Below are 57,671 nucleotides of genomic sequence, written 5' to 3' on the forward strand. Positions count from 1 at the left end.
AATGATACGGCATACCACATGAAACCAGCACCCCCCACAAAACCCAAACACAACAAACCACCCCCACCCCCCCCCCCCCCCCCCCCCCCCCCCCCCCCCCCCCCCCCCCCCCCCCCCCCCCCCCCCCCCCCCCCCCCCCCCCCCCCCCCCCGCCCGCCCCGCCCCCCCCCCCCCCCCCCCCCCCCCCCCCCCCCCCCCCCGCAGTCGAATCGAGAACATGACCAACCCCTTTGGCTTCGCAGAACCCCGTGCCACTCTGAACTGAGCCTATGGGGAGGGCCACGAATGGACGCGCGGAGCAACGGGCGAGCGGCGCAGACGGGCAAGGGCGAGAAGGTGGCGGACTGGGCCGACGGACGGCTCGGGATCTACTCCCTGGCCAAGACCCAGATGCGCAAGGTGTTCCCGGACCACTGGTCCTTCATGCTGGGCGAGGTCTGCCTCTACAGCTTCCTCATCCTGATCCTCACCGGCGTCTACCTCACCCTCTTCTTCGAGCCCAGCGCCGCCGAGGTCGTCTACAACGGCTCGTACGAACGCCTCAACGGCATCATCATGACCAGGGCGTACGAGTCCACCCTCGACATCAGCTTCGATGTGCGCGGCGGACTGCTGATCCGGCAGATCCACCACTGGGCGGCAATCGTCTTCGTCGCCGGAATGCTCGTGCACATGATGCGCGTGTTCTTCACGGGCGCCTTCCGCAAGCCGCGCGAGCTGAACTGGCTGTTCGGCTGGACCCTGCTGTTCCTCGGCATCATCACCGGCCTGACCGGCTACTCGCTCCCCGACGACCTGCTCTCCGGCACCGGCCTCCGCTTCGCACAGGGCGCGATCCTGTCCGTGCCGATCGTGGGCACGTATCTCGCGTTCTTCCTCTTCGGAGGGGAGTTCCCGGGACACGACATCATCTCCAGGCTGTACCCGATCCATGTCCTCCTGTTGCCCGGGATCATGCTCGGCCTGGTCGTCGCCCACCTGATCCTGGTCTTCTACCACAAGCACACCCAGTACCCCGGGCCCGGCCACGAGCAGAAGTCCGTGGTGGGCATGCCGTTCATGCCGGTCTACATGGCCAAGGCCGGCGGCTTCTTCTTCCTGGTCTTCGGCGTGCTGTCGATGATGGGCGCGATCGCGACGATCAACCCCGTGTGGGCCTTCGGTCCCTACCGGGCCGACCTGGTCACCACCGGCGCCCAGCCCGACTGGTATCTCGGCTTCTCCGAGGGACTGATCCGGGTGATGCCGGGATGGGAGATCAACGCCTGGGGCCACACCCTGCAACTGGGCGTCTTCATCCCCTTCTCCCTCTTCCCGCTGATCATGGTGGCGATCGGCGTCTACCCGTTCATCGAGGCGTGGATCACCGGGGACAAACGCGAGCACCACATCCTGGACCGGCCCCGCAACGTCCCCACGCGCACCGCGCTCGGCGTCGCCTGGCTGAGCCTGTACGGCGTACTGCTGATCGGCGGCGGCAACGACATCGTGGCCATGCATCTGCATCTGTCGATCAACTCGATCACCTGGTTCGTACGGATCGCCTTCTTCGTGGTCCCGGTGATCGCCTTCGTCATCACCAGGCGTGTCTGCATGGGGCTCCAGCGCGGCGACCGCGACAAGGTGTTGCACGGCAGGGAGTCCGGCGTCATCAGGCGGCTGCCGCACGGCGAGTTCGTCGAGGTGCACGAACCCCTCACCCCGGCCCAGCGGTTCACCCTCACCCAGCACGAGCAGGACACGCCCTACGACGTGGGCCCGCTCGTCGACGCGAACGGCGTCGAGCGGAAGGTCAAGCCGTCCCAGCGGCTGCGGGCGCGGCTCGCCCGGGCCATGTACGGGCAGAACGCGCAGATCCCCAAGCCGACCGTCGAGGAGTACCGCGAACTCACGAGCAGCGACGACCACCATCACTGAGCGCGCGGCTCCTGCGGGGCTCAACCGCTGAAGGGCTCGGCTACTTGAGGACCAGCTCGCGGCATGCACCGGGCGTGCCCCAAGCCGTGCGCAGCGCGCGGGCCTTGGTCAGCCACAGGGACAGGTCGTACTCCGCGGTGTAGCCGATCGCGCCGTGCAGTTGCAGGGCGGTACGGGCGGTCGTGTACGCCGCCTCGCAGGCCGTGACCTTGGCGGCGGCCACGTCGGCCGGGTCCATGGTCAGGGCCGCGCCGAAGAGGAGCGGGCGCGCGAACTCCAACGCGACCTTGGCGTCGGCCAGTCGGTGCTTGACCGCCTGGAACGAGCCTATGGGGACACCGAACTGGCTGCGCTGCTTGACGTACGCCACGGTCCTGTCGAGCAGGGTCAGTCCCACGCCGAGCGCCTGCGCGGCGGTCGCGAGCCGGGCCCAGGTGAGGGAGTGGGCGGCGGCCGCGGCGACTTGGGGGCCGGTCGCGAGGAGTTCGCCGCCGTCCTCCTGCAGCCTGGTGAGGCGGCGGGCCGGGTCGATGGACGTACGGACCGGTCCGTGCCCTTGCCCGTACCCCTGAGCCAGTCTCAACTCGCCGCCTCCGACGGCGAGATGGATCGTCGCCGCGTCTCCGTCCAGCGCGTACGAACCGTTCAGGGCCACCGTCGCGATCGTCTCCCCGGATGCCAGCCCCGGCAGGAACCTCTTCGCCAGGCCCGGTTCCGTCAGCAGTGCGGGCGCCGCCACCGTCTCCACCAGCGGGCCCGGTACCGCGTGCCGCCCCAACTCCACGAAGGCGACGGCCAGTTCGACGGGAAGCGGTCCGACACCCTCGTACGCCTCGGGGACCGCCAGCGCGAACACTCCCGCGTCGGCGATACGGGACCACAGGGCCCGCCCGGCCGTGTGGTCACCGGCGCTCCACGACCGTACGACCGACGGGGTGTTCGCCGCCGTCAGCAGGGCGTCCAGCGAGTGGGCGAAGGCGCGTTGTTCGTCGTCCAGGAGGAAACGCATCAGCGGCGTCCCTTCGGCAGGCCCAGGAGGCGTTCGGCGATGATGTCGCGCTGGATCTCGTTCGTGCCCGCGTAGATGGGACCGGCGAGGGAGAAGACGTACCCTTCGGCCCAGCCGCCGCCCTCGTCGTCGGCGATGGCGGCCAACTCCCCGTCCCCGCCCAGGAGATCGAGTGCCGTCTCGTGCAGCGCGATGTCGTACTCGGACCAGAAGACCTTGTTCAGGCTGGACTCCGGGCCGATGGGCTCGCCGTCGAGGAAACGGGAGGCGCCCGCGTACGTGAAGAGCTGGTAGGCGCGGGCGCCGATCACCGCGTCGGCCACCCGGTCGCGGGTGAACGGGTCCCGGCCGCGCGCCCGCCAGAGCGCGGCCAGGCGGTCGGCCGAGGCCAGGAAGCGGCCGGGGGAGCGGAGGGTCAGACCGCGCTCGTTGCCCGCCGTCGACATGGCGACCCGCCAGCCCTGGCCCGGCTCGCCGATCACGTCCTCGTCCGGCACGAACACGTCGTCCAGGAAGAGTTCGGCGAAGGCCGGCTTGCCGTCCAGGCGGCCGATCGGGCGGACGGTCACGCCCGGCGCGCGCAGGTCGAACATCAGGTAGGTGAGGCCCTGATGGGGCTTCGGGGTGTCCGGCTCACTGCGGAACAGGCCGAACGCGCGGTCGGCGAACGCGGCCCGCGACGACCACGTCTTCTGCCCGCTCAACAGCCAGCCGCCGTCCGTACGCATCGCCCTGGACCTGAGGGAGGCGAGGTCGGACCCGGCCTCGGGCTCGGACCATGCCTGCGCCCAGACGACCTCGCCGGACGCCATCGGCGGCAGGATCCGGGCCCGCTGCTCCTCCGTGCCGTGGTCGAAGAGGGTCGGCGCGAGGAGGTTGATGCCGTTCTGGCCGACCCGGCCCGGCGCACCCGCCGCGTAGTACTCCTCCTCGAAGACCAGCCACCGTACGAGCCCCGCGTCCCGTCCGCCGTACGCGGTCGGCCAGGACACCACCGACCAGCGGTCCGCGGCGAGTTCGGCCTCCCACGCGCGGTGGGCCGCGAAGCCCTCCTCGGTCTCCAGGGAGGGCAGCGGCGGCGACGGGACGTGCGCGTGCAGCCAGGCGCGCGCCTCGGCGCGAAAGGCGTCCTCGTCGGCCGTGAAGTCGAGGTCCATCAGCGGCGATCCTTCCCTAACAAGTGTTTGGTAGGTTAGCGTGGCGTCATGACAGGCGTCGAGAGTCCGGCATACGTGCCAGGGCACGGGCTGCTGAAGGGACGCACCGCGGTGGTGACCGCCGCCGCGGGCGCGGGCATCGGCGGGGCCACCGCGCGCCGCTTCCTGGAGGAGGGCGCGCGCGTGCTGATCAGCGACGCGCACGCACGACGACTCAAGGAGTACGAGGCCGAGCTGGCCGGGGAGTTCGAGGGCGTCTCGGCACTCGCGTGCGACGTCACCGACGAGGCCCAGGTGCAGGCGCTCTTCGATGCGGCCGTGCGGCAGCACGGGCGGCTCGACATCGTCGTCAACAACGCCGGTCTCGGCGGGACTTCGGACCTGGTCGACATGAGCGACGAGCAGTGGTCGAAGGTGCTCGACGTGACGTTGAACGGCACCTTCCGCTGCACGCGCGCGGCCCTGCGGGCGTTCCGGGAGGGCGGGCAGGGTGGCGAGGGCGGGCAGGGTGGCGAGAGTGGGCAGGGTAGCGAGGGCGGGCGCGGCGGTGTGATCGTCAACAACGCCTCCGTCGTTGGCTGGCGCGCCCAGGCCGGGCAGGCGCACTACGCGGCGGCGAAGGCGGGGGTCATGGCGCTGACCCGGTGTGCGGCCCTGGAGGCCGCCGCGTTCGGAGTGCGGGTCAACGCCGTCTCGCCGAGCCTCGCCATGCACCCGCATCTGGTGAAGGTGACGACCCCCGAGCTGCTGGAGGAGCTGACGGCCCGCGAGGCCTTCGGGCGGTACGCCGAGCCGTGGGAGGTGGCCAACGTGATCGTGTTCCTGGCGTCCGGCTACTCCTCGTACATGACCGGCGAGATCGTCTCCGTGAGCAGCCAGCATGCGTGAGCGCTCCGCTGGAGGTGCGGTGGTGAACCTGCGGGTCAGTCGTGGCTTGTCGCGCAGTTCCCCGCGCCCCTGTTGGGGCGGAGCCGGCGCCACGAGGACCACAATGGAACCGTGCCTACCAAGAAGAAGCCCCAGGTGACCGCCGCGCCCGCCCGCCGCCGCGAACTCCTCGACACCGCCGCCGAGGTCTTCGCCGAGCAGGGCTACAACGCCACCACCGTCCGTAAGATCGCGGACCACGCGGGCATGCTCGCGGGCAGCCTCTACTACCACTTCGACTCCAAGGAATCGATGCTGGAGGAGATCCTGCGGACCTTCATGGACGAGCTGTGGGACGGGTACGACACCGTCCTGGAGGCAGAGCTGGGCCCGCGAGAGACGCTGGAGGCCCTGGTCACCGAGTCCTTCCGGGAGATCGACCGGCACCGCGCGGCCGTCGCGATCTACCAGCGGGAGTCCAAGCACCTCGTCGCGCAGGAGCGGTTCGCGTTCCTCGCCGAGTCGCAGCGCAAGTTCGAGAAGACGTGGCTGGCCACGCTGGAGCGGGGCGTGGCCGGAGAGGTCTTCCGGGACGACCTCGACATCCGGCTCACCTACCGGTTCGTGCGCGACACGGTGTGGGTCGCCGCGTCCTGGTACCGGCCCGGCGGACACCACAGCCCGGAGGAGATCGCCCGGCAGTATCTGTCGATGGTCCTGGACGGAATCGCCGTACGTACATGACCCACTGGACCTGTTGGATCTATTGGATCCATTGGACCCACTGAGGAGCCCGAGGAGTCGTCATGGCCGAGGCCTACATAGTCGAAGCGGTCCGTACGCCCGTGGGGCGCCGGAAGGGCGGCCTCGGCGGGGTCCATCCCGCCGATCTGGGCGCGCATGTGCTGAAGGCCCTGGTCGAGCGGTCCGGTGTCGACCCGGCCGCCGTCGAGGACGTCGTCTTCGGGTGTCTGGACACCGTCGGGCCGCAGGCCGGGGACATCGCGCGGACGGCCTGGCTGGCGGCCGGGCTGCCCGAGGAGGTGCCCGGGGTGACGATCGACCGGCAGTGCGGGTCCTCGCAGCAGGCGGTGCACTTCGCCGCGCAGGGTGTCCTGTCCGGCACGCAGGACCTGGTGGTCGCGGGCGGCGTCCAGAACATGACGCAGATCCCGATCGCTTTCGCGTCCCGCCTGGCCGCGGAGCCGCTGGGGCTCACGGAGGGGCCGTTCGCGGGGAGCGAGGGGTGGCGGGCACGGTACGGGGACCGGCCCGTCAACCAGTTCCACGGCGCCGAGTTGATCGCCGAGAAGTGGGGGATCAGCCGGCGGGACCAGGAGGAGTTCGCCCTGCGGTCGCATCAGCGGGCGGTCCGCGCGATCGACGAGGGGCGTTTCGAGCGGGAGGTCGTGCCGTTCGGGGATGTCGCCGTGGACGAGGGGCCGCGGCGGGACACCTCGCTGGAGAAGATGGCCGGGCTGAAGCCGGTGGTGGAGGGTGGCACCATCACCGCCGCGTGCTCCTCGCAGGTGTCCGACGGTGCGGCCGCGATGTTGCTCGCCTCCGAGCGGGCCGTGCGGGAACACGGGCTCACGCCTCGGGCGCGGGTTCACCATCTTTCCGTGCGGGGGGAGGATCCGATACGGATGCTGTCGGCGCCGATTCCGGCCACCGCGTACGCCTTGAAGAAGGCCGGGATGTCCATCGGTGACATCGACCTCGTCGAGATCAACGAGGCGTTCGCGCCTGTGGTGCTTGCCTGGCTGAAGGAGACCGCGGCGGATCCCGACAAGGTCAATGTCAATGGGGGCGCCATTGCCCTGGGGCATCCGTTGGGGGCGACCGGGGTGAAGTTGATGACCACGTTGCTGCATGAACTGGAGCGGACGGGTGGGCGGTTCGGGTTGCAGACGATGTGTGAGGGCGGGGGCCAGGCGAACGTGACGATCGTTGAGCGGCTCTAGGTTGTTCGGCGGGTGCGGGTGCGGGTGCGGGTGCGGGTGCGGGTGCGGGTCCGTCGTGGCTTGTCGCGCAGTTCCCCGCGCCCCTGAAAGACCCGCGCCCCTTCTGGAGCGCCTCGCTCTACAGCGTGCGGTATACGTCGCGACGATTGCCCACCTTGACGACGAGGATGATCAGCTGGCCGTTGTCGATCTGGTAGGCGACGCGGAAATCCCCGACGCGCAGTCGGTACAGACCTTCATGACCCGCGAGTTTCTTGACGTCCGTGTCCTCACGGTACGGATCGTCGCCCAGCCGCGTCAGGGCGGTGAGGATGCGCATGGCGCTGGTCCGGTCGATCGTGCGGAGCTGTCGTTGGGCGGTGGCGGTGAACCTGAACGCATACTTCATGCGGCGCCCTGGTCATCGCTGAACAGGTCGGCGAGCAGCTCTGCCATGGAGACCGTGGGCTCATCGAGATGCGTGACTGCTTCCCGGGCGAGTATTTCGTCGGCTGCTTCCTCGACCGCATCCAGAATCTCTATCGGGACGACGGCCCCGACGCGCTCACCCTTGCGGGTGATCACCGTGACTTCGCCGGCCTCGGCATTGCTCAGGATCTCGGCCAGCCGTGCACGGGCCTCACGGATGCTCAGCGTCTCGGACATATCGCGAGTGTACACGCTCTTGTGTACACGATGCCTGTGCAGGCAGCCCGCCTAGAGCCGCCCCCGCCTCCGCCATCACCCGTTCCACCAGCTCCGCGCAAGACAGCAGGTCATCGATCACGCCCGCCACCTGGCCCGAGGCCATCACCCCCAGATCCGTGCGGCCCTCCACCATCGAGGCGCGCAGCAGCATCGGGGTGTTGGCGGCGAGGAGGACCTGGCTCCAGGTCAGGTCCTTGCCGTGCTTCATCGCAAGGCCGTCGCGGATCAGCTGGGGCCAGGTGAGGCCCGAGAGCTTTCGGAAGCGGGCGGCCTGGCGTATCGCCCGGGTCAGTGTTCTCGTACGGCCCGCCTCCTCAAGGGAGTCGATCAGGTCTGTGCGGAGCATGCGGTGGGGGAGGCCGTCCACGGCTGTCGTCACAGTCACGTCCTTCACCGTGGCCGCGAGGTACCGGGCCTTCACCGCGTCCGGGACCGTGGAGTCGGAGGTCAGGAGAAAACGGGTGCCCATGGCGACGCCCGCCGCGCCGTACGCCAGCGCCGCGACCAGGCCCCGACCGTCGAAGAAGCCGCCCGCCGCGATCACCGGTATGTCCACGGCGTCCACGACCTGGGGGAGGAGGACGGTGGTCGCCACCTCGCCGGTGTGGCCGCCGCCCTCGCCGCCCTGCACGATCACCGCGTCCGCACCCCAGGCCGCGACCTTCTCGGCATGACGGCGGGCCCCGATCGACGGGATGACGACGACGCCCGCGTCCTTCAGTTCGGCGATCAGCTCACGAGAGGGCGCGAGCGCGAAGGAGGCGACCTTCACCTCCTCCTCGATGATCAGCCGGACGCGGTCACGGGCGTCCCCCGCGTCCGCGCGCAGGTTCACCCCGAACGGCGCGTCCGTACGGGACCTGACCTCCCGCACCGCCTCCCGCAGCTGGTTGAGTGTCATCGTCGCGGAGGCCAGGATGCCCAGCGCTCCCGCGTTCGCCGAGGCGGAGACCAGCCGCGGGCCCGCCACCCAGCCCATCCCGGTCTGCACGATCGGGTGCCGGACGCCGACCAGTTTCGTGAGCGCGGTCTCCATCAGCTTGGGACCTCACGGTCGCGCAGCCCCCGCGGGTCGATGACCTCGCGGATCAACTCCAGCTCCGCCGGGGTCGGTTCACGGGTGTACGGGACCCCGTCGGGAACCATCGGCTCGAACCCGGTCGCCGCCAGGACCTCCTCGACCGTCACCCCCGGATGCAGCGAGGCGAGCCGCATCGAGCGGTCCGGGGTCGCGAAGTCGAACACGCCCAGGTTCGACACGACCCGGGGGATCCGGTGATAGCGGGTCGCCGTGGGACCGGCCGCCGCCGCGCTGTCGTACCCCACCCCGCTGATCATGTCGACCTTCTCCACGAAGACCCGCGTCGAGTGCTTGGGCACCCAGTAACTCACCGGGTTGTTCAGGGTGTTGACGGGCGCTCCCCGCACCCCGAGCAGCTGCCGGGCGGGCCGCTCCCAGTCGCCGATGCAGGAGATGTTCTGGTTTCCGAACCGGTCGATCTGGCTCGCGCCCATCATCACGTGCCGACGCCCGCCGGTGACCATCGTGAGATGCCTGCGGTAGGGCAGCCACCCTTCGGGGGTGCCGTCCGGACCGATCAGCATCGCCTCGCCGTCGGTGAGCAGGAGCTCCGGGGCGAAGGTCCGCCGGGCGAGCCGGGCACCGACGGAGGGGACGGCACCCATGGGGCTCGCGAGCACCTCGCCGTTGTCCCGCCACGCCTCGGCGCAGGCGATCACGCAGTACTCGGCGCGGGTGGGCGGGAGAGGAGGAGACGTGCGGGTGTCCGGGAGCGGGGCGCCGGTGTGCGGGACAGGAGAGGGCCGGGTCGCGTCCGTCATCGCCGCTCCTCGTGCCAGGCCTGTGCGGCCGACTGGTAGGCCTTCTCGTCCCCGTACAGGAACCGCTCGGTGAACTCGGGCCACGGCGTCGTCGCGTACAGCTTCTGGAAGGGCTCGTCGCGGTCGTGGTCGGGGACGCAGGAGGTGGGGTGTGCGCCACCGGGCGTCTCGACGACTCCCGTGACCGAGTGCCGGTTGACGAGGAGGGTCTGCGGCACCGCGTCGTCGAAGCGGTCCACGAGCCGCTCGCAGGAGACGTACGCGTCGTCCGCGGCCTCGCAGAAGAGGTCGTCGAAGTACGGGTCCGGGCCCAGATACTGGCCGTTGCCCGACCGGTCCGCGCGGTTGACGTGGACGAGAGCCGCGTCCATGCGCAGGGCCGGCATGGCGACGAAGGTCTCCCGGATCCCGGTCGACGGGTCCTCGTACGGCGAAGTGACCGTCCGCAGGCCGGGGTTGACCCGCATGACGTCCGAGCCGATGCCCGCCCGGACCGGCATGAACGGCAGCCGGTTCGCGGCGGCGTGCAGCCCCCACATGAACATCGCCTCGTCGACTTCCGTCAACTCGAAGGCCCCGCTCTGCCGGGCAGCGCGGAAGTGCGGCTCCAGGGGGATCGAGTCGAGCGTCACGAAGGCCGCGACGAGCCCCCGAATCCTGCCCGCCGCGGCGAGCATCCCGACGTCCGGGCCTCCGTACGACACGATCGTGAGGTCCGTGACCTGGGAGCGGAGCAGCGCTCTCACCAGGGCCATCGGTTTGCGGCGCGAGCCCCAGCCGCCGATGCCGAGGGTCATCCCGCTGCGGAGCCGGGAGACGACCTCGTCGGCCGTCATCGTCTTGTCGCTCATTCCGTACCCCCTCCTTCCCGGTCCTTCCCGAACGTGTCCCTGACCCGGTCGCCGACCCCCGCGAGGTTCGCCTCGAACGTGAAGCCCTGCTCGAAGCGGTAGCTGCGGCGTACGTCGACGGGGTCGATGCCGTTGATCGCGGCCTTGGCCAGCCGGATCAGCTGTCCGTCCTTGCTCGCGATCTGACCGGCCAACTCCATTGCCGCAGCACGCAGTTCGTCGCGCGGAACGACCCGCCACACCGACCCGTGCCGGTGCAGCTCGGCCGCGGTCGCCGTGCGCGAGGTGTAGTACAGCGCGCGCATCAGATGCTGCGGCACCAGCCGGGCCAGATGGGTGGCCGCGCCCAGGGCGCCCCGGTCCAGCTCGGGCAGGCCGAACGTCGCGTCCTCGCTCGCCACGATCGCGTCCGCGTTGCCCACCAGGCCTATGCCGCCGCCCAGACAGAAGCCGTGCACCTCCGCCACCACGGGCACCTCGCACTCGTACACCGCGGCGAAGGCGTCGGCGCAGCCGCGGTTGGCGCCGAGCAGCGCGCTGCCGCCCTGCGCCTGTATCTCCTTGATGTCCACGCCCGCGTTGAACCCCCGCCCCTCGGCGGCCAGCACCACACAGCGGACCTCGGCGTCGCGGCCCGCCGCGCGCAGGGCGTCGGCCAGCTCGAACCAGCCGCGCACCGGCAGCGCGTTCACGGGCGGGAACTCGACCGTGACGACGGAAATCCCCTTTTCCGGGGACGAGGTGGAGACACCCATCAGCTCATCAGCTACCTTTCGACCAAACATTTGTTAGGTGCGCCAGTTGTGAAGGTAACAGCGAACACCGACGAGTGGGAGGCCCTGTGGACAAACGCCCGGACACGCGGCCGGACAGGCTGTCCGGCAAACGGCTCGCGGTGGTCACGGGCGGCACCCGGGGCGTGGGCGCCGGCATCGCCCGCGCGTTCGTCGAGGCGGGTGACGAGGTCGTGGTCTGTGCGCGCAGACCGCCCGAAGTGCCGGTCGACGGCGTCGAGTTCGTCCCCCTCGACCTGCGGGACCCACCGGCCGTACGCGCCTTCTTCGACGGTCTGCCCCGCGTCGACGTCCTGGTCAACAACGCGGGCGGCGCCCCCTACCGGCTGCTCGCGGAGACGGACGCCGAGCGGCACGCGCGCGTGATCGAGCTCAACCTCACCGCCCCGCTGACGGCGTCCCTGGCGGCGTACGAGCAGCTCAAGCGGGCGCGCGGCTCCGTCCTGATGATCGGCAGCGTCAGTGGGACCCGGCCCTCGCCCGGCACGGCGGCCTACGGGGCGGCCAAGGCGGGCCTGGAGAACCTCGCGCGCTCGATGGCCGTGGAGTGGGCGCCGGACGTACGGGTCAACACCCTCGTCGTAGGGATGGTCCGCACCGAACTGTCCCATCTCCACTACGGGGACGAGGACGGCATCGCGGCCGTCTCCCGCACCGTCCCCATGGGGCGGCTCGCCGAGCCCCTGGACGTCGGCAGGGCCGCCGTCTTCCTCGCGTCGGACGCCGCCGCGTACATCACCGGGGCCGGCCTTCTCGTGCACGGCGGGGGCGAGCGGCCCGCCTTCCTGGACGCGGCGACCGCCAACAAGGAGAAGTGAGAACCGCCTACAAATACGAGAGAGAGGAGAAGTGGGATGACTGCAGGCACCGGAATCTGCGACGGGCGGGTCGTGATCGTCACGGGCGCGGGTCGCGGGCTCGGGCGGGCGCACGCGCTCGCCTTCGCGGCGGAGGGCGCGCGAGTCGTCGTCAACGACCTGGGCGTCGGGCTCGACGGTTCGCCCGGCCCCGGCAGCCCGGCCCGGCAGGTCGTCGAGGAGATCACGGCGGCGGGCGGCGAGGCGGTGGCGCACGGCGGGGACATCGCCACGACCGAGGGCGCCGCATCCCTCGTACGCACGGCCGTGGACGCCTTCGGGCGGCTCGACACGCTCGTCAACAACGCCGGATTCCTGCGCGACCGGATGCTCGTGAACCTCGACGAGGACGACTGGGACGCCGTCATGCGCGTCCATCTGAAGGGCCACTTCCTGCCGCTGAAGCATGCCGCCGCGCATTGGCGGGCGGAGGCGAAGGCGGGGCGTGCGCCGCAGGCGCGGGTCGTCAACACCAGTTCCGGAGCAGGGTTGTCGGGGTCCGTCGGGCAGGGCAACTACAGCGCCGCCAAGGCCGGGATCGTGGGGCTCACGCTGGTGGCCGCCGCCGAGATGGGGCGCTACGGAGTGCAGGTCAACGCCATCGCGCCCGCCGCGCGGACCCGGATGACCGAGGGCACCTTCGCCGAGACGATGGCCGCACCCGACAGCGGCTTCGACGCGATGGCGCCCGGGAACGTGTCGCCGCTCGTCGTCTGGCTGGGCTCCGCCGCGAGCGCCGGCGTCACCGGCCGCGTCTTCGAGACCGAGGGCGGCCGCATCACGGTCATGGAGGGCTGGCGGCCCGGCCCGAGCACCGACAAGGGCGCACGGTGGACCCCCGCCGAGGCCGGGGACACGGCGCTCAAACTGCTCGCCGAGGCGCAGGCACCCCAGCCGGTCTACGGAGCGCAGTAGTGCGATCGGCGTACGACACCTAGGAGGGCGACGCGCCGGGAACCCTTTGACCGCGCACCCCGTGCTCGCGAGGATGCCCAGCAGGGCGGGCCGGGCGGAGGTGGCTCAGGTGGAGTTCGTAGGGCGAACGGACAGCCTCGCACTTCTTGCGGCGGCTCGCGAGCGCGCCCGCGCGGGACACCCGCAACGCGTACTCGTCGAGGGTCCGGCCGGCATCGGCAAGACCGCCCTCGTACGCCGCTTTCTGCGCGACGACACGCACGTGCTGTACGGGGCGGGGGAGGAGGCCGAGTCGGAGCTGGCCTTCGGAGTACTGGAGCAACTGCTGGGCCGGGACGGCAGTGACGCCGGTGACGGCAGTGGCCCCGGGGGCGGAGACGGGGCCGGTGCTGGAGTCGGCGGCGGGCGCTGGGCGGACGCGCACGCGGCCGGGGCGGCACTGCTGGAGGCCCTGGGCGAGGCGCAGGGAGCGGAGGCTGACGGCGCCCCGGCCTCAGCAGACGACCGGTCCGCGCGCGGGCCCGGCGCCTCGGGTTCCTCCGCGCCCGGTTCCTCCACTCCCGGCACACCTGCCCCCGGCACCCCTGCCCCCGACAGCCGCGACACTCCCGCCCCCGACACCCCCATCGCCCTCGTCCTCGACGACGCCCAATGGGCCGATCACCTCTCCCTCCAGGCCCTCACCTTCGCCGTGCGCCGGCTGCGGGCCGACCGGGTGCTCGTTCTCGTGGTCGTGCGGGACGCCGAGGACACGCGGCTGGCAGAGGGGCTGCGGAGGCTGTTCACGGCGGACGACGCCGTACGCGTACGGCTCGACGGCCTCGGACCCGCCGAACTGGCCGAACTCGGCGGGGGGATGGGCGTACGGGGACTCACCGCACAGGCCGCCGCACGGCTGCACGCGCACACCGCCGGCAACCCCCTCCATGTGAAGGCGCTCCTCGAACAGGAGGGAGCCGGACTCCTGGAGGCGCTCGGCGAGCCCGATGTGACACCGCCCGCCCCCAAGTCGTTCACTGCCCTCGTACTGGCGAAGCTCGCCGCCTGCTCGCCGGCCGCCGACGCCCTGGTCTGCGCGGCTGCTGTACTGGGCATGCACTGCACGCCGGCCGACGCCTGGGAGGTCGCGGGCGCGGACCTGCTCGACGAGGAACGCCGGGCCGCCGACGTCCTCACCGCACTCGAAGAGGCCGTCCACACAGGCCTGTTGACCGAGGCCCCGGGCGATCCGCTGATCCGCTTCCCGCACCCCCTCGTACACGCCGCCGTCTACCACCAGCTCGGCCCCTCCCGCCGTGCCGCCCTGCACCTCAGCGCCGCCCGCACCGTCCGGGACCAGGCACACCGACTGCGCCACCGGGCGCTCGCCGCGGCCGGCCCCGATCCGGAACTCGCCGCCGAACTCGCCGCACTGGGACGGAGGTTCGCCGCCGAAGGCGCCTGGGCGAACGCCGCCGGACAGCTGACGGCCGCCGCACGGATCGGCCCGGAACCGGCGGTGTACGAGCAGTACACCCTCGAAGCCGTCGAGTGCGCGCTGCTCGCCGGAGACGTACCGGTCATGGGCGAAGTCGCCCAGCGGATCGCGCAGTTCACCCCCGGCGGCTGGCGCAGCTATCTCCTGGGCAGGCTCAGCCTGTACGACCTGGACCGCGCCGAGGCGCTGCTCACGGACGCCTGGCACCGGTGCGACCCGGCGGCCGAACCGGTCCTCGGGGCACGTATCGCGGGCCAGTTCGCCGCCCTGCACGGCAGCATGTCGCACGGCGCCGAGATGGCCGAGTGGGCCGACCTCGCGATCCGGCTCGCACCCGACGACACGGCCACCGACATGATCCGCGTCCTGCGGCTCAACGGCCTCGCCATGAGCGGCCGGGCCCCGCAGACGCTCGCCGCACTCGCCCCGCTGCCCGACCCGGCGCTCGCCACCCCCGCCCAGCTGGAGGAACTCCTCGGCCGCGGCACCCTGCGCGAGTGGACCGGCGACCTCACCGGCGCCGTACGGGACCTGGGCGGGGTCTTCGGGGCCTGCCACGGGCGCGCCGCCTCCTTCCGGGTGGTCGCCGCGACCGCGCTCGCCTCCGCCGAGTACCGCGCGGGCCGCTGGGACGACGCGATCGTCCACACCGACCTCGCGCTGTCCCTGGCCGCCGACACCGACCAGCCGCACATCGCCCTGTACTGCCGGATGCTCGCCGCCCAGGTGCACGCGGTGCGCGGCGCGTTCGCCAAGGCACAGGCACACGCGCGCGTGGCCCGCGTCTACGCGGCCGGCGGCCATGTGAACCCCGCCCTGTGGGCCGCGCTCGCCGAGGCCCATCTCGCCCGCGCCCAGGGCCAGCCCGAGGAGGTCCTCACGGCCCTGGGACCGCTGCTCGCGCTGGCCCCGCGCGGCGACCTGGAGGAGCCCGGCACGATCCCCTGGGCGGACCTGCTCGCCGAGGCCTGGGCAGCCCTCGGCGACGAGAAGCGCGCCGTCCAGGCCCTCGCCCCGTACGAGGTCCTCGCCACCCAGCGCGGCCACCATGGGGCGCTGCTCGTCGCCGCCCGGGCCCGCGGCACCCTGGAGGCCGCGCGTGGCGACACCGTGGCCGCCGAGCGCGCCTTCCGCTCCGGCCTCAAGCACGCCGCACACGTCGAGGCACCCTTCGACCGCGCGCTGCTGCACCTCGCGTACGGCGGCTTCCTGCGCCGGGCGGGCCGCCGCACCCGCGCCGGCGAGCAGCTGCGCACCGCCCGCGACCTCCTCGTACGCCTCGACGCACCGCCCGATCTAGGGCGCTGCGAACGGGAGTTGGCGGCCTGCGGACTCGGTCCCGTCGGGTCCGCGGCCGAGCGGGAGCCACGGACACGTGGAGCGGCGCCGCTCACGCCCCAGGAACTGGCCGTCGCCCGCCTCGTCGCGTCCGGGCTCACCAACCGGCAGGTGGCACGCGAACTCGTCATCAGCGTCAAGACCGTCGAGTACCACCTCGGCCGGATCTTCCCCAAGCTGGGCGTCGACTCCCGTACGCGGCTCACGGCACTGCTGGCCACCGACGGGCCGGAGTCCGGAGCGGGGCCGCCCGGACGCGCACCCTAGGGATTCCCCCGGGGCGCATCCCGGGGCGCCCGGACTCCCCCTGTCCGTACCGTCGGTCGGGCCTTCGCGGAAACAGTCGCGAAGGGAGCGGTAACCAACGGGGGATGAACAGAAATGCCGGAGAACACCCATCGAATGGTGACCGACGTCCCGCATGCCAAGGTGCGGGCCGTCACCGAGCGCGTCGTCCAGGAACTCACGCTCGCCGCCGACAAGGTCGCCGCCCACTACGCGGAACCCGCCAAGTACCCACTGCCCGCGGACCGGACGGCCGCCGAGCACCTCGTCGCACGGCGCTTCGACAGCCTCACCGACGAAAGGAGGAAGAAGGCGGCGGCCGCGGTCCTCGCCGACCTCAGGACCGGCGCCGTACGGGCCCGGCGCCTCGGTGACCTGGCCCGCGTCGACCTGCGCTCGCCCGCCTCGGTGGACACGCAGGTCAAGCGTCTGGGCTTTCCCGAGCGGCTGAGGTTCCCGGCCGACGAACTCAGGAAGCCGCCGACTTCCCTCCTCCCCGAGGAGTCGGCCCCGCAGGGCCTGGCCGCCGTACCGGCCGCCCTGCACAAACTCGAACTGCGCATCCACCGGGTGAAGTGCCTGGACGAGACGTCCGAATGGGGATCCGACGAGATCCATCTCGCCGGAACCAGCGTGGACGAGAGCGGCGACACCCTGAAGATCGGCCAGTTCAAGGTCCGCAGCTTCGACGACGGCGACGTCAAGGTGTACGACCCGCCGCGCCGCTTCCACTGGTTCGGCCTCGACGAGGGCACCAAGTACCCGAAGTCGTACTTCGTCACGCTGGTGCTCGCCGAGGTCGACTGGGGCGGCCTCGCCGACTACGTGGGCGCACTGCTCGACCTCATCAAGAAGAAGGTCACCGCCTATCTCGCCGCGGCCATCGGGGGCGCGATCGGAGCCTCCGGCGGGCCAGTCGGGATCCTCATCGGGATGGCCGTCGGCGCGGCCGTCGGCTGGGTCTTCGACCAGCTCAAGGGCCTCTTCGGCGACGAGGTGTTCAAGCCCGTCACCGTCAACGCGGTCATCCCCTCACTCACCGGCCTCTGGGCCGGCCGCCCCTTCACGGCCCCGGCGGTCGCCGACTACCGAGGCCACGGCGGCCACTACCGACTGACGTACGACTGGCGCATGTACGACTGAGCGAGCGGCGCGGCCGTACGGCCGGATCCAACCTCGGGGGAAACGGGGGAAACAGGGGGATGCGGGGGCCGGAAGGCCGCCGCCCGTCAACGGCACAGACGGGCGGCGGCCTTCCGCTGCAGCGCCCCGTCAGGGGCGCGGGGAACTGCGCGACCAGCCCCCACCGACCCGCACCCAACAACGCAACACCACCTACGTATCGCACTCCAGAACAGTCCGACAAAGCCCGCACCGAGCCCGAACCCGCCCCCGCACCGGCACCCGAATCCGCTGATGACAGGTAGGACAGGGAAACGACACCCGCAGCGGCCCGTGCCCTCCCGGCGCGTCCGGCGTGAAGGCGTACGACACGTCGGCCGCCCCGCCCCCGGCCACGTGATCCTGCGCGTGCCGGCGATCCTTCGCGTAACGCCGCCGCCCCGCCCACCCTGCCGCGGTCAGCGGCGGCTGCCGCTCGTCGTGACGGGCCCGCGTCATCCCCTTCGTGTACGCGGTGTACGCCTGCGGGCTGGTGAACCAGGTCGCCGGATCCTCACCGAAGACCAGGGACCGCTTGGCCAGCACGTACCCGAACTCCTCCGGCGTCAGATAGCCCAGCTTCTGCGAGGACGCCGAGTCCTCCCGGTACGCGTCGAGCAGCAGCCAGCCCGCGCCGAGATACGTCGTCGCCGTGTCCGTGAGGATCTCGTTGTCGCGTGTGCCGGGCAACGACAGGTCCAGACGGTGCAGATAGACATGCATCACCTCGTGCGCGAGCGCCGCGCCGATGTCCCTGCGGTGAGTACGGAACCGGTCGTTCAGCTCGATGAAGTACTCGGGGCCCGCGGCCAGCTCGACGTTCGCCGCGTGCTCCATCTCGCGGAAACTCACGATCATGCGGGCATCCGGCAGACGGAAGTGTCGCACCAGCTCGCGGGCGACCCGCTGGGCGCCCAGATGGAGATCGTCCGTATCGCAGAACGCCACGTCGGCGGGGGCCACGCTGGTGGCGAAGGTGTGGATGGTGTCGTACGAGAGGCGTCTGTACAGCGCGGTGATCGCCGCCCGCACCGTGTCCAGGTGCGGGTAGCCGTGCTCGACCGGACCGCCGTTCGTCACGTCCGTACCCCCAAAGAGGCCCTGAACCCCCATTCCACTCTAAGGGGACGCGAGCGGATTCTCCTGGGTTGGGTTGCCCGGTGGGGGAGTGAGATCCACCCTTGCCGCCCATGCGTCATGATCCTCATACTTCTGTGCGCTCTTCCGCGCACTCAACCACCCATGAAAGGGATCATGTTGACAAACAGGGCAGGCAGTCTCCTCAAGAGATCCGCCTTCAAGCGGGCCGCGGCGATCGGTGCCGTCGCCCTCGCGACCGCCAGCCTCCAGCCCGTCGCCGCGCACGCGGCGCCGGTGCCGGTCGTCGGCGGTACGCCCGCGGCGCAGAACGAGTTCCCGTTCATGGTCAGCCTGTCCATGGGCTGCGGCGGTGCCCTCTACAAGAAGGACGTCGTCCTGACCGCCGCGCACTGCGTGGCCGGCTCGGGCAACACCACCGGGATCACCGCCACGGCCGGGGTCGCCGACCTCAACGCCTCCGGCGCGATCAAGGTGAAGTCCACCAAGGTCCTCCAGGCCCCGGGCTACAACGGCAGCGGCAAGGACTGGGCGCTCATCAAGCTCGCCCGGCCCATCAACCTGCCCACGCTGAAGCTCGCGACGAACACCCGCTACAACAGGGGCACGTTCACCATCGCCGGGTGGGGCGACACCGCGGAGAACGCGAACACCGGTTCCACGCAGCTCCTCAAGGCCAAGGTGCCGTTCGTCGCCGACCGCCAGTGCAAGCGGCACTACGGCAGCCGGCTCATCGCCGGACAGGAGATCTGCGCCGGGGTTCCGCGCGGCGGGGTCGACACCTGCCAGGGCGACTCCGGCGGTCCCATGTTCCGCAAGGACGACAGCGGAAAGTGGCTCCAGGTCGGGATCGTCAGCTGGGGCGACGGGTGCGCCCGACCGCTCGTGCCGGGCGTGTACACCGAGGTGTCCACGTTCTCCGCGGCGATAGCCCGGGCCGCGGCGACGCTCTAGCCTCCGGCGGGGGGACGGGCGTTCGCGGTGTTCTCGCCGGGGACGCCTTTCTTCCTCGGCGGCGGGACGGCCTTCCTTCCTCGGCCGCGGGACGCCTTCCTCTCTCGGCCGCGCAGGCCGGCGGGGCCGGTCGCACAGTGTTCCGGCGCCCAGGAGGAAAACGCGGAGCGCTCAGTGCTCCGGCGACCCGGAGGAAAAATGCGGGGCGCTCACCCGGAGCCCGATGGGATAGTGCCGTTCATGACTGTCGAGGATGCAGCCGTCGGCCCCTCCGTCCAGGTCGGTGGGGAGGACGAGGAACTGTCCGAGCGGCTCGACCGGGAGCTGACCGCCCTCAACGCGCGGGCCACCGGCGCCGGGAAGCCCGACGAGTTCTCGATCCGTGCCACCGACGACGCGGCGGAACTCGCCGGAGGGCTCACCGGGTGGGTCTGGGGCACCCTGTGCGGAGTGGACGCGCTGTGGGTGCGGGAGGAGCTGCGGCACACGGGGTGGGGCACCCGGCTCCTGCGTGCCGCCGAGGCGGAGGCCGTGCGGCGCGGATGCACCGACATGCTCCTCTCGTCCTACTCCTTCCAAGCACCCGACTTCTACAAGCGCCTGGGGTATCGCGAGACGGGCCGCCTCGACGGGATCCCCGGCGGCCACCAGGCCGTGTACCTCCAGAAGACGCTCGACGCCGGCTAGTCCGAACGGCCCGCGCCGCCCCCGCCCGCCGCCTCGTCCGCCTCCCGCGTGTCATCCATGCCCCGCAGGACCGGAGGAACGGACGCCTCCTCGAACTCCAGCAGCCACACGTCGTTCACGCCCTCCCGCAGAACCGGTCCTGGGACGTACAGGGACCGTTGCGGGCCGACGGACCAGTACCGGCCCAGGTTGAAGCCGTTGATCCACGCGAACCCCCTTGTCCAGCCGGGCAGTTCGAGGCGGGCGTCCCCGGCGTCGCGCACCGTGACCGTGCCGCGGTACAGGCCGGGGGCACCGGAAGTGGGAAGCGGCCGGAACGACACCGGCTCCACACCGGTGTCGAACGCGTCGAGACGCAACGCCCGCGCCCGTACCCCGTGCAGATACTGCCGTTCGTGCAGTACGCCGCCGGTGATGCCCTTCGTCTCCCCGGTGCGCGGGCCGTAGTTGACCCGGCCCAGCGACTCCACCCACAGGTCCACGCGCGCGGGACCGGCCACCGGCTCCTTGAGCTGCGGCTCGTCCTCGGTGAGCACTCCGGCCGGCTCTCCGTCGACGTACACCGTCGCCAGGTCCCGCAGGCCGCGCACGGTCAGAGGGTACGGGCGGCGGGGTCCCGGAACGTCGACCGTGTAGCGGACCAGCCCCCGGTCGACGTCCAGTTCCTCGAAGGTCGGCGGCATGGGCCGCTCGGTCTCGGGCCCGCCGAGCGCGTCGAGCACGGCGGACAGGGACGCCCATCCGGTCAGTTCCGCGGTGGCCGGGGCGCCCAACCGGGCCGGTGCGGCGGGCAGTTCGGGCAGCGGGCTGTCCGTGTACGCGGCCAGGAGCGACCGGAACCGCCAGAACTTCTCCGTGGGGCGCCCGTACTCGTCGATCGGCGCGTCATAGTCGTACGACGTCACGTCCGGCTCCAGCACCCCGTCGTGCAGCGCGCCGCCGCCCCGGTTGGCGCCCGCCCAGCCCGCGAAGTTCGTGCCGCCGTGCGCCATGTAGAGGTTGACCGAGGCCCCGCACTCCAGGATCTCCCGGAGCGCGTCGGCCGCGTCGACGGGATTGCGTACGACGTGCTCCGCGCCCCAGTGGTCGAACCAGCCGCACCAGAACTCCATGCACATCAGCGGACCCGTCGGCCGGTGCCGGCGCAGCGTCCCGAAGGCCACGCGCGCGTGCGACCCGAAATTCGCCGTCGCCAGGACACCGGGCAGGGAGCCGCCGGTGAGCATGTGGTCCTCGGGGCCGTCCGACGTGAAGAGCGGCACCGTCACGCCCGCCTCGCGCAGCAGGCCGGCGAGCCGGCCCAGATACACCTGGTCCGAGCCGTAACTCCCGTACTCGTTCTCCACCTGCACCATCAGCACCGGACCGCCGCGGTCGATCTGCCAGGGCACGATCTCCCGCAGCAGACGCGCGAACCAGCGCTCCACATGGCCCAGGAACCGCTCGTCACGGGTGCGCACGAGGGCGCCCGACTCACCGGTCAGCCAGTGCGGCAGCCCGCCGTTCTCCCACTCGGCGCAGATGTACGGACCCGGCCGCACGATCGCCCGCAACCCGGCCTCCCGGGTCGCGTCCAGGAACCGGCCGAGCGCCCCGACGTCCCGGAAGGAGCCCGGCCGCGGCTCGTGCAGATTCCACGGGACGTACGTCTCCACACAGTTGAGGCCCATCGCCCGCAGCATCGCCAGCCGGTGCCCCCACTGCCCCTCGTGCACCCGGAAGTAGTGCAGCGCCCCCGACAACAGCCGCACCGGCCGCCCGTCCAGCAGAAAATCGGTGTCCCCCACCGTGAACTCGGTCATGAGCACCACCCTGACCCCTGGCGGCGACCCGGTCCATGGACAAAGATCAGCGCTGATTGGACGCAGCGGACGCAGCGGACGCAGCTGACGGGCGCGGGACGGGCTTGCCGGACAGGCGGGAGGACAGCCGATGTACCACACCTGGATGCGGTTCTTCAGCCCCGGACCCGCCCACCACAAGCTCGGCCTCGTCTGCCTCGGCGTCGGCCTCCAGTACGGCGCACTGCCCACCGTCGGACCCCGCACCCTCGACCACCACGTGGCCGTCGTCGTCAGCGCCGGCCACGGCTGGTTCCGTACCGTCGACGGGCGGTCCACGGCCGTCACCGCGCCCGCCCTGCTCTGGCTCACCCCCGGCGTGCCCCACCACTACGCGCCCGACCCCGAGACCGGCTGGGACGAGGCCTTCGTCGACTTCACCGGGCCCACCGCCGACACCTACACCGAACTCGGCTACATCGAACCGGCCCGGCCCGTCGTCCCCCTCTCCGACGCGGGCCCGGCCCGCACCACCGTCGCCCGCATCGCCCGCGCCGCCCGCCTCGGCAACCCCCTCCTGGAGGTCGAGACCAGCGCGGCCGTCCACGAACTCCTCGTCACCCTGCGCCGCGCCCGCGCCGACACAGCCCCCGACGGCGAACAGGTACTCCAGGCCCTCGCCCGCGACGCCTTCAAGCCCCTCTCCGTCGCCGACCACGCGGCCCGCCACGGCATGAGCCCCGCCGAACTGCGCACCGCCGTCCGCCGCGGCGCCGGATGCAGCCCCAAGGACTACCTCCTCGGCATCCGCCTCGGCCGCGCCAAGGAACTCCTCGCCGCCACCGAACTCCCCGTCGCCGCCGTGGCCAGACGCGTCGGCTACGACGACCCGGCCTACTTCTCCCGCCTGTTCACCCGCCGCGTCGGCACCGCACCCGTGCGGTTCCGGGAACAACAGGGACGTACGGTCCCCGGCGGCTGGAGCAACCAGGTCCCCGACCCCGACGATCCGCCGATGCTCCATTCCCCGGGAACACGATGACCGGCACGCGCCACGTAGGGTTGCCCTCCATGACCACCAGCAACACCGGAAACGCGGGCGGCGTCGACCCGGCCGTCCGCGCCGAACTCGCCCGGCTGCGCGAGAGCATCGACAACATCGACGCGGCCGTCGTCCACATGCTCGCCGAACGCTTCAAGTGCACCCAGCAGGTCGGCCACCTCAAGGCCGCCCACCAGCTGCCGCCCGCCGACCCGTCCCGCGAGGCCCAGCAGATCGCCCGGCTGCGCAGCCTCGCCGAGAACGCCAGACTCGACCCGGCGTTCGCGGAGAAGCTCCTCAACTTCATCATCGCCGAGGTCATCCGCCACCACGAGAGCATCGCGGACAGTGCGGGTGGCGCGGACAAGTTGTAGGTCCGCCCTCTCGGCGTGCGCGCCGAAATGAGGCATCCTGCGTGAGCACTCCTTGTCAGTACACGAGTACTCCCTGTCGGCCGGTTCGGACATAAGCTTGTCGTCCAAGCGAGGGGACTTCGCTCCATGCCGCCGGATGCCAAGATCCTCATAGTCGACGACCATGAGGAAACGCTCTACGCCCTGGAAAGCGCCCTGGCCCCGCTCGGCTACCACCTGACGCGGGCCACCAGCGGCGACGAAGCGCTGAAGGAAGTCCTGCGCGGCCACGTCGGCCTGCTCCTCCTCGACGTACGCATGCCCGGCGTCAGCGGCCTCGACGTCGTCCGCTACATGCGCGGCGTGGAACAGACCCAGCTCATCCCGATCATCCTCGTCACCGGCTTCGGCCCCGACGCCGAACTCACCGCCACCGCCTACCACCTGGGCGTCGCCGACCTCGTCATGAAACCCATAGACCCCTGGGCCCTGCGCACCAAGGTCCGCTACCTGTACGACTCCCACCAGCGCTACCAGTCCCTGGAACGCGAAGTACGCGAACTCCGCGCCCTGGTGAAGGAACAGCCGCCCGCCGGGCGCTTCGTGGGACCGGGGACATAACCCCGACCGGTCCGGGACACAACCCCGACCGGTCCGGGGCGCGACTCCCACCGCTCCGGGGGCGCAACCCCGCCCGGACAGGCCACCCCTGTGCCGGGCCACGCCCATCAGGCAGCATGGCACCCATGTCCGTACTGACGCGCGACGAAGCGCAGACCCGTGCCAAGCTCCTCGACGTCCACCGCTACCAGATCGAACTCGACCTGACGCGCGGCGACGAGAACTTCGACTCCCGTACCGTCATCCGCTTCACCACCCGCGCGGACGGGGACACCTTCGTCGAGCTCAAGCCCGCCGAACTGCGCTCCGTCACCCTCGACGGCAACCTTCTCGACCTGGACGCCCACTCCCTGGACGAGAACCGGCTGCCGCTCAAGGACCTCACGGCCGGCGAGCACGAACTGCGCATCGACGCCACGATGCGCTACTCCCGCACCGGCGAGGGCATGCACCGCTTCACCGACCCCACCGACGGCGAGACATACGTCTACACACAGCTGTTCATGGACGACGTGCAGCGCGTCTTCGCGGCCTTCGACCAGCCCGACCTCAAGGCCGTCTTCGAGCTGACCGTGACGGCCCCCGAAGGCTGGACCGTACTCGCCAACGGCATCACCGAGCGGCAGGACGACGGCCGCTGGCAGGCCGCCGCCACCCCGCTCATCTCCACCTACCTCGTCGCCGTCGCCGCCGGCCCCTGGCACTCCGTACGCACCGAACACCGCGGCCTGCCCTTCGGCATCCACTGCCGCCGCTCGCTCGCCCCCCACCTCGACACCGACGCCGACGAGATCCTCGACATCACCCGCGCCTGCTTCGACCGCTACCACGAGAAGTTCGAGGAGCCCTACCCCTTCGACTCCTACGACCAGGCGTTCGTCCCCGAGTTCAACGCCGGCGCCATGGAGAACCCCGGACTCGTCACCTTCCGCGACGAGTTCGTCTACCGCTCCGCCGTCACCGACACCGAACGCCAGACCCGCGCCATGGTCATCGCCCACGAGATGGCCCACATGTGGTTCGGCGACCTCGTCACCCTGCGCTGGTGGGACGACATCTGGCTGAACGAGTCCTTCGCCGAGTACATGGGCTACCAGACCCTCACCGAGGCGACCCGATTCACCGACACCTGGACCGACTTCGGCATCGTCCGCAAGGCCTGGGGCTACGACGCCGACCAGCGCCCCTCCACCCACCCCGTCGCCCCCGACCCCGAGGCCGTCCCCGACACCGCCTCCGCGATGCTCAACTTCGACGGCATCTCCTACGCCAAGGGCGCCTCGGCCCTGCGCCAACTCGTCGCCTGGCTCGGCGAGAAGGACTTCCTCGCGGGCATCAACACCCACTTCGCCCGCCACAAGTTCGCCAACGCCACCCTCGCCGACTTCATCGAATCCCTCGCCGCGACCACCGAACGCGACGTCCACGCCTGGGCCGACTCCTGGCTCCGCACCACCGGCGTCGACACCCTCACCGCGTCCGTCACCGCTGAGCCGGGGGAGTGGACCCTCACCCTCGACCGCACGGGCAGCCGCCCCCACCGCGTCACCGTCGGCGTCTACGACCGCGACCTCAACGACAGCCGCGCACTCCTCCTGCGCGAACGCTACGAGACGGACATCCCCGGGCAGCCGGCCCCCGAACCCCGTACCGGCACCCGCCCCGCCCTCGTCGTCCCCAACGACCTCGACCTCACCTACGCCAAGATCCGCCTCGACGAGGTGTCCTCCGAGACCGCCCTGCGCGGCATCTCCGACGTCCCCGACGCCCTCACCCGCGCCGTGCTGTGGAACACCCTGCGCGACATGGTCCGCGACGGCGACCTCGCCCCCGCCGCCTACCTGGAGACCGCCCGCGCCCACCTCCCCGAGGAGAGCGACCTCGCCGTCGTCCAGGGAGTCCTCACCTTCGCCGCCGCCCAGGTCGCCGACCGCTACCTGCCCGCCCACGAACGGCCCGCCGCCCTCGCCACCCTCACCTCGCTCTGCCGCGACCTCATCCGCCGCACCGAGGACGGCGACCACCCCGGCCTGCGCCTCATCGCCGTACGCCACCTCATCGACGTCGCCGCCCAGCCCGACACCATCAGCGCCTGGCTCTCCGAAGGCACCGTCCCCGGCGGCCCCGAACTCGACCCCGAACTGCGCTGGCGCATCCTCGGCCGCCTCGCCGTCCTCGGCGCCATCGACGACGCCGTCATCGACACCGAACTCGTCCAGGACCCCAGCGCCACCGGCCAGGAAGGCGCCGCCCGCTGCCGCGCCGCCCTCCCCGACCCCGTCGCCAAACGCGCCGCCTGGGAGTCCATGTTCACCACCGACGACCTCTCCAACTACCTCTTCACCGCCACCGCCCAGGGCTTCTGGCAACCCGAACAGACCGACCTCGTACGCCAGTACGTCGACCTCTACTGGAACGACGCGGTAGCCGTCGCCGCCCGCCGCGGCCCCGCCATCGCCGAAGCAGCCGGCCGCTGGGCCTTCCCCGCCTACGCCATCACCCCGGAAACCCTCCAAGCAGGCGAACAATGCCTGACAGAGTCCACCCCCACCCCAGCCCTCCGCCGCAAACTCACCGACCAACTGGACGACTTGGCACGGGCGTTGCGAGTACGAGAGTCATAGAGGACAAGGACTGATCGGCAGGCCTCGCGCCCGCGCCCCTTCGGCTCCGGGGGCGCGGGCAACCGCCTGCATTCGGTTTTCCGGGGCCCGGGCAACCGCCCTCTTTCGGTTTTCAGGGGGCGCGGGGCGACTCTCTTGCGGGGTTCGGGGGTCGCCTTCTCGCGGGGGGTGCGGGCGACAGCCTGCCTTTGCTCTTCAGAGGCATGGGGCTCGCTCTCTTGCACGGGCGCCGCGAACCGCCATCTTTCAGGGGCGCGGGGAACTGCGCGACCAGCCCCAACCGACCCGCACGTCACCACAAACCCACAGACCCCCAAACCCCCGGCGCGGAGCGCCAATACCCCTTTCGAGTGCTGATCACCGCACTCTCCGCGCACGCCGCCCCAAACACAGACACGCTGGAAGTCCCCGCCCGCGCCCCGGAGGACGACCATGAGCCCGCTCGCATCAGGCCCCCACGGCCCGACCACCCTGCGACCGCTGCTCACCACCGTGCTCGACGCACTGACAGCCGGCGCGGCCACCCGCGACGGCCCCCTCCCGGCCGGCGGCCCCACCGAGGTCGCCGCCCGCCTCCGCGAGGCCCTCGGCGACCCCTTCCCGGACCACGGCGACGAAGACGCCCTCCGCACCCTCGTCCAAGCCGTCGCGGCAGGCGCGGCAGACCCCGCGGACCCCCTCTGCACGGCCCACCTCCACTGCCCGCCCCTCGCCGTCGCCACCGCAGCCGACCTCGCCGCCTCCGTCCTCAACCCCTCCCTCGACTCCTGGGACCAGGCCCCGGCCGCCTCAGAACTCGAAGCCCTCGTCACCAGGGCCCTCGCCGCCGAGGTCTACGGGTCGACAGGACAAGCCCGGTCAACCGGCGACGCCCTCGTCACCACAGGCGGCACCGAGTCCAACCAACTCGCCCTCCTCCTCGCCCGCGAACACCACGGCCACACCCGGCTCGTCTGCGCCGAGAACGCCCACCACTCCCTCCGCCGCGCCACCTGGCTCCTCGGCCTCCCCGAACCCGCCACCGTGCCCGCCCCCGCAGGCACCATGGACCCCGCCGCACTCGGCGAAGCCCTCACCGCACTCCCGGGCCCCCTCCTGGTCGCCGCCACCGCCGGAACCACCGACGCCGGCCTCATCGACCCGCTCCCCGACATCGCCGCCCTCTGCGAAACCCACGGCGCCCGCCTCCACATCGACGCCGCCTACGGCGGAGGCCTCCTCTTCAGCGACCGCCACCGCCCCAAACTCGACGGCCTCAACCGCGCCCACACCGTCACCCTCGACCTGCACAAACTCGGCTGGCAGCCCGTCGCCGCAGGACTCCTCGCCGTACGCGACCGGCACGACCTCGCCCCACTGGCCCACCACGCCGACTACCTCAACGCCGACGACGACACCGAAGCAGGCCTCCCCGACCTCCTCGGCCGCTCCCTGCGCACCACCCGACGACCCGACATCCTCAAGATCGCCGTCACCCTCAAAACCCTCGGCCGCACCGGACTCGGCACCCTCGTCGACCGCGTCTGCGAACAGGCCGCCGAGTTCGCCGAACTCGTCCACCGGCACCCCCGCTTCGAACTCCACGACCGGCCCACCATCAGCACCGTCCTGTTCCGGCCCACCGACGCCACCGACGACACCGTGGCCGCCGTACGCCGCACCCTCCTCACCGAAGGCCGGGCAGTCCTCGGCCGCGCCCGCCTCGACAACCGCCTCTGGCTCAAAGCCACCCTGCTCAACCCGCACACCGGAGCCGACGACCTGACCGCGCTCCTGAAACTGGTGGAAGGACACACCCCGCGATGACGCCCCCCACGTCCCCGACACCCCCCACGCACCCCAAACACCCCGTACACCACGAACCCGAAGCCCCCCGCGACCTCGTCGGCATCGGCATCGGCCCCAACAACCTCTCCCTCGCCGCCCTCGCCCACCCCCTGGCCGAACTCGACACCGCCTTCTACGAACAGCGGCCCACCTTCGACTGGCACCCCGGCCTCCTCATCGAAGGCACCACCCTCCAAGTCCCGTTCCTCGCCGACCTGGTGACCCTCGCCGACCCCGCGAGCCCCTGGACCTTCCTCAACTACCTCAAGGCCCGCGACCGCCTCTTCCCCTTCTACTTCGCCGAACGCCTCCACATCCACCGCGCCGAATACGCCGCCTACTGCCGCTGGGTCAGCGACAGCCTCCCCGGACTCCACTTCGGCCACCAGGTCGACGCCGTCCGCTGGAACCCCGAACGCGACGTCTTCGAAGTCGACTTCACCCAACTCGACAGCGACGGCGAAGCCGAAGCACTCGGCCGCACCTACACCAAGAACATCGCCCTCGGCATCGGCACCGCCCCCCACATCCCCGAACCGCTCCGCCCTCTCGTCGAAGCCCCCGGCGTGCCCGTCATCCACGCCGCCGACTACCTCGAACACCGCGACCGGTTCCTCACCGCCGAACACATCACCGTCATCGGCTCGGGACAGTCAGGCGCCGAGGTCTTCCTCGACCTCCTCAGAAACCGCCCCGCAGGACGCGAGAAGATCCACTGGCTCGCCCGCACCGAGGCCTTCGCGCCCATGGAGTACTCAAAACTCGGGCTCGAACACTTCACACCCGACTACACGCGCTACTTCCACGCCCTGCCCGAGCCGGTACGCGACCGGCTCGTCCCCGCCCAATGGCAACTCCACAAAGGCATCGACGCCGACACCATCGCCGCCATCCACGACGAGCTCTACCGCCGCACCCTGAACGGCGGCTGGCCCGACACCGTCCTCACCCCCGGCGTCCACGTCCGCACCGCGGGCCGCATCGCCACCACCAAGGTCGAACTCCACCTGGAACACGCCCAACAGGCCAGCCGCTCCCGCATCACCACCGACGCCGTCGTCCTCGCCACCGGCTACCGCGAACGCCCCCTCGGCCGAATCCTCGCCGGACTCGACCCCTACATGCGCCGCGACGCCTCCGAACGCCCCCGCATCGACGACAAGCACCGCCTCGTCCTCGACCCCTCCGTCACCGGAACCGTCTACGTCCAGAACGGCGAACGCCACACCCACGGCGTCGGCGCCCCCGACCTCGGCCTCACCGCCTGGCGCAGCGCGAGCATCCTCAACTCCCTGACGGGCAAAGACCCTTACCCACTGCCGGACCGAACGGCCTTCACGACCTTCGGACTCACCCAGCAGCCCCAGATCCCGCCCGCCAGGCAGCAACCACGGATGCTCACACCACTCGCCGACTAGAAGACCGGCGTCCCCTCACGCGTCAGCTTCCAGTCCACCGACGCGAACTCCTTCGGGTCCAGCGAACCCTTCGCCGTCACCCACTCCGCGATCCGCGTCCGGATCTCCGTCGACTCCGCCCACAGCTCCTTCGCCGACGCAACATGCGGGAACGCCCCACCGCCATTGGCCCGGTAGTTGTTCACCGCGAACACGAACTGCCGCGCGTCGTCCAACGCCACACCGTTGTAGGACAGGTTCTTGATCCGCGAACCCGCCGCCTGAGCGATGTCGATGTCGTACGTCAGACCCGAAACATAGTCGTAGTTGTAGTCCGGCCGGTTGCCCGCGTTCGTCAGCTTCTCCACGTCGACCGCGGCACCGGCCGCCGTCTGCACGAAGTACTGCGCCGAGTACTCCAGATACGCCCGCACCTGCGCACCCGTCATCAACTTCGCGACCAGCGTGTTGTCGTACACATACAGACTCGACAGATCCCGGATCGTCACATCACCGGCCGGGATCTCCGACGTACGCGAGAACGGCGACGCCTGCGACAACACCGGCAACGACGCGTACTCCGTCCCCACCAACGCCGCCTTGACCACGTCCTCCTGGACCTTCGTGATCAGGTCGATGATCGGGGCGTCCTTGTAACGCGCCTCCACCGTCGTCAGCGTCTCAGTCGCCGTCCCGACCACCTGGTTGACATACGCCACGACCACATCGTGCTCGTCCTTCAACAGCTTCGTGATCTTCGGGTCGTCGGCCACCGAGTTCGAGTTGCGGACCGACGCCGCCACCGACTCGACCGTCCAACGACCCTTCTCGAAGACCAGCTCGAAGTCGAACAACGACAACCGCTCCGCATACGCCAACGGCTCCGACAGGACGACCGTCTTCCCCGTCTTCGTGTTCGTGACCTTCAGCTCCGGAATCTCCACATGCGCGTGCCCGACCAGAATCGCGTCGATCCCCGGCACCTGCTGCGCCACCAACCCCGCCGAGTTCTCGACGTACGGCAGCTGATCACCGTACGAGGACGTGCCCGACGAACCGGAGTGCGCCGACACGACCACCACGTCCGCACCCATCGACCGAAGCTTCGGCACCCACTTCGCCGCCTGCTCCTCCAGACCCGGGAACGTCAACTTGCCCTGCACATAGGCCTTGTCCCAGATCGCGATACCCGGGTTCGTCAGACCCAGCACGGCAACCTTCACCGGCGGGGCGCCCTTCACGTGGAACTTCTTGATGAAGTACGGAGGGAAGGCCGGCTTCAGCGTCTTCGCGTCCAGCGCGTTCGCACCCAACAGCGGGAAACGGCACTGCGACTCGAACTTCCGCAGCGTCTCGATTCCATAGTTGAACTCATGGTTGCCGAGCGCCACCGCGTCATAGCCGATCGCGTTCATCGCCTGCGCCATCGGATGCACCGGACCGCCCTTGGCGGTGATCGGGTCCACCTTCGCGTAGTAGTACGTCAAAGGCGTGCCCTGAATGGTGTCACCGGCGTCCAGCAACAGCGTGTTGCACCGGCCCTTCTCCTCACGGACCGCGTTCACCAGCGTCGAGATCCGCGCCAGACCCTGCGCGTTGCCCGCCGCATCCTTGTACTCCGCGTCCTTGAAGTAGTCCCAGTTGAAGATGTGACCGTGCAGATCGGTCGTACCCATCACCGTCAGCGAATACCGCTTCGGCTTCCTGCCGCCCTTCGCCACCGCGACCTCCGCCGCCTGAGCACTCGGCGCCGCGGCCGCACCGGCCAGGGCAACCCCCGCGCCGGTCACGGCGGACTTCTTCAGGAACTTCCGACGGTTCAACGCCATGACGGGCCACTCCTCGGGGAAAGGTCGACAACACGAGCAGATACGCGCGTAGATTCTGACCCGGTCATGACGTACCGCAACAGCCCTCGCAGGTTTCGATCTGATGACCGACAAGGCCCGGAAACGGGCCGCCGGTGACAGAGTGGGACGTATGACCTCACCCTCCGACGCCCCCGGGGAAACCCGGTCCGCGGTCCCCTACGGCACACCCGACGCACCCCGCATCGCCGTCCGCGGCGAAGCCCACCTCGAAGTCGACCCCGAGATCGCCCGCATCGGCATCACCGTCAGCGCCCGCGGCACCGACCGCCGCGACGCCCTCACCGACCTGACCCGCCGCAACACCACCGCCCTCGACCTCATCAAGACCTACGGCGACGCCGTCGAAAAACTGGAGACCGGCGCCTTCTCCATCACCCCCGAACTCACCAAACACGGCCGCGGCGAACGCATCCGCGCCTACCACGGCCGCGTCCACATCACCGCCGAACTCACCGACTTCACCGCCCTCGGCGAACTCACCACCCGCCTCGCCGACCTCGACCTCACCCGCGTCGACGGCCCCTGGTGGGCCCTGCGCCCCGACTCACCCGCCCACCGCCAGGCACGGCAACAAGCAGTACGCGAAGCCGTCCAACGCGCCCGCGAATACGCCGAAGCCCTCGACACCACCCTCGCCGCCCTCGTCGAACTCGCCGACATCGGCGCCGAGAACGCCCAGCCCTACGGCATGGAAGCCAAGGCCGCCCGGTCCATGCGCACCATGGCATTCGACGCGGCAGCCCCCGAAGGAGCCCCCGCCCTCGACCTCGAACCCGAACGGCAGCACGTCTACGCACAGGTCAACGCCCGCTTCACAATGTCACCGCCGACCCTCTGAACGCCCTCCGAAATGCTCATCGGAGCGGCCCCGCGCACAATTCAACCCTTGTCAACAGCCCTTCACGCAAAGGTTGTTGAGTAGTCATGCCCGACCAATTCCCTACCCGCTGGTAAGGCCTAGGCTCGAACCATGCGCCGAGCAAAGATCGTCTGTACATTGGGCCCCGCCACCGACTCGTACGACCAGATCAAGGCACTGGTCGAAGCCGGAATGGACGTAGCCCGCCTCAACCTCAGCCACGGCAGCCATGCCGACCACGAGGAGCGCTACCAGCGCGTGCGAAAGGCCTCCGACGAGACCGGCCGCAGCGTCGGAATCCTCGCCGACCTTCAAGGCCCGAAGATCCGACTCGGCCGCTTCACCGAAGGCCCCGTACTCCTTGAACGCGGAGACACCTTCACCATCACCGTCGAAGAGGGCACAGAGGGTGACCGCCAGACCTGCGGAACCACCTACTCCGGCCTCGCCGCCGACGTCACCACCGGCGAACGCATCCTCGTCGACGACGGCAAGGTCTGCCTCGAAGTCACCTCCGTCGACGGACCCCGCGTCCACACCACCGTCATCGAAGGCGGCATGGTCTCCGACAACAAGGGCCTCAACCTCCCCGGCGTCGCCGTCTCCGTCCCCGCCCTCTCCGAAAAGGACGAGGCGGACCTCCGCTGGGCCCTTCGGGCGGGCTGCGACGTCATCGCCCTCTCCTTCGTCCGCAGCGGACGCGACATCGAGGACGTCCACCGCATCATGGACGAAGAATGCCGCCGCCTCCCGGTCATCGCCAAGGTCGAGAAACCCCAAGCCGTCGAGAACATCGACGACATCGTCGCCGCCTTCGACGGCATCATGGTCGCCCGAGGCGACCTCGGCGTCGAAATGCCCCTCGAACAGGTCCCGATCGTCCAGAAGCGCGCCATCAAACTCGCCAAGCGCAACGCCAAGCCAGTCATCGTCGCCACCCAGATGCTCGACTCGATGATCGACAACTCCCGCCCGACCAGGGCCGAGGCGAGCGACGTGGCCAACGCCGTCATCGACGGCACGGACGCCGTGATGCTGTCCGGCGAGACGAGCGTCGGCAAGTACCCCATCGAAACGGTCCGCACGATGTCCCGCATCGTCGAGGCCGCAGAGGAGGACATCCTCGCCAAGGGCCTCCCGCCCCTGACCGACCGGAACAAGCCCCGCACCCAGGGCGGCGCGGTCGCCCGGGCGGCGGCGGAAATGGGCGACTTCCTGGGCGCGAAGTACCTGGTCGCCTTCACCCAGTCCGGCGACACGGTCCGCCGCCTGTCCCGCTACCGCTCCCCGATCCCCCTCCTCGCCTTCACCCCGGACGCGGCGACCCGCTCCCAGCTCAACCTGACCTGGGGCGTCGAGACCTTCCTGGGCCCCCACGTCGACTCGACCGACGCGATGGTCGACCAGGTCGACGAGCTGTTGTTGAAGTACGGCCACTGCGAGAAGGGCGACGTGGTCGTCATCACGGCCGGCTCCCCGCCCGGGGTCTCCGGCTCGACCAACCTGGTGCGTGTGCATCACATCGGCGAGGACGACAGCCCCAAGTAGGTCCAAGTGGGGGTGTGGGGTCAGTACTTGGGGCCTACGTGGGTGTCCATGAGGGCTACGGAGGCGCGGCGGGCGACGGAGATGTTGAAGGGGTCGCTGCCGCGGGCGAGCGTGGTCCACTCGACTCCGACCTTGTCGAGGGTGTCGCTGAAGAGCTTCCGGATGTCGTCCGACTTGTTGGTGAAGAAGTACCGGGGGTACTCGTAGCGCTTTTTCTCGCCGGCGACGAGGCGCGTGGTCCAGTTCGTGATGCGGCAGCCGTCGGAGTGGATGAGGCCGCGGATGAATTCCCACGGGTGGGCGTCGACGATTTCCTGTTGCCAGGATTCAAGGACGATGGCACGTTCGTGTTTCTTGCCCGGGCCGTGCTGGGGAAAGAAGCAGGGCCAGTGTCGGCTGTAGCCGACGACTGAGACGTGGCCCTGAGCCTGGACGCGGTAGGCGAGCTGCGTTGGGTTGATCGAGCGCACGGCGGCTTCGCAAGCGTCGATGAGGCCAGGCCATGCGTCCGCGCACGCGATGCGGAGATAGTGCCCATTCCGTGGATGAGCGCTGATGCAGCCATCGCCGAGATACAGGCCCAGGAGGTAGGAGTACGTCTCCGCATCTTCGGGCTGTGCCGGAGCGCGGCGGCATCTGACACACGGCTCGGTCTGGGTTTGCATGCGTGGTAGCGGTTCGATCCGTGTCTGCCAGGAGCGGATCGCCGCCCGAGAGACGCCAGTTTCCTTGCTGACCGAGTTCAGGCTGCGCCCCTGGCCAACCAGCGCGAGTGCCCGCTTGCGTGTGCCCATGTCGTACATGTGGCCACTCTGCGAGGCTGATCGTCTCGACACGCAGCAAAAAGCGGATGTTCACGAGAACGTGGACATCCGCTTTTGTGTCGACCTTCGAATCGAAGGAAAGTGCCCCGGGTGGGACTCGAACCCACACTGAATACCTTTTGAGGGTATCGTCTCTGCCGATTGGACTACCGGAGCTCCTGCGAATCGAAGGAACACTCCGACCCGCCGCGTTCTAACCATACCGTAGCTAGGTAGGCTCTCGGGAGCAGTACCTGCCCCATAACGAGGAGCCCCCGTGACCGCCCCCGAGTCGCCCCAGCCCGTAGACGCGCCCGACGACGACAAGTCGCACGTGCCTCCGCTGACGACCCGTGTCGTCATCGCCGAGGACGAGGCGTTGATCCGTCTCGACCTCAAGGAGATGCTCGAAGAAGAGGGGTACACGGTCGTGGGCGAGGCCGGTGACGGTGAGCAGGCCGTCGAGCTCGCCCGGGAGCACCGCCCCGATCTCGTCATCCTCGATGTGAAGATGCCGAAGCTCGACGGCATCTCCGCCGCGGAGAAGATCGCCGAGGAGTCCATCGCCCCGGTGCTGATGCTCACCGCGTTCTCGCAGCGCGACCTCGTCGAGCGGGCGCGTGACGCGGGCGCGATGGCGTATCTCGTCAAGCCGTTCAGCAAGAGCGATGTCGTTCCGGCGATCGAGATGGCCGTCTCGCGCTTCACGGAGCTGAAGGCGCTGGAGAAGGAGATCGAGGATCTCACGACGCGTCTGGAGACGCGGAAGCTCGTGGACCGTGCGAAGTCGGTGCTGCAGACGGAGTACGGCCTGTCGGAGCCGGCGGCGTTCCGTTGGATTCAGAAGACGTCGATGGACCGTCGTATGTCGATGCAGCAGGTCGCGGAGGCGGTTATTCAGGACGCCGACGAGAAGAAGGCCGCGAAGGGCTGAGCGGCGCGCAGCGAGGGTACCTACGGCTGAGGCCCGCACCCCGTGTCATCGGGTGCGGGCCTCAGCCGTGTGCGAGGGGCCGGGCTGTGAAGGCAGGCCGGGTCAGTCCTCGCCGAGGTACGCCTTGCGGACCGACTCGTCGTGCAGGAGGTCCTGGCCGGATCCGGAGAGGACGATGCTGCCGACCTCCATGACGTGTCCCTGGTCGGCGAGCGAGAGTGCTGCCTGGGCGTTCTGCTCGACGAGCAGGATGGTGGTGCCCTGGGACTTGAGTTCGGCGATCGTGGCCATGATCTTCTGCATCATGATCGGCGAGAGGCCCATGGAGGGTTCGTCGAGCATGAGGAGCTTGGGCTGGGACATCAGGGCCCGGCCCATGGCCAGCATCTGCTGCTCGCCGCCCGAGAGGGTTCCCGCGGCCTGCTTCCTGCGTTCCCCGAGGATGGGGAAGAGGTCGTAGGCGCGCTGGATGTCCTTGTCGATGCCTGCCTTGTCGCTGCGGAGGAAGGCGCCGAGGCGGAGGTTGTCCTCGATCGTCATGCGGGGGAAGATGTGCCGCCCCTCGGGGGAGTGGGCGAGCCCGAGGGAGACGATCTGGTGGGCGGGGGTCTTCTTCAGTGACTTGCCCTGGAACTTGATCTGGCCGCCGACGGGCTTGAGGAGGCCGGAGAGGGTGCGCAGGGTGGTGGTCTTGCCGGCGCCGTTGGTGCCGATGAGGGTGACGACCTGGCCGGCGTCGACCTTGAAGGAGATGCCCTTGACGGCTTCGATCTTGCCGTAGGCGACCCGGAGGTCTTCGACTTCGAGGAGTGCGGTCATCGGTCGTTCTCCTTGCGGGGCGCGGCGTCCGTGGAGGCGTCGGCCTGTGCCTCGGCGGCTTCGACCTCGGCGAGCTCCTCCTGGCCGGGTGCGTCTTCGAAGGGTTCGCCGAGGTAGGCGGCGATGACGCGTTCGTCGCCCTGGACGGTGGCGCTGTCGCCTTCGACGAGTTTTTCGCCTTGGACGAGGACGGCGACGCGGTCGCAGAGGTTGAAGATGAATCGCATGTCGTGCTCGATGACGAGGACGGCGATGCCCATGTCCCGGATGGCGAAGACGAGTTCTTCGGTGGCCCGGGTTTCTTGGGGGTTCATGCCGGCGGTGGGCTCGTCGAGGAGGAGCAGGCCGGGTTCGCTGGCGAGGGCGCGGGCGATTTCGAGCTTGCGCTGTTCGCCGTAGGGGAGGTTCCTGGCGAGGTGGTCTCGTTTGGCGGCGAGGCCGATGAACTCGAGGAGTTCCATGGCGCGGTCTTCGGAGGCTTTTTCGGCCTTCTTGAAGCCGGGTCCGCGCAGGAGTGCGGACCAGAGTCCTTCTTTGGTGCGGGTGTGGCGGCCGACGAGGACGTTTTCCAGGACCGTCATGTTGGCGAAGAGACGGATGTTCTGGAAGGTGCGTGCGACGCCGGCGGCGGTGACCTTGAAGGACTGGGACGGCAGGACGGTGCCTTTGTAGCGGACCTCTCCCTCGGTGGGGATGTAGAGGCCGGTGAGGCAGTTGAAGAAGGTCGTCTTGCCGGCGCCGTTGGGGCCGATGAGGCCGACGATCTCTCCGCCGTTGACCTGGAGGTCGACGTTGCGTACGGCGGTGAGGCCGCCGAAGCGCATGGTGACGCCGCGTGCGTCGAGCACGGTTTCGCCGGGGGCGGTGGCGCCGGGTGCGGCGCCCTTGGTGGTGATGTCGGTAGTCATGGTGGTCAGGCCCCTGCCTTGCTGAGGACTGTGGGAGCTTCCGCTTCCTCGTGGAATTCGAGCTGGCGGCGCCGGTTCGGGATGAGGCCTTCCGGACGGAAGCGCATCAGCAGGACGAGCGCGAGGCCGAAGGCGAGGAGCTGGTAGTCGCCGAGGAACTGGAGCTTGGCGGGGATCAGGTAGAGCAGTGCGGCGCCGACGAGGGGGCCGCTGATGGTTCCCATGCCGCCGAGGACGACCGCTGCGAGCAGGAAGGCCGAGTTGGGCGGGACGACGTGGGCGAACTGGTACTGCTCGGGTGTCACGGTGTAGGTGACGTGTGCCTGGACGGATCCGGCGAGGCCGGCGAGGGCTGCGCCGAGGGCGAAGGCGATGAGCTTGACGCGGAAGCCGTTGATGCCCATGGCGAGTGCGGCTGTCTCGTCCTCGCGGATGGCGACCCAGGCGCGGCCGATGCGGGAGTCGCCGCTGCGGCGGAAGACGACCACGACGACCAGCGTGATGAGGAGCATCAGCAGGAAGTAGTTGGCGAAGCGCGCGATGGTGAATCCGGCGATGCTGTGTTCTTGGCCGAAGTCGAACCCGAGGATGTTGAGGTTCGGGATCGAGGAGATGCCGTTGGAGCCGTTGGTGATGTCGGGTCCGCTGGTGCCGTCCATGTTGAGGACGGTGATGCGGAAGATCTCACCGAATCCGAGGGTGACGATGGCGAGGTAGTCGCCGCGCAGTCGGAGGGTCGGGGCGCCGATGAGGACGCCGAAGACCATGGCGACTGCTGCGCCGAGGAGGGCGGAGGCCCAGAACGGCAGGTGGATGTCGAAGGGTGAGGAGGGGGAGCCGGAGACCATGGCCGCGGTGTAGGCGCCGACGCCGAGGAAGGCGACGTATCCGAGGTCGAGGAGTCCGGCGAGGCCGACGACGATGTTGAGGCCGAGGGCGACGGTGGCGAAGATCAGGATGTAGACGCCGATGGTCGCGTACTGGTCGTCGGACTGGGTGAAGGGGAATGCGGCGGCGGCGACGAACGCGCCGATCATGGTGACGTTGCGGTGCTTGGAGGTGAGTGCGGAGAGCCTGTTGACGAGTCCGGCTTTGGTCGCGGCGGCGAAGCCGAGGCCCGCGGTGATGAGGAAGCCGATGAACTGCTCGTCGTATTCGGTGCCGATGCCGTAGGTGAAGACGGTCAGGCCGAGGGCGAGTGCGGCGACGATGACGAGGATTTCGGCGTACGCGGGCAGCTTGTGGGCCGGGGCCTTGGTGGTGCCGGAGGCGAAGGCTGCCTTGACGACGGTGACGTCGTAGCGCCGCTGGTGGCGGAACTGCTCCCAGGCGGTGTCGTCGGGGTCGTACGGGTCGGGTGCCGGCCGCTGGAAGGGCAGGGAGAGCGAGCCGACCAGGGCGGCGAGGGTGGCGACGGCCACGATCCAGCCGCCGGGTTCGAGGTTGGCGAGGCCGCCGAGTTTGGTGCTGATCGCGATGATCGTGTACCAGGCGGTGGCGAATGCCCCGAGCGCGGCGAGCTTGAGGGCGCTGTCGGCGCCTGCGGGGGTGAGCCAGCGCAGGCCCTTGACGCCGTAGGAGGAGAGGCCGAAGAGCGTGGTGAGGGCGCCGCCGATGAGGACGAGGACCTGCAGGCCGCCGGGGTAGCCGTAGACGGTGAGGTCGCCGGGGAATGCGGCGGTCCAGGTCCAGGCGAGGAAGGTGGAGATGATGGTGAGGATGCCGCCGCCGGTGGCGAGGGCGCGTCCGATGGTCGGGGGGATGCCGATGAGTCCGGCGGTGGAGCCGGCCGGCTCCTTGGCGGGCGTCTGGGGGCTGGTGGTCTGTGTGGTCATAGGTCTCACGCCCTGTCCGCGACGCGCTCGCCGAGCAGGCCCTGTGGCCTGAAGAGGAGCACGAGGATGAGGAGTACGAAGGCCCAGACGTTGGCCCAGGACTGGCCGCCGAGCTGTGACATGCCGGGGACGTCGGCGATGTAGGCGGTTGCCATGGTTTCGGCGAGGCCGAGGACCACGCCGCCGATCATGGCTCCGTAGATGTTGCCGATGCCGCCGAGGACGGCGGCGGTGAAGGCCTTGAGGCCGAGGATGAAGCCCATGCGGAAGTCGATCTGGCCGTACTTGAGGCCGTAGGCGAGGCCTCCGACGGCGGCGAACGCGGCTCCGAGGGCGAAGGCGACCACGATGATGCGGTCGGTGTTGATGCCCATGAGCTTGGCGGTGTCCGGGTCCTGGGCGGTGGCCTGCATGCCGCGTCCGGTCCGGGTCTTCATGACGAAGTAGGCGAGGACGGCCATGCTGATGGGGGCCGCGACGAAGAGGAAGACGTCACCGGTCTGGATGGTGACGCTGCCGATCTCGAAGGGGCCGCCTTCGATCTGCGGGAAGGTCCGCGCCGACTTGGCGTTGGGGTACCAGGCCCATACCGCCTGCTGGAGGGCCAGGGAGAGGCCGATGGCGGTGATGAGGGGGGCCAGGCGTGGTGCGGTGCGCAGGGGGCGGTAGGCGAACCGTTCCGCTCCGACCGCGACGGTGACGGCGACGAAGATGGCGCCGACGAGCATGAGCGGCAGGGCGATCCACATGGTGGTGCCGTCGGGGAGTACGTACAGATAGACCGTGAGCGCGCCGAAGGCCCCGGTCATGAAGATCTCGCCGTGGGCGAAGTTGATGAGCTGGACGATGCCATAGACCATCGTGTAGCCGATGGCGACCAGCCCGTACATGGATCCCAGTAGCAGGCCGTTGACCAGCTGCTGCGGCAGTTCGTTCACCGCATGTCCTCCGAGCGTTCGGATAGTCGAGGGATGTGACCGGATGCGAGTCCGCGCGGGGCGCTTGTGGTGCAGCGCCCCGCGCGGCTCAGGTGGTGATGCGGGTGTGGATCAGCCTTCGTACGTGCCGGACTTCACCGGCTTCCAGGCGCCACCCTCGACCGAGTAGACGGTGAGCTGCTTGTTGGTGGCGTCGCCGAACTCGTCGAAGGAGACCTTGCCGGTCACACCGTCGAAGGAGACGCCCTGCATGGCCTCGGTGACCTTGGCGCGGGCGTCGTCCGGAAGCTTGCCGTCGTTGTCCTCGACGACCTTCTTCACGGCCTCGATGATCGCCCAGCCCGAGTCGTAGGAGTAGCCGCCGTACGCCTCGTAGGCCTCCTTGTAGCCCGCGGCCTTGTAGTTGGCCACGAACTCCTTGGCGGAGGGGAGGTCCTCGACGGGCGCGCCGACCGAGGTGGCGAGGTCGCCGGTGCCGCTGGCGCCGGCCAGCTTGATGAAGTCGGCGCTGTAGATGCCGTCGCCGCCGACGAGGGGGATCTTGGCGCCCGCGGCCTTGATCTGCTTGCTGAGCGGGCCGGCCTGCGGGTACTCGCCGCCGTAGTAGACGACGTCGGCACCGGAGCTCTTCACCTGCGTGGCGACGGCGGAGAAGTCCTTGGTGTCGGGGTCGATGTGCTGCGTACCGACGACCTTGCCGCCGAGCTTCTTGAACTCGTCGGTGAAGGTGGCGGCGAGGCCGGCACCGTAGGTCTTCTTGTCGTCGATGACGTAGACGCTCTTCTTCTTGGCGTCGTTGTAGACGTACTGCGCGGCGAACGGGCCCTGGATGGCGTCCGTGGTCGCGGTGCGGAAGTACGACTTGTACGGGCGGGCCTTCTCGCCGCCGTTCCACTTCGTGCCCTGGGTGAGGGCCGGGTTGGTGTTGGCGGGGGAGACCTCGACGAGCTTGGCGTCGTCGAAGACCTTCTGCATGGATTCGGCGACCGAGGAGTTCAGGGGGCCGACGACGCCGAGGACGTCCTTGTTGGCGACCAGCTTGGTGGCGTTCTGCTGGCCCGAGGAGGGCTGGGCCTGGTCGTCGAGGGCCTCGACCTTGAAGGTGATCCCTTCGACGGTCTTCTCCTTGTTGGCCGTCTTGGCTGCAAGGTCCACGGAGTTCTTGATTCCGAGGCCCAGCGCGGAGAGGTCGCCGGTCAGCGGGGCGTCGACGCCGATGACGACGGTGGTGCCACCGCCGTTCGAGTCCGAACCGCCGCCGTCCTCGTCGCGCGAGCCGCAGGCGGTGAGGGTGAGTGCTCCCGCCGCCAGCGCGGCGGTGATGGCGATGAGCGAACGTTGACGCACGATCAGCAGTCCTTTCCCTGGCACAGCCCTTCCTCGTGGAACGGGCCGAGTCGAGCGCTGGGACGAAAATAATTCGAATCCGATGGCGCGGTGACTGGCCGTGACTCTAAGCGTGCCGGGGGAACGTGGAGGAGAGTCTGAGTCATGCTGTGACGCTCTTGTTATGACACGAGGTAATGCAGAGCGGTACTCAGTGGGTGGATGGGCAGAATTCCGGCCGATTCGTCCGGTCCACATAGTGAGAACATGCAGGACGCGCCGCGGTCATTTCAGGAGCGTCCTACCGTTTTGGTGATGACCGGGAGTCGTTGCTACAGGCTACTTGCAGGGCTCCTGAGAGGTCGTGCGCATAGCGCTCACCCAGGATGAAGCTGTGGTCTTCTATTGCGCGCGTATTACGCAGAGTTACATCCAGGAAAGGGAGAGCGGCGTTTGACGGCACATTCGCGCATTCCGTGACATGCATCGTGACGACGATCTTGTGACCGAAGCCGGGCTTGGTGCGGAACGGCGGGCGCGGAACCGATGTCAGCGAGAGGCTCGCGTAGGGCTGCGAGATGCGCACGACGGTGATCGTGGGGCCGGGCAGCGCGGTGAGCTTCACGGCGAAGCTGAAGCTTCCGCTCGGAGCGCCGGCGGGCGGGCCCTCCTGGCCGAGGTAGGCGATGGACACCGCCTGGGACGGGTTGGGCGCTTCGGGTGGTGGCGGGTCGTGGGGCCGGGTCGCGAAGAGATAGCCGCCGCCCGCCACGAGGGCGACCGCGGTGGCGGACGTGAGCACGGCGAGGCGGTGTCGGGTGTACAGACTTGTCAGCCGCTCGCGCGGGGTCCCGGGGAGGAGCGGCGGGGCCGGCTCGGCGGTGTCCCACGCGTGTGTGCCCTCGCCCGGCTCGACCGGACCGACGCCGCTCAACTCCAGGGCCCTCCCGTCGGATCGCCGTCGCGGTACCGCCGCGTGCAGCGTTCGCGCGCGTCGCGGTCGATCAGTTCCCGCGCCGCCTGTTCGCCGGAGCGCTTTCTCTCGGCCCGGGCCGCGTCCACAACCTCCATGAGGATCTCGTACTGCCCGTTGGACAGGCCCATCGACTGGTAGTCCCCGTAGGTGTCGCTGTCCAGCACCTCCCGTGACCAGTGGGCGACGATTCGCGCGCACAGGTCCTCGGGAGGTGTGGCGGGCGGTGAGGACGGCGCACCGGAGGCGGCCCGTGTGCCCGCCGTCCCGCCCTGCGGGCCGGACTCGCCGCACCCGGTGGCCAGAGCGCCGGTCAGGAGCACCAGCCCAAGCACCGGCCCCCGCCAGGAGGCCCCACCCGTTCCCATCCCATGACGCTATGCCGCCGGGTGCCCGGGATCAACGCCGCCCGCGGACAACGGTGTTCCGGTGGCTCAGTTCGCCGCGGTCACGCGCTGCGCGTCGCTCGGATTCACGTCGCGCAGCATGCACGTCAGCCGCGCGCTGCACACCCGCCTGCCGTCCTCGTCACTGATCACGATCTCGTACGTGGCCGTCGAGCGGCCCCGGTGCAGGGGCGTGGCCACGCCGGTCACCAGGCCGGAACGGGCGCCCCGGTGGTGGGTGCAGTTCAGGTCGACGCCGACGGCGATCTTGGAGCTGCCGCCGTGCAGCATGGCGCCGACCGAGCCGAGGGTCTCGGCGAGCACGGCGGAGGCTCCGCCGTGCAGGAGCCCGTACGGCTGGGTGTTGCCCTCGACCGGCATGGTGCCCACCACGCGGTCCGCGGAGGCCTCGACGACCTGGACGCCCATGCGCGTGCCGAGATGTCCGGCGGAGAACATGGCGACCAGGTCCACGCCGAGCGCCGCGTACTCGTCGATGACCTCTTGCGGGAACTTCGCGTGGTGCTGCTCGCCCATGGGTCCTGCTCCTTCGTCGTCGATCACGCCGCCCGAGCGGCCGCGCTGGCTAAGCGAACGCTCAGTTGGCTGCCGATTGTTCCAGACGCACGACGACGGACTTGCTGGCGGGCGTGTTGCTGGTGTCCGCGGTGGCGTCCAGCGGCACCAGCACGTTCGTCTCCGGGTAGTACGCGGCCGCGCAACCGCGGGCCGTCGGGTAGTGCACGACCCGGAAACCGGGGGCGCGCCGCTCCACGCCGTCCTTCCACTCGCTGACCAGATCGGTGTACGAGCCGTCGGCGAGGCCCAGCTTGCGGGCGTCCTCGGGGTTGACGAGGACGACCCGGCGGCCGTTCTTGATGCCCCGGTAGCGGTCGTCCAGGCCGTAGATCGTGGTGTTGTACTGGTCGTGGGAGCGCAGGGTCTGGAGGAGGAGACGGCCCTTGGGGAGCTTCGGGAACTCCACAGGTGCGGCGGTGAAGTTGGCCTTGCCGGTGGCCGTGGGGAAGCGGCGCTCGTCGCGCGGGGCGTGCGGCAGGGCGAAGCCGTTCGGGTCGGCCACGCGCGCGTTGAAGTTCTCGAAGCCTGGGATCACCCGCGCGATGCGGTCGCGGACCGTGGCGTAGTCCTTCTCGAACTCCTCCCAGGGCGTGCGGGATTCGGTACCGAGGACGCGGCGGGCGAGGCGGGCGACGATGGCGGGCTCGGACAGCAGGTGCTCGCTCGCGGGCTCCAGGCGGCCGCGTGAGGCGTGCACCATGCCCATGGAGTCCTCGACGGTCACGAACTGCTCGCCGCTGCCCTGGAGATCGCGCTCGGTGCGGCCGAGGGTCGGCAGGATCAGGGCACGCGCGCCCGTGACGGCGTGCGAGCGGTTGAGCTTCGTCGACACGTGCACGGTGAGGCGGGCGCGGCGCATGGCCGCCTCGGTGACCTCGGTGTCGGGGGAGGCCGACACGAAGTTGCCGCCCATCGCGAAGAAGACCTTCGCCTTGTCGTCACGCATCGCGCGGATAGCCCGTACGACGTCGTAGCCGTGGCCGCGCGGCGGGGCGAAGCCGAACTCCTTCTCCAGGGCGTCCAGGAAGGCGGGGGCGGGGCGCTCGAAGATGCCCATCGTGCGGTCGCCCTGCACGTTCGAATGGCCGCGCACCGGGCACACGCCCGCGCCCGGGCGGCCGATGTTGCCGCGCAGCAGAAGGAAGTTGACGACCTCGCGGATGGTCGGCACGGAGTGCTTGTGCTGGGTGAGGCCCATGGCCCAGCAGACGATGGTGCGTTCGGAGGCGAGGACCATGCGCAGGGCTTCGTCGATCTCCGCGCGCGTGAGGCCCGTCGCGGTGAGCGTCTCGTCCCAGTCGGCGGCGCGGGCGGCCTCCGCGAACTCCTCGTAGCCGTGGGTGTGTTCGCCGACGAACGCCTCGTCGACGGCGCCCTCAGTGTCGAGGATCAGCTTGTTCAGGAGGCGGAAGAGGGCCTGGTCGCCGCCGATGCGGATCTGCAGGAACAGGTCGGTGAGCGCGGCGCCCTTGAACATGCCCTGGGGGGTCTGCGGGTTCTTGAAGCGCTCCATGCCCGCCTCGGGCAGCGGGTTCACGGTGATGATCCTCGCGCCGCCGGCCTTGGCCTTCTCCAGGGCGGAGAGCATGCGCGGGTGGTTCGTGCCCGGGTTCTGCCCGGCGACGATGATCAGGTCCGCCTTGTAGAGGTCCTCCAGGAGGACGCTGCCCTTGCCGATGCCGATCGTCTCGTTCAGCGCGGAACCCGACGACTCGTGGCACATGTTGGAGCAGTCCGGCAGGTTGTTCGTACCGAACTCGCGGGCGAACAGCTGGTACAGGAACGCCGCCTCGTTGCTGGTGCGCCCCGAGGTGTAGAACAGCGCCTCGTCCGGGGAGGAGAGGCCGGTGAGCTCCTCGGCGATGATGTCGAAGGCACGCTCCCACGGCACCGCCTCGTAGCGCTCGGCGCCCTCCGCGAGATACATGGGCTGGGTGAGACGGCCCTGCTGGCCCAGCCAGTAGCCACTGCGGGTCGCGAGGTCGGCGACCGTGTGCGCGGCGAAGAAGTCCGGGGTCACGCGGCGCAGGGTGGCCTCCTCCGCGACCGCCTTCGCGCCGTTCTCGCAGAACTCCGCCGTGTGCCGGTGCTCCGGCTCGGGCCAGGCGCAGCCGGGGCAGTCGAAGCCGTCCTTCTGATTGACCCGCAGCAGCGTCAGCGCCGTGCGCTTCACACCCATCTGCTGCTGGGCCATGCGCAGGCTGTGCCCGACCGCGGGCAGTCCGGCGGCGGCGTGCTTCGGGCCGGCGACCTGGGGCGCGTCCTGAACCGGATCACTCTGGGGCGGCTTGCCGGCCATCTCGGCCTCCTCTTCGAGCACACGTATGAGGTACGTCTTCGATCCTCCCACGTGGTGGTGACAACGATCGCGGCCCGTCCGCGGCGATGATCGCGCACGGTGCGAAAGGCGTGACGGCCACGCCGCGAAGGCGTTCGTGGAGGGCGGGGCGGGTCCGACTGTCAGTGGGGCGTGGCAGGATCGGGGGCGTGGCAGATTCAGCATCGAAGAAGACCGAGAAGACCTCCGGCGGCGGACGCCCGCGGCTGATGCTCATGGACGGGCATTCGCTGGCGTACCGAGCGTTCTTCGCGCTGCCCGCGGAGAACTTCACGACGGCGACGGGCCAGCCGACGAACGCGATCTACGGCTTCGCGTCGATGCTCGCCAACACGCTGCGCGACGAGGCGCCCACGCACTTCGCGGTGGCGTTCGACGTCTCGCGCAAGACCTGGCGCTCCGAGGAGTTCACCGAGTACAAGGCGAACAGGTCGAAGACCCCGGACGAGTTCAAGGGCCAGGTCGAGCTGATCGGCGAACTCCTGGACGCGATGCACGCCGAGCGGTTCGCCGTGGACGGCTTCGAGGCGGACGACATCATCGCCACGCTCGCCACCCAGGCCGAGGCCGCGGGCTTCGAGGTGCTGATCGTCACCGGCGACCGCGACTCCTTCCAGCTGGTCTCCGAGCACACGACCGTGCTGTACCCGACGAAGGGCGTCTCCGAGCTGACGCGGTTCACTCCGGAGAAGGTCTTCGAGAAGTACGGACTGACGCCCGCGCAGTACCCCGACTTCGCGGCCCTGCGCGGCGACCCGTCCGACAACCTGCCGGGCATCCCCGGCGTCGGAGAGAAGACCGCCGCGAAGTGGATCAACCAGTTCGGGTCGTTCGCGGAGCTTGTCGAGCGTGCCGACGAGGTCAAGGGCAAGGCCGGGCAGAACTTCCGCGACCACCTGGACGCGGTCAAGCTCAACCGCCGCCTCACGGAGATGGTGCGCGACGTCGAGCTGCCCAAGACCGCCGCCGACCTGGAGCGCGCTCCGTACGACCGCACGGCCGTCGCGATGGTCCTGGACACCCTGGAGATCCGTAACCCCTCGCTGCGCGAGCGGCTGCTGGCTGTCGACCCCGGGGCGGAGGAGGCGGACGCCGGTCCGCCGGCCGCCGCGGGCGTGGCCGTGGACGGCGCGGTGCTCGGCGCGGGCGAGCTGAAGCCGTGGCTCGCCGAGCACGGCACCGCGGTCCTCGGCGTCGCCACGGTCGACACCTGGGCGCTCGGCACCGGCTCGGTCGCCGAGGTCGCCCTCGCCGCGGCCGACGGCGCCGCCGCGTGGTTCGACCCGTCGGAGCTGGACGAGGCCGACGAGAACGCGTTCGCGGCCTGGCTCGCCGACCCCGACAGGCCCAAGGTGCTGCACAACGCCAAGGCCGCCATGCGGGTCTCCGCCGAGCACGGCTGGAGCATCGAGGGCGTCTCCATGGACACCGCCCTCGCCGCCTACCTCGTCAAGCCGGGCCGCCGCTCCTTCGACCTGGACGCACTGTCCCTGGAGTACCTCGGCCGGGAGCTGGCACCCGCCGCCACGGCCGACGGGCAGCTCGCCTTCGGCACGGACGAAGGCGCCGAGGCCGACGCGCTGATGGTGCAGGCCCGCGCGATCCTCGACCTGGGCGAGGCATTCGACGAGCGCCTGAAGGAGGTCGGCGCGGCCGACCTGCTGCGCGATGTGGAGCTGCCCACCTCCGTGCTCCTGGCCCGCCTGGAGCGGCACGGCATCGCGGCCGACAAGGCCCACCTGGAAGCCATGGAGCAGATGTTCGCGGGCGCCGTCCAGCAGGCGGTGAAGGAGGCGCACGCGGCGGCCGGGCACGAGTTCAACCTCGGCTCGCCCAAGCAGCTCCAGGAAGTCCTCTTCGGTGAACTGGGCCTGCCCAAGACGAAGAAGACGAAGACCGGCTACACGACGGACGCCGACGCGCTCGCCTGGCTCGCCGGCCAGACCGACAACGAACTGCCGGTCATCATGCTCCGCCACCGCGAGCAGGCGAAGCTCCGCGTCACCGTCGAGGGCCTGATCAAGACGATCGCCGCGGACGGCCGCATCCACACCACGTTCCACCAGACGGTGGCCGCGACGGGCCGCCTCTCGTCGCAGGACCCGAACCTGCAGAACATCCCGGTCCGCACGGAGGAGGGCCGCGCGATCCGCCGCGGCTTCGTCGTCGGCGAGGGCTTCGAGTCCCTCATGACCGCCGACTACAGCCAGATCGAACTGCGCGTGATGGCCCACCTCTCCGAGGACGAGGGCCTCCTGGAGGCGTTCACCTCCGGCGAGGACCTGCACACCACCGTCGCCTCCCAGGTGTTCTCCGTGGAGGGCACGGCCGTCGACGCGGAGATGCGCCGCAAGATCAAGGCCATGTCGTACGGCCTGGCGTACGGGTTGTCGGCCTTCGGCCTCTCCCAGCAGCTGAACATCGAAGCGGGCGAGGCCCGCGCGCTGATGGACACCTACTTCGAGCGCTTCGGCGGTGTACGGGACTATCTGCGCCGGGCGGTCGACGAGGCGCGGGCCACGGGCTACACGGCCACGCTCTTCGGGCGCCGCCGCTACCTCCCTGACCTCAACAGCGACAACCGCCAGCGCCGCGAGGCCGCCGAGCGCATGGCCCTGAACGCGCCGATCCAGGGCACCGCGGCGGACATCGTCAAGATCGCCATGCTGAACGTGGACCGGGCGCTCCGGAAGGCCGACCTCAAGTCCCGCATGCTCCTCCAGGTCCACGACGAAATCGTCCTGGAGATCGCCCCCGGCGAGCGCACGAAGACCGAGGAACTCGTCCGCCACGAAATGGCCAACGCCGTGCACCTCCGGGCCCCCCTGGACGTCTCGGTCGGCTCGGGCCCGGACTGGGAGTCGGCGGCCCACTAGCGCTCCGCCGGGCCGCAGTAATTCGAGTGAGGGTCCGCTGGGGGTGCGGTTTTCGGGTGCGGGCCCGGGTGCGATGTGGCTGGTCGCGCAGTTCCCCGCGCCCCTGAAAAGCAAGGGCTACCGCCCCCGAAAAGACGAAAGGCGGGGGCGCAGCCCCGTCTTTCGTCTTTAGGGGCGCGGGGAACTGCGCGACCAGCCACATCGCACCCGCACCCGACGAACAACGCCCCCCACCCCCACCCCCGGCGGCCCCGTCACTCGCGTGGCCCCCGACCAGAAGCCCCCAGCGGAGCACCCCGCAAGGATGCGGGCATGGGTCCTCACATACGACACATACAGCGCGTACACGTACAGCGCGTGCGGTACGTACGACACTGCCGCACCGCCCTCGTCGCAGCCCTCGCCTCCGTGCTCCTCACCCCGGTCCCCGCCGTCGCGGCCACCGCGGCCAGCCCCAGAATCCCGGCCGGGGTCACGACCAGACGCGTTCCGGCCGACACCGCCGACTGGACCGACTGGCACCTCCGGCAGGGCGCCACGGGCCACCACGCCTCCTCGGCCGACCCCACCGACACCGTCACCTGCCAGGCTCCCCACGCCCCCGACCTGGCGGCCCGGCTGTCCCAGGACATCCAGGCGGCCCTGTCGGGGAGGGACGGCACGGTCTCCGTGGCGGTGCAGGACGACTCCGGACTGACCTGCGCACGCGCCAGTGAGCGGCAGTACGACTCGGCGAGCGTCGTCAAGGTGCTGATCATGGAGGGCCTGCTGCGCCGCGCCGAAGAGCTGGGGCGCCGACTCACGCAGTGGGAGGAGACGAACGTACGCCCCATGATCATCAGCTCCGACAACGACTCGGCCGTGCGCCTGTGGGCCGACCTGGGCCGCACCTACCTGAGCGACTTCCTCACCCGCGTCCGCACCACCGCCACCCTCCTGGGCCCGGGCGGCTACTGGGGCCTCACCCGCACCACGGCCACCGACCAGCTGCGTCTGCTGGACGTACTGACGAACGCCCAGTCCTTCCTCCGCACCCGCGCGTACGGCCTGAAACTGCTCTCAGAGGTCCGCGCGGACCAGCGGTGGGGCGTCCCCGCGGGCATGCCGCAAGGGCTGACGGCACACGTCAAGAACGGCTGGCTGCCCCGAGCCACCCACGGCTGGCGCGTCCACAGCATCGGCGCCTTCACCGGCGAGGGCCGCAGCTACCGCATCGTCGTCCTGTCCCACGACAACCCCACGATGGCGTACGGCGTCCGCACCATCGAGCGCATAGCCCAGGCGGTCCACCGGGGTCTGGGTCAGGGCCGCGGCCTCGGCCGGGACCTCACGCCGGAGACCGTGATCAGCGAGGAGTCGGACGGCTCGGCTCCGTACGAACCGCTACCGGGCTGGGACGAACCGGAGCCGGACGCCACACCCTGACCGCCACGCCGTACAGCACGAGGCCGACGGCCAGACCCGCCCCCGCCCCGAAGCACACGGTGGGAATCAGCTCCCAGGGCTTCGCGCTCGCCGACCAGTGGTCCCACCACCGCGTCGCCCGCCGCACCGCGGCCACCGTCGCGCAGCCACCGATCACGGCCGCCGCGAGCCACCGGTCCCGTACGGACAGCACCGGCACCCCCACGGGCTCCGTGTCGTGCTGGCGCCGCAGGGCGACCACGACGAAGGCGGCGATCACCACCGCGGCGACCGCCGAACCGCCGTACTGCAGATACCAGTAGAGCGGCGAGCCCGCGATCTCCTGCCCGAGGACCGGAAAGACGCGCATGCCCCACCGGTCGAGATGCGTGAACGCGTCCCACACGACATGCGTCAGGGAACCGGCCACCGCGGACACGTACCACCACAGGGCCAGTGCGGGCCCCACGCGGGCGCGCGGCGCACCACAGCGCAGGAGAGCCCCGACCCGTCCCTGCCGGCCGCGCGGCAGCAGAGCCACCAGCGGCTCGCGCAGCACCAGCCAGGTGCCCACGAGCGCCCAGGCGACCAGCACATCGACCGTGAACACCCCGGTGAAGGAGTGCGTGAAGTCGCCGAACTCCATGGCCTCCGGCAGCACACTCGCCGCGTAATAGGTCATGTCGGGCGCGAACGATCCGGCCACGAGCAGGGCCGGAACCAGTCGGCCGCGTCCGGTCCCGTCGGTGCGCACGGCAGGCAGAACGGCCGCGGCATGGCTGAGGGTGAACGGCAACGGGGCTCCTTGCGAACGACATTGACCGCACGCGACGGCCGGTACTGACCGCACGCGACGGCCGGTACTGACCGCATGCGACGGCCCGGTGATCCCGGAACGGTCTCGACGATCCCTTGATCGATGACGCTCAGTATGCGGTCGGCAGTTCCCGTCGGCCCCGCATGCCCCCAAGAACCCAGGGCAGGAGAAACGCGATATGGCCAACCGGTGAAAAACGGGCACGAACGGGTGTCTGCGCAACGGAAGTTGTCGTAGGGTCGCCTGGGTCGCCGTACGGGGGAGTGCGGCCGGACAACAGGAAACGCGCGAGGCGCGGGCGATCGTCCACGGGAGGGGTTCACGCAATGGCGGCGCAATTCGGCAGGCGAGTTGTCAAGGGGGCGGCAACCACCGCTGTGGCCGCGGTCGCGGTCGCGGCGCTGTCCGCGTCCCAGGCGCCGGGCGTGACCGACACCGCACAGGGCAGACAGAACACCGGCTCCCAGCCCTCGTCCGACCCGGACGCCGACAACAGCGCCACCGGCAACTCGCCGTACTACACCGACCTCCCGCCGCTCAACAGCCCCACCCCGACGCCCACCACGGGCACCGGAACGCCGACCGGTACGGGCGAGGCCGAGGCCGGCATACCCGCGACCGTCCTCGACGCCTACAAGAAGGCCGAGGCGGCGCTGGGCGAATCCAAGCCCGGCTGCAACCTGCCCTGGCAACTCCTCGCGGCCATCGGCAAGGTCGAGTCCGGCCAGGCCCGCGGCGGCCGCGTCGACGCCAACGGCACCACGATCACCCCGATCCTCGGCCCGGTCCTCAACGGCAACGGCTTCGCGAGGATCACCGACACCGACGGCGGCGCTTACGACGGGGACACCACCCACGACCGTGCCGTGGGCCCCATGCAGTTCATCCCCTCCACCTGGGAGTGGTCGGGCCGCGACGGCAACGGCGACGGCAAGAAGGACCCCAACAACATCTACGACGCGGCCCTCGCCGCCGGCGGCTACCTGTGCCGGTTCGGCTGGGACCTGTCGGACAAGGCCGACCTCAGGCGCGCGATCCTCAGCTACAACAACTCGACGCACTACCTGAACACGGTCCTGTCGTGGCTGGAGTACTACCGCAAGGGCACCCACGAGGTCCCGGACGGTACGGGCACGCTGCCCTCCGGCCGCAGCGACGACAACAACGGGTCGAGCTCCTCCCCGACGCCGACACCGACGCCGCCGGGCACGACCCCGCCCAGCTCCCAGAATCCGGGCGGTGGCGGTTCCACGAGCCCGAGCCCGAAGCCGCCCACCACGACCCCGCCGCCGAGCACGCCGCCGACGACTCCCGCCACGCCCACCGACACGGTGGACCACCTGGAGGACGCGGGCACCGCCAAGCTCACCGCGACCGCGGGCGACGCCTTCGCCGAGAAGATCGCCACCCGGACCGAGACGGAGGCCGGCAAGGCTGTCGCGAAGGTCCGGGTCCGGTTCACGATCGTCGGTGACACCGACTCCGTCTTCACCGGCGGCGAGAGCGTCGCGACCGTCGTCACCAACAGCTCCGGCGTGGCCACCGCGCCCGCGCTCAAGGCCGGTGAGAAGACGGGCGACTTCACGGTCCGCGCCACCGTCGTCGGCCGTGCCGTCTCCGGCCTCGACTACAAGGCGACGGTCACCGCGCGCCAGGCCGACGCCCTCGCCCGTACGGGCGACACCGCGCTGACCTGCGTCGCGGGCGGCGAGTTCGCGGACCAGGTCGAGCTGAAGGCAACCTACAAGGGCGCCGCCGCGGACGGCGTCGCGGCCACCGCCACGCTCATCAAGGCGGCGGACGACGCGACCGCCAACGACAAGGGCCCCTACTTCAAGGACGCGGACGGCAAGACCGTACGGACCCTCGCGGGCCTCAAGACGGACGCGAACGGCCTGTTGAAGCTGCCGAAGCTGTACGCGGACGACACGGCCGGCACGTTCCTGCTCCGCATCAACACCACCGGCGGCGCGACGCTGACGGTCGAGCTGAAGGTGACGGCCGCTCCTTCCTCCTCGCCGAGCCCCTCCGCCTCGTAGCCTCGTAGGCCTTCAGAACGACGGTGTCCTTCCACCCGGCCGGGTGGAAGGACACCGTCGTTCTGTGTGTGCAACGTGTTCTCATCTCGCCCGCCCGTTGCTACGGTGCCCGACCTGACGATGTATCAGCTTCGCCGAGTCGGGAGGCCCCGCATGCGTGCCCTGATCGCCGCCGCGACCGGTCTCGCCGTCGCGCTCGCGCTCGTCCTCACCATCACGGCCATGGGCTCGCCGACGGGCAAGACATCACCCAAGCCGCTACTCACCACCATCCCCAGCCACCCGTGACACACCAGCCACCTGTGGCACACGCCCGCAACGCCCGCCCATGACGCACAGCCCCATGACACACGCCCCCAACGCACAGGGAGGGCCGCCGAGATGCGCCGCAAGGCCAGCCTGATCCTGCTCGCCCTCGCCGTGTTCTTCGCGGCGCTGTCCCCGCTGATGCGCTGGTACGCCTTCCCGCGCCTCGCCAAGATCCCGGCCGGCCAGTACCAGGACATGGTCCTGGAGGCGAAGGACGCGACCCTCCTCGACTACGGCACGATGAAGGCCAAGAAGGTCGACAAGGTCACCATCGTGCAGACCCTCAAGGGCAACGTCGAGGCCTCCGAGAGGATCGAGAAGACCGCGGGCCGCGACGTCGTCGTCTGGGACGGCCTCTCCTACGTCCAGGGCCCCGACGGCAAGATGGTCTCCAAGATCCCCGAGCGCTACATCTTCGACGCGCACACCCAGGAACCCGTCCACGCCACCGGCGAGATGGTCGACGGCGACCCGGTCAAACGCGAGGGCATCGAGTTCAAGTGGCCCTTCCTCACGGAGAAGAGGGACTACGAGTACTTCGACGCACAGGCCCGCATCACCGCCCCGATCCACTACGAGGGCGAGCAGGACTTCCGCGGCGTAAACGTTTACTACTTCGAGCAGACCATCCCCTGGACCAAAGTCCCCTTCCCGCAGATCATGCCCGTCGAAGGCATCACTCCGGAGTCGGTCGCCAAGACGGGCACGACCCGCTGGTACACCACGGTCCGCAAGTTCTGGGTCGAACCCACCACCGGGGCACCCGTCTACGGGGAAGAGATCCACAAGGAGGAGCTGCGCGGCGGCACCCTCCTAGGGGGCCGCGAGAAGGTGACCGCCTTCGCCGGGCACGTGAAGATGCGCGAGGACTACATCCGCTCGACGGTCGACCTGGTCAAGTCCCAACGGCTGCTCGTCCTGCTGATGACCTCGTACCTGCCGTGGGGCTTCCTGGTCCTGGGCGCCGGGCTGCTGTCGCTCTCCCTCTACCTGGAGGCCCGCAGCCGCCGCCCCGGCGACCCCTCACCGACACCGACCCGCGAACCGGAACCGGTCGGCGCCTGAATCGAGGCTTCGATTCGCTCGGTTCGTCGCTCAGCGCCTGAGGCGCGCGTTCGTGTGCCGGGTCGGTTCCGCGGTCGCGGGGTCCTCGGGCCACGGATGCTTGGGATACCGGCCGCGCAGCTCCGCCCGTACGCCCCGGTAGCCGTCCCGCCAGAAGGACACCAGGTCGGACGTAACGGCCGCCGGGCGGCCCGCGGGCGACAGCAGATGCACGACCACGGGCACCCCGGCGACGGCCGGTGACTCCCGTGCCCCGAACATCTCCTGCAACTTCACCGCCAGCACGGGCCGTTCGGGATCCGCGTAGTCGACCCGGATCCTGGACCCGCTCGGCACCTCGATGCGCTCCGGCGCCAGCTCGTCGAACCGGACCGCCTCCCCGGACGCCCACGGCAACAGCCGGGCCAGCGCCTGTCCGGCGTCGATCCGCTCCAGATCGGCCCGCCGCAGGGCCCGGCCCAACTCCGGCTCCAGCCATTCGTCCACGCGCGCGTGCAGCGCGTCGTCCGACACATCGGGCCAGGGGGCACCGAGCCGGTGGTGGAGGAACCCGAGCCGCTGCCGCAGCACTTCGGCGTCCCGGGACCACCGCAGCACCCCGAACCCCTCGTCCCTCAACCCCTCAAGCAGCGCCTCCCGTACGAGCCCGGGCTCGGCGTTCCGCAACGGCCGCACCGCCAGCTCCACCGCGCCCAGCCGCTCGACCCGCCGCGCCACGACGTCACCGTCGGCCCAGCGCACCTCGTCGCCCTTGCCGTACAGGGCCCCGGCCGCTTCGCGCGCGACCCCCTCGTCCACCACGGCCCCGAGCCGCACGCGCGCGTGCCCCGCACCGACGGGCCGGTCGGCGACGGCGACAGCGATCCAGGCCGCGTCCCGCAGCCCACTCCCGTCACCCACCTCGGCCCGAGTACCGGACACCATGAGAAACGAGCCCCCTTGCTTCCGGGCAACCCGCTCGGGAAAGGCAAGAGCGGCGACGAGCCCGACGGCGTGATCGTCGGTAGGGGCTTCGCCTGGGCGCGCCCCTAGAGGGGCGCGGGGAACTGCGCGACCAGCCACGGACGGCCCGCAGGTATCGAACGGCGCATCCCGCGGAGCGCTCGGCGCGGGCGCCGACGCGGCCCGCAGCCGCCGAACCTCCGCACGCCACCTTCCGGCGTAGGCGTCACGGCCGCGCCGGGCACCCCTCAACGCGGACGCAAGATCATCCCCGTACTCCCGCGGCGGCTCCTCACTCAAGAGGGCAACCACCTCCGCGGAGCGCTCCGCACCCACGGAGTGCCCCGCGTCCAGCAACGCCCGCCCCAGCCGCGGATGCAGCCCGAGCCGCGACATCCGTACCCCTCGCTCCGTCGGACGCCCGTCGGAGCCCACCGCACCGATGGCCTCCAGAACGCCCCGAGCGGCCGCCATGGCCCCTCCCGGCGGCGGATCCAGCAGAGCCAGCCCCGAGGCGTCGGGATCGCCCCAGCAGGCCGCCTGGAGGGCGAACGCCGTCAGGTCGCCCACCTTGATCTCCGGCGCCGGGAAACGCGACAGCCGCCCGTCCTCCGCCTCCGCCCAGCACCGGTACACCGCACCAGGGGCCTCGCGCCCGGCGCGCCCCGCCCGCTGCCGACCGGCCGCCTGCGAGGCCCGTACCGTCGCCAACGCGCTCAGCCCCCGCGCGTGATCGACCCGCGGCTCCCGCGCGAGACCGGAGTCCACGACCACCCGCACCCCCGGGACCGTCAACGACGACTCGGCCACCGACGTCGCGAGGACCACCCGGCGCCGCGTGCCCCCGGACAGCACCGCGTCCTGCACCGCGGCCGGCGCCCGGCCGTGCACCTGAAGCACCTCGACGTCACCGAGCCCGCCGAGCTGCCCGGCGACCCGCGCGATCTCCCCGACACCGGGCAGGAAGCACAGGACGTCCCCGTCGCGTTCGGAAAGGGCCCGCCGCACCACCGACGCCACATGCGTCAGCAGCACCGGGTCCACCCGCATGCCGTGCGGTGGCCGCACAGGGCGTACGGGCGGCGCCCAGACCACCTCGACCGGATGGGACACACCCTGCGCCTCGACCACCGGCACCTCGCCCAGCAGCCTCGCCCACCCCTCGGCATCGGTCGTCGCGGAGGCGGCCACCAACCGCAACTCCGGGCGCAGAGCGGCCTGTACGTCCAGCAGGAACGCGGCCACCGTGTCGGCGTCCAGATGCCGTTCGTGGCACTCGTCGAGCACGACCACGTCGACGCCCGTCAGTTCCTGGTCCCGCTGGAGCCGTTGCAGCAGCACACCGGTCGTGACGACCTCCACACGCGCGCGTGGCCCCACAACCCGCTCCCCGCGCACCGTGTACCCGACGCTCTCGCCGGCCTTCTCGCCCAGCAGCCACGCCATCCGCCGTGCGGCCGCCCGCGCCGCGATCCGCCGCGGCTCGGCGACCACGACCCGGCGTACGGGCCCGTCGCCGACCAGACCGGCCAGCACGAGCGGCACGAGGGTCGTCTTGCCGGTGCCGGGCGGCGCGACCAGCACGGCACCCCCGTGCGCGTCCAGGGCCGCACCCAGGCCGGGCAGCGCACCGCGTACGGGCAGGAGGTCGAGGGCGTCGTAACGGATCACACGCTCAGTCCCGTACGCACACGAAGATCGCCGACCCCGGGATGAGGTTTCCCCGAAGGGGCGACCAGCCGCCCCACTCCTGGGTGTTCCAGGCGGGCCACTGCGGCTCGACCAGGTCGACCAGCCGGAAACCGCCCGCCACCACGTCCCGGACGCGGTCGCCGACCGTCCTGTGGTGCTCGACGTACACCGCGCGGCCCGCGTCGTCCTGCTCGACGTACGGCGTGCGGTCGAAGTACGACGAGGTCACGGTCAGGCCCTCGGGGCCGGGCTCGTCCGGGAAGGCCCAGCGGATCGGGTGCGTGACGGAGAAGACGAACCGGCCGCCGGGCCGCAGCACCCTGTGCACCTCCCTCAGGACAGTCACGGGATCCGCGACGAAGGGCAGCGCCCCGTAGGCGGAGCACGCCAGGTCGAAGGAGGCGTCCGCGAACGGCAGCGCGCCGGCGTCCGCCTCCACCAGCCCCACCCCCTTGGCGCCGATCCGCAGGGCGTGCTGGAGCTGCCGGTGCGAGAGGTCCAGGGCGACCGGACGGGCCCCTTGCGCGGCCAGCCAGCGCGAGCACTGGGCGGCTCCCGCGCCGATCTCCAGGACGTCCTTTCCGGCCAGTTCCTCCATCGGTCCGAGCAGCTCGGCCTCGATCTCGTCGAGGCCCTCGGGACCCCATACGAAACGGTCGTCGCCGAGAAACGTGCCGTGCTCGACCTGGTACTCGTCCGCGTTCCGGTCCCACCAGCCACGATTGGCGCGGGTGCTCTCGCCGGACCCCGCCTCCCGTCGTGTCGCCTCGGGCTCGAACTGTTCGGGCTCTTGGATGATCGGCTCCCTCGTACTAATCTGCGGGCTCTTCCGTCCGACCCGTCCCCGGCGGGGGTCACGCAAGGGACGCCACAGGGCCCACGTGGCCTCGCGAGACAGGTCTTGT

General features: G+C 70.4%; 48 protein-coding genes and 1 tRNA gene (1 of these 49 running past the window's edge). 24 read left to right on the forward strand and 25 right to left on the reverse strand.

Annotation, left to right across the window (positions count from 1 at the left end; genetic code table 11):
• Positions 1–285: 285 nt before the first annotated feature.
• Complete coding sequence (locus ACIBEI_RS27490; protein ID WP_398892920.1) at positions 286–1,917, forward strand: cytochrome bc complex cytochrome b subunit; 1,632 nt, start codon at positions 286–288, stop codon at positions 1,915–1,917.
• 40 nt (positions 1,918–1,957) lie between these two features.
• Here the strand turns inward: ACIBEI_RS27490 and ACIBEI_RS27495 are convergent, their stop codons facing one another.
• Entirely contained in the window at positions 1,958–2,926 is a 969-nt protein-coding gene (locus tag ACIBEI_RS27495; RefSeq protein WP_398892921.1) for an acyl-CoA dehydrogenase family protein, read from the reverse strand.
• Positions 2,926–4,083: an acyl-CoA dehydrogenase family protein gene (locus ACIBEI_RS27500; protein WP_398892922.1), complete on the reverse strand. Its 1,158-nt coding sequence runs from the start codon at positions 4,081–4,083 to the stop codon at positions 2,926–2,928. Before ACIBEI_RS27500 ends, ACIBEI_RS27495 begins: the two co-directional genes overlap by 1 nt.
• Before the next feature lie 48 nt (positions 4,084–4,131).
• On the opposite strand from ACIBEI_RS27500, the gene ACIBEI_RS27505 reads away from it, so the two are divergent.
• The 3 genes from ACIBEI_RS27505 (at position 4,132) to ACIBEI_RS27515 (ending at position 6,914) form a co-directional block, all read left to right on the forward strand.
• On the forward strand, positions 4,132–4,971 hold the full coding sequence (locus ACIBEI_RS27505) for an SDR family oxidoreductase (protein ID WP_398892923.1): 840 nt from the start codon (positions 4,132–4,134) through the stop codon (positions 4,969–4,971).
• Between the two features lie 111 nt (positions 4,972–5,082).
• On the forward strand, positions 5,083–5,694 hold the full coding sequence (locus ACIBEI_RS27510; RefSeq protein WP_398892924.1) for a TetR/AcrR family transcriptional regulator: 612 nt from the start codon (positions 5,083–5,085) through the stop codon (positions 5,692–5,694).
• A 62-nt stretch (positions 5,695–5,756) separates the two neighbouring features.
• Entirely contained in the window at positions 5,757–6,914 is a 1,158-nt protein-coding gene (locus ACIBEI_RS27515; RefSeq protein ID WP_398892925.1) for an acetyl-CoA C-acetyltransferase, read from the forward strand.
• Positions 6,915–7,032: 118 nt separating this feature from the next.
• Here ACIBEI_RS27515 and ACIBEI_RS27520 read toward each other — a convergent pair whose 3' ends face one another.
• Genes ACIBEI_RS27520 through ACIBEI_RS27545 form a run of 6 tightly spaced genes read right to left on the reverse strand, consistent with a single transcriptional unit; the run spans position 7,033 to position 11,049 of the window.
• The gene (locus tag ACIBEI_RS27520; protein ID WP_398892926.1) at positions 7,033–7,302 is read right to left on the reverse strand and encodes a type II toxin-antitoxin system RelE/ParE family toxin; all 270 of its coding nucleotides are present in this window, start codon (positions 7,300–7,302) and stop codon (positions 7,033–7,035) included.
• Entirely contained in the window at positions 7,299–7,559 is a 261-nt protein-coding gene (locus ACIBEI_RS27525; RefSeq protein ID WP_398892927.1) for a type II toxin-antitoxin system Phd/YefM family antitoxin, read from the reverse strand. Before ACIBEI_RS27525 ends, ACIBEI_RS27520 begins: the two co-directional genes overlap by 4 nt.
• A complete protein-coding gene (locus tag ACIBEI_RS27530; protein ID WP_398892928.1) occupies positions 7,534–8,637 on the reverse strand; it encodes an NAD(P)H-dependent flavin oxidoreductase in 1,104 nt (367 codons plus the stop codon). The genes ACIBEI_RS27525 and ACIBEI_RS27530 overlap by 26 nt, the downstream gene beginning before the upstream one ends.
• A complete protein-coding gene (locus ACIBEI_RS27535) occupies positions 8,637–9,443 on the reverse strand; it encodes a CoA-transferase subunit beta (RefSeq protein WP_398892929.1) in 807 nt (268 codons plus the stop codon). The genes ACIBEI_RS27530 and ACIBEI_RS27535 overlap by 1 nt, the downstream gene beginning before the upstream one ends.
• A complete protein-coding gene (locus ACIBEI_RS27540; protein WP_398892930.1) occupies positions 9,440–10,294 on the reverse strand; it encodes a CoA transferase subunit A in 855 nt (284 codons plus the stop codon). The genes ACIBEI_RS27535 and ACIBEI_RS27540 overlap by 4 nt, the downstream gene beginning before the upstream one ends.
• Positions 10,291–11,049, reverse strand: coding sequence for an enoyl-CoA hydratase family protein (locus ACIBEI_RS27545; RefSeq protein ID WP_398892931.1), 759 nt, complete (start codon positions 11,047–11,049; stop codon positions 10,291–10,293). The genes ACIBEI_RS27540 and ACIBEI_RS27545 overlap by 4 nt, the downstream gene beginning before the upstream one ends.
• Positions 11,050–11,135: 86 nt before the next feature.
• On the opposite strand from ACIBEI_RS27545, the gene ACIBEI_RS27550 reads away from it, so the two are divergent.
• From ACIBEI_RS27550 to ACIBEI_RS27565, 4 genes are all read left to right on the forward strand, one after another.
• The gene (locus ACIBEI_RS27550) at positions 11,136–11,906 is read left to right on the forward strand and encodes an SDR family oxidoreductase (protein WP_398892932.1); all 771 of its coding nucleotides are present in this window, start codon (positions 11,136–11,138) and stop codon (positions 11,904–11,906) included.
• 36 nt (positions 11,907–11,942) lie between these two features.
• On the forward strand, positions 11,943–12,860 hold the full coding sequence (locus ACIBEI_RS27555) for an SDR family oxidoreductase (RefSeq protein WP_398892933.1): 918 nt from the start codon (positions 11,943–11,945) through the stop codon (positions 12,858–12,860).
• A gap of 109 nt (positions 12,861–12,969) precedes the next feature.
• The gene (locus tag ACIBEI_RS27560) at positions 12,970–15,942 is read left to right on the forward strand and encodes a LuxR C-terminal-related transcriptional regulator (protein WP_398892934.1); all 2,973 of its coding nucleotides are present in this window, start codon (positions 12,970–12,972) and stop codon (positions 15,940–15,942) included.
• A gap of 135 nt (positions 15,943–16,077) precedes the next feature.
• Positions 16,078–17,103 carry a hypothetical protein gene (locus ACIBEI_RS27565; protein WP_398892935.1) on the forward strand — a complete coding sequence of 342 codons (1,026 nt, stop codon included), beginning with the start codon at positions 16,078–16,080 and terminating at the stop codon, positions 17,101–17,103.
• Positions 17,104–17,295: 192 nt separating this feature from the next.
• Here the strand turns inward: ACIBEI_RS27565 and ACIBEI_RS27570 are convergent, their stop codons facing one another.
• Positions 17,296–18,201 (reverse strand): hypothetical protein, encoded by a 906-nt coding sequence (locus ACIBEI_RS27570; RefSeq protein WP_398892936.1) that lies wholly within the window; start codon positions 18,199–18,201, stop codon positions 17,296–17,298.
• Positions 18,202–18,375: 174 nt separating this feature from the next.
• Between ACIBEI_RS27570 and ACIBEI_RS27575 the strand changes: the two genes are divergently transcribed.
• Positions 18,376–19,173, forward strand: coding sequence for a S1 family peptidase (locus ACIBEI_RS27575; protein WP_398892937.1), 798 nt, complete (start codon positions 18,376–18,378; stop codon positions 19,171–19,173).
• A gap of 240 nt (positions 19,174–19,413) precedes the next feature.
• Positions 19,414–19,860, forward strand: a complete 447-nt coding sequence (locus ACIBEI_RS27580; RefSeq protein WP_398892938.1) for a GNAT family N-acetyltransferase — start codon at positions 19,414–19,416, stop codon at positions 19,858–19,860.
• On the opposite strand, the gene ACIBEI_RS27585 is transcribed toward ACIBEI_RS27580, so the two are convergent.
• Positions 19,857–21,662 (reverse strand): beta-galactosidase family protein, encoded by a 1,806-nt coding sequence (locus ACIBEI_RS27585; RefSeq protein ID WP_398892939.1) that lies wholly within the window; start codon positions 21,660–21,662, stop codon positions 19,857–19,859. The genes ACIBEI_RS27580 and ACIBEI_RS27585 overlap by 4 nt on opposite strands.
• Positions 21,663–21,792: 130 nt before the next feature.
• On the opposite strand from ACIBEI_RS27585, the gene ACIBEI_RS27590 reads away from it, so the two are divergent.
• From ACIBEI_RS27590 to ACIBEI_RS27615, 6 genes are all read left to right on the forward strand, one after another.
• Positions 21,793–22,683, forward strand: coding sequence for a helix-turn-helix domain-containing protein (locus ACIBEI_RS27590; RefSeq protein WP_398892940.1), 891 nt, complete (start codon positions 21,793–21,795; stop codon positions 22,681–22,683).
• 29 nt (positions 22,684–22,712) lie between these two features.
• Positions 22,713–23,057 (forward strand): chorismate mutase, encoded by a 345-nt coding sequence (locus tag ACIBEI_RS27595; RefSeq protein WP_190230323.1) that lies wholly within the window; start codon positions 22,713–22,715, stop codon positions 23,055–23,057.
• 126 nt (positions 23,058–23,183) lie between these two features.
• Positions 23,184–23,657: a two-component system response regulator gene (locus ACIBEI_RS27600; protein WP_398892941.1), complete on the forward strand. Its 474-nt coding sequence runs from the start codon at positions 23,184–23,186 to the stop codon at positions 23,655–23,657.
• A 116-nt stretch (positions 23,658–23,773) separates the two neighbouring features.
• Positions 23,774–26,281, forward strand: a complete 2,508-nt coding sequence (pepN, locus tag ACIBEI_RS27605) for an aminopeptidase N (RefSeq protein WP_398892942.1) — start codon at positions 23,774–23,776, stop codon at positions 26,279–26,281.
• A gap of 432 nt (positions 26,282–26,713) precedes the next feature.
• Positions 26,714–28,087 (forward strand): pyridoxal phosphate-dependent decarboxylase family protein, encoded by a 1,374-nt coding sequence (locus ACIBEI_RS27610; RefSeq protein ID WP_398892943.1) that lies wholly within the window; start codon positions 26,714–26,716, stop codon positions 28,085–28,087.
• Positions 28,084–29,526 (forward strand): lysine N(6)-hydroxylase/L-ornithine N(5)-oxygenase family protein, encoded by a 1,443-nt coding sequence (locus ACIBEI_RS27615; RefSeq protein ID WP_398892944.1) that lies wholly within the window; start codon positions 28,084–28,086, stop codon positions 29,524–29,526. Before ACIBEI_RS27610 ends, ACIBEI_RS27615 begins: the two co-directional genes overlap by 4 nt.
• Here the strand turns inward: ACIBEI_RS27615 and ACIBEI_RS27620 are convergent.
• Positions 29,523–31,334 carry a bifunctional metallophosphatase/5'-nucleotidase gene (locus tag ACIBEI_RS27620; protein ID WP_398892945.1) on the reverse strand — a complete coding sequence of 604 codons (1,812 nt, stop codon included), beginning with the start codon at positions 31,332–31,334 and terminating at the stop codon, positions 29,523–29,525. The two genes, ACIBEI_RS27615 and ACIBEI_RS27620, sit on opposite strands and share 4 nt — an antisense overlap.
• 151 nt (positions 31,335–31,485) lie before the next feature.
• On the opposite strand from ACIBEI_RS27620, the gene ACIBEI_RS27625 reads away from it, so the two are divergent.
• Entirely contained in the window at positions 31,486–32,214 is a 729-nt protein-coding gene (locus ACIBEI_RS27625) for an SIMPL domain-containing protein (RefSeq protein WP_398892946.1), read from the forward strand.
• Positions 32,215–32,346: 132 nt separating this feature from the next.
• The gene (gene pyk, locus ACIBEI_RS27630) at positions 32,347–33,783 is read left to right on the forward strand and encodes a pyruvate kinase (RefSeq protein WP_398892947.1); all 1,437 of its coding nucleotides are present in this window, start codon (positions 32,347–32,349) and stop codon (positions 33,781–33,783) included.
• Between the two features lie 20 nt (positions 33,784–33,803).
• Here the strand turns inward: pyk and ACIBEI_RS27635 are convergent, their stop codons facing one another.
• Together ACIBEI_RS27635 and ACIBEI_RS27640 are read right to left on the reverse strand one after the other, a co-directional pair.
• On the reverse strand, positions 33,804–34,586 hold the full coding sequence (locus tag ACIBEI_RS27635; protein ID WP_398892948.1) for a transcriptional regulator: 783 nt from the start codon (positions 34,584–34,586) through the stop codon (positions 33,804–33,806).
• A gap of 103 nt (positions 34,587–34,689) precedes the next feature.
• Positions 34,690–34,763 (reverse strand) — tRNA-Leu (locus tag ACIBEI_RS27640).
• 100 nt (positions 34,764–34,863) lie between these two features.
• Here ACIBEI_RS27640 and ACIBEI_RS27645 point away from each other — a divergent pair.
• Positions 34,864–35,520, forward strand: coding sequence for an ANTAR domain-containing response regulator (locus ACIBEI_RS27645; protein ID WP_055615813.1), 657 nt, complete (start codon positions 34,864–34,866; stop codon positions 35,518–35,520).
• Between the two features lie 102 nt (positions 35,521–35,622).
• On the opposite strand, the gene ACIBEI_RS27650 is transcribed toward ACIBEI_RS27645, so the two are convergent.
• From ACIBEI_RS27650 to ACIBEI_RS27690, 9 genes are all read right to left on the reverse strand, one after another.
• The gene (locus ACIBEI_RS27650) at positions 35,623–36,339 is read right to left on the reverse strand and encodes an ABC transporter ATP-binding protein (RefSeq protein WP_398892949.1); all 717 of its coding nucleotides are present in this window, start codon (positions 36,337–36,339) and stop codon (positions 35,623–35,625) included.
• The gene (locus ACIBEI_RS27655) at positions 36,336–37,247 is read right to left on the reverse strand and encodes an ABC transporter ATP-binding protein (RefSeq protein ID WP_398892950.1); all 912 of its coding nucleotides are present in this window, start codon (positions 37,245–37,247) and stop codon (positions 36,336–36,338) included. The genes ACIBEI_RS27650 and ACIBEI_RS27655 overlap by 4 nt, the downstream gene beginning before the upstream one ends.
• A gap of 5 nt (positions 37,248–37,252) precedes the next feature.
• Complete coding sequence (locus tag ACIBEI_RS27660) at positions 37,253–39,082, reverse strand: branched-chain amino acid ABC transporter permease (protein ID WP_398892951.1); 1,830 nt, start codon at positions 39,080–39,082, stop codon at positions 37,253–37,255.
• A gap of 5 nt (positions 39,083–39,087) precedes the next feature.
• A complete protein-coding gene (locus ACIBEI_RS27665; protein ID WP_143637658.1) occupies positions 39,088–40,020 on the reverse strand; it encodes a branched-chain amino acid ABC transporter permease in 933 nt (310 codons plus the stop codon).
• Positions 40,021–40,131: 111 nt separating this feature from the next.
• A complete protein-coding gene (locus ACIBEI_RS27670) occupies positions 40,132–41,367 on the reverse strand; it encodes a branched-chain amino acid ABC transporter substrate-binding protein (RefSeq protein ID WP_398892952.1) in 1,236 nt (411 codons plus the stop codon).
• 280 nt (positions 41,368–41,647) lie between these two features.
• A complete protein-coding gene (locus tag ACIBEI_RS27675; RefSeq protein ID WP_398892953.1) occupies positions 41,648–42,280 on the reverse strand; it encodes a Tat pathway signal sequence domain protein in 633 nt (210 codons plus the stop codon).
• The gene (locus ACIBEI_RS27680) at positions 42,277–42,687 is read right to left on the reverse strand and encodes a hypothetical protein (RefSeq protein ID WP_398892954.1); all 411 of its coding nucleotides are present in this window, start codon (positions 42,685–42,687) and stop codon (positions 42,277–42,279) included. The genes ACIBEI_RS27675 and ACIBEI_RS27680 overlap by 4 nt, the downstream gene beginning before the upstream one ends.
• Positions 42,688–42,753: 66 nt before the next feature.
• A complete protein-coding gene (locus tag ACIBEI_RS27685; protein WP_398892955.1) occupies positions 42,754–43,242 on the reverse strand; it encodes a PaaI family thioesterase in 489 nt (162 codons plus the stop codon).
• Between the two features lie 61 nt (positions 43,243–43,303).
• Positions 43,304–45,583 (reverse strand): FdhF/YdeP family oxidoreductase, encoded by a 2,280-nt coding sequence (locus tag ACIBEI_RS27690; RefSeq protein WP_398893063.1) that lies wholly within the window; start codon positions 45,581–45,583, stop codon positions 43,304–43,306.
• A 188-nt stretch (positions 45,584–45,771) separates the two neighbouring features.
• Here ACIBEI_RS27690 and polA point away from each other — a divergent pair, with 188 nt between their 5' ends.
• Together polA and ACIBEI_RS27700 are read left to right on the forward strand one after the other, a co-directional pair.
• A complete protein-coding gene (polA, locus tag ACIBEI_RS27695; protein WP_398892956.1) occupies positions 45,772–48,498 on the forward strand; it encodes a DNA polymerase I in 2,727 nt (908 codons plus the stop codon).
• Between the two features lie 312 nt (positions 48,499–48,810).
• On the forward strand, positions 48,811–49,923 hold the full coding sequence (locus ACIBEI_RS27700) for a hypothetical protein (RefSeq protein WP_398892957.1): 1,113 nt from the start codon (positions 48,811–48,813) through the stop codon (positions 49,921–49,923).
• Here ACIBEI_RS27700 and ACIBEI_RS27705 read toward each other — a convergent pair.
• The gene (locus ACIBEI_RS27705; protein WP_398892958.1) at positions 49,844–50,698 is read right to left on the reverse strand and encodes a DUF4184 family protein; all 855 of its coding nucleotides are present in this window, start codon (positions 50,696–50,698) and stop codon (positions 49,844–49,846) included. The two genes, ACIBEI_RS27700 and ACIBEI_RS27705, sit on opposite strands and share 80 nt — an antisense overlap.
• 347 nt (positions 50,699–51,045) lie before the next feature.
• On the opposite strand from ACIBEI_RS27705, the gene ACIBEI_RS27710 reads away from it, so the two are divergent.
• The 3 genes from ACIBEI_RS27710 to ACIBEI_RS27720 all read left to right on the forward strand — a co-directional run bounded on the left by ACIBEI_RS27710 (position 51,046) and on the right by ACIBEI_RS27720 (position 54,132).
• Complete coding sequence (locus ACIBEI_RS27710; protein WP_398892959.1) at positions 51,046–52,758, forward strand: lytic transglycosylase domain-containing protein; 1,713 nt, start codon at positions 51,046–51,048, stop codon at positions 52,756–52,758.
• Between the two features lie 153 nt (positions 52,759–52,911).
• Positions 52,912–53,046, forward strand: coding sequence for an SPW_0924 family protein (locus ACIBEI_RS27715; protein WP_392775965.1), 135 nt, complete (start codon positions 52,912–52,914; stop codon positions 53,044–53,046).
• A gap of 93 nt (positions 53,047–53,139) precedes the next feature.
• Positions 53,140–54,132: a DUF3068 domain-containing protein gene (locus ACIBEI_RS27720; protein WP_398892960.1), complete on the forward strand. Its 993-nt coding sequence runs from the start codon at positions 53,140–53,142 to the stop codon at positions 54,130–54,132.
• A 30-nt stretch (positions 54,133–54,162) separates the two neighbouring features.
• Here the strand turns inward: ACIBEI_RS27720 and hrpB are convergent, their stop codons facing one another.
• Positions 54,163–56,745 carry an ATP-dependent helicase HrpB gene (gene hrpB / locus ACIBEI_RS27725; protein WP_398892961.1) on the reverse strand — a complete coding sequence of 861 codons (2,583 nt, stop codon included), beginning with the start codon at positions 56,743–56,745 and terminating at the stop codon, positions 54,163–54,165.
• A gap of 4 nt (positions 56,746–56,749) precedes the next feature.
• A protein-coding gene (locus ACIBEI_RS27730) for a class I SAM-dependent methyltransferase (protein WP_398892962.1) crosses the window boundary here: on the reverse strand, positions 56,750–57,671 show its 3' portion. The gene runs 44 nt beyond the window's last position; 922 of the gene's 966 nt are visible here — the last part of the coding sequence; its start codon lies off the right edge, out of view; it ends in the stop codon at positions 56,750–56,752.

This window comes from Streptomyces sp. NPDC050988 (assembly GCF_044456225.1).
Taxonomy (GTDB): Bacteria; Actinomycetota; Actinomycetes; order Streptomycetales; family Streptomycetaceae; genus Streptomyces.

Coding starts and splice junctions, on each gene's coding strand:
- ACIBEI_RS27535 (WP_398892929.1), bottom strand. CDS start 9,443: ATGACGGACGCGACCCGGCCCTCTCCTGTCCCGCACACCGGCGCCCCG.
- ACIBEI_RS27610 (WP_398892943.1), top strand. CDS start 26,714: ATGAGCCCGCTCGCATCAGGCCCCCACGGCCCGACCACCCTGCGACCG.
- ACIBEI_RS27495 (WP_398892921.1), bottom strand. CDS start 2,926: ATGCGTTTCCTCCTGGACGACGAACAACGCGCCTTCGCCCACTCGCTG.
- ACIBEI_RS27530 (WP_398892928.1), bottom strand. CDS start 8,637: ATGGAGACCGCGCTCACGAAACTGGTCGGCGTCCGGCACCCGATCGTG.
- ACIBEI_RS27660 (WP_398892951.1), bottom strand. CDS start 39,082: ATGACCACACAGACCACCAGCCCCCAGACGCCCGCCAAGGAGCCGGCC.
- ACIBEI_RS27590 (WP_398892940.1), top strand. CDS start 21,793: ATGTACCACACCTGGATGCGGTTCTTCAGCCCCGGACCCGCCCACCAC.
- ACIBEI_RS27600 (WP_398892941.1), top strand. CDS start 23,184: ATGCCGCCGGATGCCAAGATCCTCATAGTCGACGACCATGAGGAAACG.
- ACIBEI_RS27680 (WP_398892954.1), bottom strand. CDS start 42,687: ATGGGAACGGGTGGGGCCTCCTGGCGGGGGCCGGTGCTTGGGCTGGTG.
- pepN (WP_398892942.1), top strand. CDS start 23,774: ATGGCACCCATGTCCGTACTGACGCGCGACGAAGCGCAGACCCGTGCC.
- ACIBEI_RS27720 (WP_398892960.1), top strand. CDS start 53,140: ATGCGCCGCAAGGCCAGCCTGATCCTGCTCGCCCTCGCCGTGTTCTTC.
- ACIBEI_RS27685 (WP_398892955.1), bottom strand. CDS start 43,242: ATGGGCGAGCAGCACCACGCGAAGTTCCCGCAAGAGGTCATCGACGAG.
- ACIBEI_RS27500 (WP_398892922.1), bottom strand. CDS start 4,083: ATGGACCTCGACTTCACGGCCGACGAGGACGCCTTTCGCGCCGAGGCG.
- ACIBEI_RS27710 (WP_398892959.1), top strand. CDS start 51,046: ATGGCGGCGCAATTCGGCAGGCGAGTTGTCAAGGGGGCGGCAACCACC.
- ACIBEI_RS27505 (WP_398892923.1), top strand. CDS start 4,132: ATGACAGGCGTCGAGAGTCCGGCATACGTGCCAGGGCACGGGCTGCTG.
- ACIBEI_RS27515 (WP_398892925.1), top strand. CDS start 5,757: ATGGCCGAGGCCTACATAGTCGAAGCGGTCCGTACGCCCGTGGGGCGC.
- pyk (WP_398892947.1), top strand. CDS start 32,347: ATGCGCCGAGCAAAGATCGTCTGTACATTGGGCCCCGCCACCGACTCG.
- ACIBEI_RS27490 (WP_398892920.1), top strand. CDS start 286: ATGGACGCGCGGAGCAACGGGCGAGCGGCGCAGACGGGCAAGGGCGAG.
- ACIBEI_RS27545 (WP_398892931.1), bottom strand. CDS start 11,049: ATGGGTGTCTCCACCTCGTCCCCGGAAAAGGGGATTTCCGTCGTCACG.
- ACIBEI_RS27595 (WP_190230323.1), top strand. CDS start 22,713: ATGACCACCAGCAACACCGGAAACGCGGGCGGCGTCGACCCGGCCGTC.
- ACIBEI_RS27580 (WP_398892938.1), top strand. CDS start 19,414: ATGACTGTCGAGGATGCAGCCGTCGGCCCCTCCGTCCAGGTCGGTGGG.
- ACIBEI_RS27620 (WP_398892945.1), bottom strand. CDS start 31,334: ATGGCGTTGAACCGTCGGAAGTTCCTGAAGAAGTCCGCCGTGACCGGC.
- ACIBEI_RS27625 (WP_398892946.1), top strand. CDS start 31,486: ATGACCTCACCCTCCGACGCCCCCGGGGAAACCCGGTCCGCGGTCCCC.
- ACIBEI_RS27520 (WP_398892926.1), bottom strand. CDS start 7,302: ATGAAGTATGCGTTCAGGTTCACCGCCACCGCCCAACGACAGCTCCGC.
- ACIBEI_RS27715 (WP_392775965.1), top strand. CDS start 52,912: ATGCGTGCCCTGATCGCCGCCGCGACCGGTCTCGCCGTCGCGCTCGCG.
- ACIBEI_RS27565 (WP_398892935.1), top strand. CDS start 16,078: ATGGTGACCGACGTCCCGCATGCCAAGGTGCGGGCCGTCACCGAGCGC.
- ACIBEI_RS27655 (WP_398892950.1), bottom strand. CDS start 37,247: ATGACTACCGACATCACCACCAAGGGCGCCGCACCCGGCGCCACCGCC.
- ACIBEI_RS27540 (WP_398892930.1), bottom strand. CDS start 10,294: ATGAGCGACAAGACGATGACGGCCGACGAGGTCGTCTCCCGGCTCCGC.
- ACIBEI_RS27575 (WP_398892937.1), top strand. CDS start 18,376: ATGTTGACAAACAGGGCAGGCAGTCTCCTCAAGAGATCCGCCTTCAAG.
- ACIBEI_RS27525 (WP_398892927.1), bottom strand. CDS start 7,559: ATGTCCGAGACGCTGAGCATCCGTGAGGCCCGTGCACGGCTGGCCGAG.
- ACIBEI_RS27690 (WP_398893063.1), bottom strand. CDS start 45,583: ATGGCCGGCAAGCCGCCCCAGAGTGATCCGGTTCAGGACGCGCCCCAG.
- ACIBEI_RS27555 (WP_398892933.1), top strand. CDS start 11,943: ATGACTGCAGGCACCGGAATCTGCGACGGGCGGGTCGTGATCGTCACG.
- ACIBEI_RS27635 (WP_398892948.1), bottom strand. CDS start 34,586: ATGTACGACATGGGCACACGCAAGCGGGCACTCGCGCTGGTTGGCCAG.
- ACIBEI_RS27615 (WP_398892944.1), top strand. CDS start 28,084: ATGACGCCCCCCACGTCCCCGACACCCCCCACGCACCCCAAACACCCC.
- ACIBEI_RS27700 (WP_398892957.1), top strand. CDS start 48,811: ATGGGTCCTCACATACGACACATACAGCGCGTACACGTACAGCGCGTG.
- ACIBEI_RS27585 (WP_398892939.1), bottom strand. CDS start 21,662: ATGACCGAGTTCACGGTGGGGGACACCGATTTTCTGCTGGACGGGCGG.
- ACIBEI_RS27650 (WP_398892949.1), bottom strand. CDS start 36,339: ATGACCGCACTCCTCGAAGTCGAAGACCTCCGGGTCGCCTACGGCAAG.